The organism is Streptomyces sp. NPDC111802 (genome assembly GCF_055634335.1).
This window is the reverse complement of record NZ_JBVKCZ010000022.1, coordinates 121,828-175,909: the sequence shown is the minus strand read 5'-3', so window position 1 is coordinate 175,909 and position 54,082 is coordinate 121,828. Positions and strand designations below refer to the sequence as shown.

The window sequence follows — 54,082 nt, the reverse complement described above, 5'->3', positions numbered from 1 at the left end:
GCGACGAAGTCCGGCCGCACGCCCAGTGATTCGGCGAGACGGTACAGCGCCACTTCGACAGCGAAGAGAGCCGGCTGGGTGAACTCCGTGCGGTTCAGGGCGCTTTCGTCGTCGCCCCACATGACATCACGCAAGGCGGGGTCGAGCTCGGCCAGGACCTCGTCCAACGCGTGGGCGAACGACGGGAAGCGCCTGTACAACTCCCGTCCCATGCCGACACGTTGAGCCCCCTGCCCGGAGAACACGAAGGCCAGCGGCCCATCCACCGCCACTCCCCTGGCGGCCTCGGTGACACCCTCTGCGGACGCCAGCAGCACGGCACGGTACGGGAAACACGCACGGCCGTTCGCGAGGACGTGGCCGATGTCATGGGGTGACCCCTCCGCATCGGAACGCAGGCGGTCGATCTGCGCGTCCAGTGCGGAGGCCGTCTTGCCGGACACGACCCACGGGACGATCACGGACGGGTCCGTCGTGTTCTCGAACTCCGTTTCTGGGGCTGCCTGTTCAAGGATCAGGTGCGCGTTCGTGCCGCTCACACCGAAGGAGGAGACAGCGGCCCGGCGCGGGCGGTCGGCGTCCGGCCAGGGCACCGGCTCGCGAACCAGCTCCACCGCACCCGCCGACCAGTCCACATGCGAGGACGGGGCATCCACGTGCAGGGTGCGCGGGACGGTACCGTGCCGCATCGCCATCACACTCTTGATCACACCGGCGACACCGGCGGCGGCCTGGGTGTGACCGAGGTTGGACTTCACCGAGCCCAGCAGCAGCGGCCGTTCACGATCCTGACCATAGGTGGCGAGCAGGGCTTGCGCCTCGATCGGGTCGCCGAGTGTCGTCCCGGTGCCGTGCGCCTCGACAACATCGACGTCCCGAGCACTCAGCCCGGAAGCCGCCAACGCCTGCCGGATCACCCGCTGCTGCGAGGGACCGTTCGGCGCGGTCAGCCCATTCGACGCACCGTCCTGATTGACCGCGGAACCCTTGACAACCGCCAGAATCCGATGGCCGTTACGCACCGCGTCCGACTGCCGCTCCAGCAGCAGCACACCCACACCCTCGGCCCAGCCAACCCCGTCGGCCGCATCCGAGAACGCCTTGCACCGCCCATCCGGCGCCAGCCCGCCCTGCCGCGAGAACTCCACAAACGTCGTCGGCGTCGACATCACCGTCACACCACCGGCCAACGCCAACGAACACTCACCACCACGCAACGCCTGCGCAGCCAAATGCAACGCCACCAACGACGACGAACACGCCGTATCGACCGACACCGCAGGCCCCTCGAAGCCCAGCGCATACGCCACCCGCCCCGACGCGATGCTCGGCGCGCTGCCATTGCCCCGGAAAGCCTCGTACTCCTCCCCCGGCAACAACTCCCGATAGTCGTTGTACATGACACCCGCGAAAACACCCGTTCGACTGCCCCGCAACGACGTCGGATCAATGCCAGCCCGCTCGATCGCCTCCCACGCGGACTCCAACAACAACCGCTGCTGCGCATCCGTCGCCAACGCCTCCCGCGGACTCATCCCGAAGAAGTCCGCGTCGAAGTCCCCGGCATCGTGCAGGAAGCCCCCTTGGCGGGTGGAGGAGGTGCCCGGGTGCTCGGGGTCGGGGTGGTAGAGCCGTTCAAGGTCCCAGCCACGGTCGGCCGGGAACTCGCCCACCGCGTCCCCGCCCTCGGACACCAGACGCCACAGGTCCTCCGGCGACGACACACCACCGGGGAACCGGCACGCCATCCCGACGATCACCACCGGATCATCGGCGGGGGTCGTCGTGGAGGGCGCCATCGGCGCCGCTGTGTCCGGGGCGGTGTCCGGGAAGAGGTCAGACAACAGGTGCTCGGCCAGCGCTCTGGGTGTGGGGTGGTCGAAGACGAGGGTGGCGGGCAGCCGCAGGCCCGTCGCCGTGGCGAGCGCGTTGCGCAGTTCGACGGCGGTCAGGGAGTCGAAGCCCAGGTCGCGGAAAGCGCGGCTGGGCTCGACGCGTTGGGCGTCCTGGTGGCCGAGGACGGCGGCGACCTGCTCACGGACCATGTCGAGCAGCGCGGCCCTGCGGTCGCCGGGGTCCAGCGGTGCGAGCCGTTCCGTGAGGCGGTCCGTGCGGGGGGCGGCCGTGTTCAGGGTGGTGCGGCGTGGCGTGGGACGCGCCAGCCCCCTGAGGAGTGCGGGGACGTCGTCCCGGGCGCGCAGCGCGGCGAGGTCGATGCGGATGGGCAGGACGGTGGCGTGGCCGGTGGCGGGGGCGGCGTCGAGGAGGGCCAGGCCGTCCTCGGGGGTGAGGAAGGGGAAGCCGGAGCGGGCGAGGCGTGCCCGGTCGATGTCGGTGAGTTCGCCGGTCATGGTGCTGTCCGCGACGTCCCAGGGTCCCCAGGCGAGGGAGAGCGCGGGCAGGCCGAGGGCGTGGCGGTGCTCGGCGAGGGCGTCGAGGAAGGCGTTGGCGGCGGCGTAGTTGGCCTGGCCGGCGCCGCCGAGGGTGCCGGCGGCGGAGGAGAACAGGGTGAAGGTGCCGACGTCGGGGGCGAGTTCGTGGAGGTACCAGGCCGCGTCGGCCTTGGGACGCAGGACGGACTCGACGCGCTCGGGGGTGAGGGCGCCGACCACGCCGTCGTCGACGGTGCCGGCGATATGGACGACGGCCGTCAGGTGCTCGCCGGCCAGGAGTCGGGCGAGGGCGTCGCGGTCGCCGGTGTCGCAGGCGACGACGCGGACCCGGGCGCCGAGTTCGGTCAGGTCGGTGGTGAGCCGGTCGGCGCCGGGGGCGTCAGGGCCTCGGCGGGAGACGAGCAGGAGGTCGCGGGCGTCGTGCCGGGTCACGAGGTGGCGGGCGACGACGGCGCCGAGGCCGCCGGTTCCGCCGGTGACGAGGACGGTTCCGGAGACGTCCCAGGCGGGCGGCCGCTGGGCGGGGGCGTGCGGGGCTCGGACGAGCCTGGGGGCGTGCAGGCCTTCGGTGTCGGCGCGTAGTTCGGGCTCGGGTGTGGTCAGGGCGCGGCGCAGCAGTTCGCCGTCGGTGGGGCCGTCGAGGTGGAGGACCGTGATGCGGCCGGGGTTCTCGGTCTGCGCGGTGCGCAGGAGGCCGCGGGCGGCGGCGGCCGGGAGGTCGCCGGTGGCGGGGGTGGCCACGACGAGGCGGGAGTCGGCGAAGCGGGGGTCCGCGAGCCACTGCTGGACGAGGCGCAGGGCGCGTTCGGTGGTGGCGTGCGACGCGGTGGGGATCGGGGTGTCGTCCTCGGGCGCGGAGGCGATGCGGGTGAGGACGAGGGGCGGGGTCGCGTCGAGTGCGGCGAGGTCGGGAGCGACGGTCACGGTGGCGTCGGCGGCGCGCAGGGCGTCGGCCAAGTCGTCGGTGTCCGGGCCGATGACGGCGACGGCGAGGGAGGCGTCCTCCGGCCTGTTCTCGCCCAGGAGTTGCCAGTCGACGGTGAACAGGGCGTCGGGTGCGGTCCTCGGCGACGCGGGCGCGGGGCGGGTGATGAGCGCGTCCACCGTCAGGACCAGGTTGCCCGCGGGGTCGGCGGCCGTCAGGGTGACCGTGTCCTCGGCCACGCGGGCGATGTGCGTACGCAGGGTGGTGGCGCCGGTGGCGTGCAGGCGGACGCCCTCCCAGGAGAAGGGGAGTCCGCCCTCGCTGAGGGTGCCGAGGTCGCCGTAGGTGGCGGCGTGCTGGGCGGCGTCGGCCAGGGCCGGGTGGAGCAGGAAGGCGGTGGCGTCGGTGTGGGCCTGGCTCGGCAGCGCGGCCTCGGTGAACAGTTCGGTGCCGCGTCGCCAGGCGGCACGCAGTCCGCGGAAGACGGCCCCGAAGGCGAAGCCGAGCCGGGCCAGATCGTCGTAGCAGTCGGTGAGGTCGATCGGTTCGGCGCCGGCTGGTGGCCAGGCGGTGTCGGGCGAAGGGGCGGCGGGGCTGCCGGTGGCCGCGTCGAGTCGGCCGGTCGCGTGGACGGTCCAGGGGGTCCCGGGGTCGGCGGTGTCGGGGCGGGAGTGGACGCTGACGTGGCGGCGTCCGTCGGCGGCGGGCGGGCCGACGCGTACCTGGAGGTGGGCGGCTTCGTGTTCGGCGATCTCCAGCGGGGCCGTGAGGGTGAGGTCGTGGACGCGGTCGCAGCCGACCTCGTCGCCGGCCCGTAGCGCGAGGTCGAGGAAGGCGGTGCCGGGCAGCAGCACATGTCCGTGGACGACGTGGTCGGCGAGCCAGGGCTGCCGGGCGGGGGTCAGCCGTCCGGTGAGGACGACTCCCTCGCCGTCGGCCAGGTCGACGGTGGCGGCGAGCAGGGGGTGGCCGGACGCCGCGAGGCCGAGGCCGCCGGCGTCGCGGGCGCGGCTGGTGCCGGTGGGCCAGTACGGCTGCCGTTCGAAGACGGTGGTGGGCAGGTCGACCCGGCGGGCACCGGTGCCCTGGTAGAGGGCGGCCCAGTCGACGGTTCCGGCGGCGCTGGCGGTGTGCAGCCTGGCCAGTCCGGTGATCAGGGACAGTTCCTCGGGGCGGCCGGCGCGCAGTACGGGTACGGCGACGGTCTCGGGGTCGGCGAGGGTCTCGTCGACGAGGGGGCTGAGTACGCCGTCGGGGCCCAGTTCCAGATGGGCGCGTACGCCTTGGGCGGCGAGGGTGCGGACGGCGTCGGCGAATCGCACGGTGGCGACGGTGTGCCGCGTCCAGTGCTCGGGGTCGCGCAGTTCCCGGGCGGTGGCGGTGCGGCCGGAGACGGTCGAGACGACCGGCAGCCGCGGCTCGTGGAAGGTGAGCCCGGCGACGACGGCTCGGAAGTCGTCGAGGACGGGCGTCATCAGCGGTGAGTGGAAGGGGTGCGAGACGGCGAGCCGGTGGGTGCGGTGCCCGGTGTCGCGGAGCCGTTCGGCGGCCGCGAGTACGGCGTCCTCGGCGCCGGACAGGACGACGGCGGACGGGCCGTTGACGGCGGCGAGGGCCACGTCGTCGCCGAGCAGCGGGCGCACCGCGTCCTCGGAGGCGGCCACGGCGACCATGGCGCCGCCCTCGGGCAGTGCCTGCATGAGGCGTCCGCGGGCGGTGACCAGGGCACAGGCGTCCTCGGTGGAGAGCACACCCGCGACATGGGCGGCGGTGATCTCGCCGATGGAGTGCCCGGCGACGAAGCCGGGGCGCACCCCCAGCGACTCCGCGAGCCGGTAGAGGGCGGTCTCGACGGCGAAGACGGCGGGCTGGGCGTGTTCGGTGCGGTTCAGCGCGGCCTCGTCGTCGCCCCACATCACGTCGCGCACGGCGGGGTCGAGGTGGCCGAGCAGCTCGTCGAGCGCCTCGGCGAAGGCGGGGAAACGGTCGTACAACTCGCGTCCCATGCCGAGGCGTTGGCTGCCCTGACCGGTGAAGAGGACCGCGAGGCCGCCCTCGCTCGCCGTGCCCCGGGCCAGTTCGCGCGGCCCGTCCTCCCGCGGCAGGAGCACGGCGCGGTGTTCCAGGTGGCCGCGTCCGGTGGCGAGGGAGTGGCCGACGTCCAGCGCGGACAGGTCCGCGGCGGCGGTCGTGACCCGGTCGATCTGGGTGTCGAGGGCGGTGGCGGTGCGGGCGGACACCGGCCAGGGCGTCAGGGCGGGGGTGAAGCCGGCCTCGGGCTCCGCCGCGGGCGGGGCCTGTTCGAGGATGACGTGGGCGTTGGTGCCGCTGATGCCGAAGGACGAGACACCGGCGCGTCGCACGCCGGTCTGCGGCCAGGTCGTGTTGGCGGTCAGGAGGGTGACGGCACCCGCGGTCCAGTCGACGTTCGGGGTCGGCTGCTCGGCGTGCAGGCTGCGCGGAAGCAGGCCGGCCCGCAGCGCCATGACGGTCTTGATGACTCCGGCGACTCCGGCGGCGCCCTGGGTGTGGCCGATGTTGGACTTCACCGAGCCCAGCAGCAGGGGCCGTTCGCGGTCGCGGCCGTAGGCGGCGAGGAGGGCCTGCGCCTCGATGGGGTCGCCCAGTGTCGTACCCGTGCCGTGCGCCTCGACGGCGTCGATCTGGTCGGCAGTGAGGCCGGCGTTGTCGAGGGCGGCGCGGATGACGCGTTGCTGTGCGGGGCCGTTGGGGGCGCTGATGCCGTTGGAGGCGCCGTCCTGGTTGAGGGCGGTGCCGCGGATGACGGCGAGGACGGGGTGGCCGCCCCGCTGGGCGTCGCTGAGGCGTTCCAGTACGAGGATGCCCGCGCCCTCGCTCCAGCCGACGCCGTCGGCGGCGGCCGAGAAGGGCTTGCAGCGGCCGTCGGCGGCGAGGCCGCCCTGCGCGGTGAACGACACGAAGGTGCCCGGGGTGCACATGACGGTGGCGCCGCCGGCGAGGGCGAGTGCGGACTCGCCGCTGCGCAGCGACTGCACGGCCCAGTGCAGGGCGACGAGGGAGGAGGAGCAGCCGGTGTCGACGGTGACGGCGGGCCCCTCCAGGCCGAGGACATAGGAGATGCGCCCGGAGATCACACCGGCGGCGTGGCCGGTGGTGGCGTAGACGTCCATGTTCTCGCGGGTCTCGGCGACGACCTTGCCGTAGTCCTGGATGGTGGTGCCCGCGAAGACGCCGGTGCGGCTGCCGCGCAGCGCGGTGGGGGCGATCCCGGCGCGTTCGAGGGCCTCCCAGGCGGTCTCGAGCAGCAGCCGCTGCTGGGGGTCCATGGCGAGGGCCTCGCGCGGGGCGATGCCGAAGAACGCCGGGTCGAACTCGGTCATCGCGTCGAGGAAGCCGCCCTCGTGGGCACGGCTGCGGCCGGGGCCGTCGCCGGTGAGGCGGGCCAGGTCCCAGCCGCGGTCGGCGGGGAACGGCCCGATGGCGTCCCGCCCGTCGACGACGAGCTGCCACAGGTCCTCCGGGGAGGCGACGCCGCCGGGGTAGCGGCAGCCCATGCCGACGACGGCGATCGGTTCCACGGCCGCCGAGATCAGCTGCTGGTTGTGCCGCCGCAGCCGCTCGTTCTCCTTCAGGGAGGTCCGCAGCGCCTCGACATAGGGGTTGGGTGTGTTCAATGCGGGCTCTCTCAAGTCGGGCGGGGCGTCAGTCCGAGGTGGTCTCGGCGGCGAGCCGCAGCAGGCTCTCGCCGTCGAGGGCGTCCAGGTCGCTCTGGTCGGTGGGAGCGCCGGTGATCTCGGGGTCGCCGTCGGCGAGTTGCAGGATCAGGTCCAGCAGGCCGGCCTTGCGCAGCCGGGCGGGCGGGATGGCGGCGAGCGCGGCGCGGACCTCGGTGTCCGGGTCGGCGTCGGTGGCGGCCGGGGCGTCGGGGAAGAGTTCGGTGCGCAGCTGGGCGGCGAGGGCCGCGGCGTTGGGGTGGTCGAAGACGAGGGAGGCGGGCAGTGCGAGGCCGGTGACGCCCTTGAGGCGGTTGCGCAGTTCGACGGCGCTGACGGAGTCGAAGCCGAGGTCGCGCAGGGCGCGTTCGGCGGGTACGGCGTCGGCGCCGGAGTGGCCGAGGGTGGCGGCGGCCTCGCTGCGGACGAGGTCGAGCAGCAGGCGGGTGCGTTCGACGTCGGGCAGGTCGGCGAGCCGGTCGCGCAGGGTCGGGCCGCCGTCGGGCTCGGAGGTGTCGGCGGCGGGCGGTTCGGCGGGGCGTGCCAGTTCGGACAGCAGCGGGCTGGGCCGGGCGGCGGTGAAGACGGGCAGGAAGACCGCCCAGTCCGTGGCCGTGACCGTCATACCGGTCAGGTTCTCGTCGAGGGCGCGTTGCAGGGCGGCGAGCGCGGTGTCGGGGTCCATCGGGTGGACGCCGCGGCGCGCGACCTCGGCGGCGAGGCCGGGTTCGGCGGCCATGCCGGTCTCACCCCAGGCGCCCCAGGCGACGGAGGTGCCGGGCAGGCCGGCGGCGCGGCGGCGGGCGGCGAGCGCGTCGAGGTAGGCGTTGGCGGCGGCGTAGGCGGGCTGGCCGCCGCTGCCCCAGGAGGCGGCGCCGGAGGAGAACAGCACGAACGCGTCGAGATCGCGGTCCGCGGTGAGTTCGTGGAGGTGGCGGGCGCCGAGCAGCTTGGCGCTCAGCAGCGTCTGGAGGGTGTCCGGGGTGAGGGCGATGGTCTCGCTGTCGCCGTCGGAGACGCCGGCGGCGTGGATGACGGTGGTCAGCGGCTGGTCGGCGGGCAGGGCGTCGAGGTGGGCGGCGAGGGCGTCGCGGTCGGCGGTGTCGCAGGCGGCGACGGTGACGCGGGCGCCGAGCTCGGTGAGTTGTTTGGTGAGGGTGTCGGCGCCGGGGGCGTCGGGGCCTCGGCGGCTGAGGAGCAGGACGTGGGCGGCGCCCCGGGAGACGGCCCAGTGGGCGAGGCGGCTGCCGAGGGCGCCGGTGCCGCCGGTGATCAGGGCGGTGCCGCCGGTGCGCCAGGGCTGTCCGGCCGTGCCTTCCCCGGCGGGGACGAGGCGGCGGGCGTAGGCGCCGGAGGGGCGCAGGGCCAGCTGGTCCTCGGTGGCGTCGGTGGTCAGCAGTGCGGCGAGCAGGGTGCCGGTGCGGCTGTCGACGGTGTCCGGCAGGTCGGCCAGTCCGCCCCACAGTGCGGGCTGTTCGAGGGCGGCGACCCGGCCGAGTCCCCACAGGGCGCCCTGGACGGGGTGGCGGACGAGGTCGCCGGGCACGGCGGACAGGGCCTCGCGGGTCAGGCACCACAGCCGGGGCCCGGTGGGCCGGTCGGTCAGGGCCTGGAGCAGGGCGACGGTCGCGGCGAGCCCGGCGGGCACGGCCGGCCGGCGGGCGTCGGCCGGTTCCTCGGCGAGACCCAACAGGGACACGACGATGGACGGTTCGGCGGGCAGCGCGGCGGCGATCGATGTGCGGTCGGCGGTGGCGGGGTCGATGTCGACGCGGGCGGTGCCGGGGCCGAGGGCGGTGACGACGGCGGCCACCCAGGGGTCGGCGGCGTGCGTGGCCGGGACGACGACGACCCGGTCGGCCGGCGTCGGCGAGACGTTGGTGGGCAGCGGGTGCCAGGCGTCGCGGTAGCTCCAGGACGCGGCGCGTGCCCGGCGCCGGGAGCGCTGCCGCCAGTCGGCGAGGGCGGGCAGGACGGCGGCGAGCTCGGGTTCACCGGCTCCGGTCTCGGCGGCGAGCCGGGCGGTGTCGGCGTCGTCCACGAGGTCCCAGAAGGCGCTGTCCTCCCCGGCGGCGACGGGGTGGGTGCCGGGGGTGGGCCAGTAGCGGCGGCGCTGGAAGGGGTAGGTGGGCAGTTCGGCCGGGGGCGCGGTGCGGGCGGCGGCGGGGAAGCAGGGCCGCCAGTCGACGGACAGGCCCGCCGTCCAGCCGGCCGCCGCCGACTGCAGGAAGGCGCGGGCGTCGGCGGCCTGACGGCGCACGGACCCGAGGACCACGGCGTCCTCGATGCCCGCCGCCTCGCAGGTCTCGCCGATCGCGCCGGCCAGGACCGGGTGCGGGCTGCTCTCGACGAACACGCGGTGCCCGGCCTCCAGCAGGGCTCGGGTGGCCGCTTCCATACGGACGGTCTGCCGCAGGTTGCGATACCAGTAGCCGGCGTCCAGTTCGGTGGTGTCGAGGCGGCCGCCGGTGACCGTGGAGTAGAACGGGATGTCGGCCGGGCGTGGGGTCAACGTGCCCAGGGCGTCGAGCAGTTGTTCCTTGACGGCCTCGGTCTGAGGGCCGTGCCCGGCGATGTCCGACTTCACGTCCTTGGTGCGCAGGTTCCTGCCCGCGCACAGTTCGCGCAGCTCGTCGAGGGCGCCGGTCTCGCCGGAGACGACGACCGTGGAGGGGCCGTTGAGGACGGCCACGCCGAGCCGTCCGGGCCACGCCTGAAGCAGCGGCTCGACCTGGTCGACGGGTGCGAAGACCGTCATCAGCCCGCCCAGTCCGCCGAGTTCGAGCATGGTGCGGCCGCGCAGCGCCACCAGCCGGGCCGCCTCCTCCAGGGTGAAGGCGCCCGCCACATGGGCGGCGGCGATCTCGCCCTGCGAGTGGCCGACGACGGCGCCGGGTTCGACGCCGAGGGAGCGCCACAGGGCGGCCAGCGCGACCATCGTGGAGAACAGCGCGGGCTGTACGACGTCGGCCCGGTGCAGCATGTCCGGGTCGTCGCCGGCGCCGCGCAGCAGGTCCACGGGCGACCAGTCGACGTAGGGCGCGAGGGCGTCGGCACAGTCGTCGACGGTGGCGCGGAACACCCGTGAGGTGTCGTACAGTTCGCGGCCCATGCCCCACCACTGCGAGCCCTGACCGGGGAAGACGAACACCGGGCCGGCGGTGGCGGTGTCGGTGGCCGTGCCGCGTACGACGGCGGGATCGGCGGTGCCGGCGGCCAGCGCGTCCAGCGCGTCGAGGAGCCGGTCGTGGCCGAGGACCACCGCGCGGTGGGAGTGGACGGCACGGGTCGTGGCCAGCGACCAGGCGGCGGCAGCGGGGTCCGTCTCCGGATGCGAGGACAGGAACGCGCGCAGGCGGGCGGCCTGTTCGGCCAGTGCGGGAGCCGTCCGGGCGGACAGCATCAGCGGCACGTCGGGGCTGTCGCCCGGCGGCACCGCCACGGGCGTGGGCTCCGGGGCGGGCTCCCGGGTGGGCTCCGGGGAGGCTTCCTCCAGTACGACATGGGCGTTGGTGCCGCTGATGCCGAACGCGGACACGGCGGCTCGGCGGGTCCGTCCGGTGTCGGGCCACTCCTGTGCGGACCGCAGCAGTCGTACGGCGCCCGTGGTCCAGTCGACGCGGGTGGAGGGCGTGTCGGCGTGCAGGGTGCGCGGGAGGGTGGCGTGTTCGAGGGCCAGTACCGTCTTGATGACGCCGACCGCTCCGGCGGCGGCCTGGGTGTGGCCGATGTTGGACTTGACCGACCCCAGCAGCAGCGGGTGTGCGCGGTCCTGGCCGTAGCTGGCGATGAGCGCCCCGGCCTCGATCGGGTCGCCGAGCCGGGTGCCGGTGCCGTGCGCCTCGACGGCGTCCACATCGGCCGCGGTGAGTCCGGCGTCGGCCAGGGCCTCGCGGATGACGCGCTGCTGGGCGGGCCCGTTGGGGGCGGTGAGCCCGTTGGAGGCGCCGTCCTGGTTCACGGCCGACCCGCGGATCACGGCCCGCACCCGATGGCCGAGGCGGCGGGCGTCGCTGAGGCGTTCGACCACGAGCAGGGCGACGCCCTCCGAGTAGCCGGTGCCGTCGGCGTCCTCGGAGAACGCCTTGGAGCGGCCGTCGCGGGCGATGGCGCCGAGGCGTTGGATACGGGCGAAGCTCGCCGAGTCGGTCATCACGGTGACGCCACCGGCCAGGGCGAGCGCGCACTCCCCGGCGCGGACGGCGCGCACCGCCTGGTGCAGGGCGACCAGCGAGGAGGAGCAGGCGGTGTCGACGGTGACGGCGGGGCCGTTCAGGCCGAGGGTGTAGGAGACGCGGCCGGACAGGGCGCTGGCGGCGAGCCCGGTGGCGGCGTGGCTCTCGGTGCGCTCGGCGGAGCCGCTGACGACATGGGCGTAGTCCTGTCCGTTGCTGCCGACGAACACGCCGGTGCGGCTGCCGCGCAGGGTCTGGGGATCGATCCCGGCCCGTTCCACGGCCTCCCAGGCGGTCTCCAGGAGCAGCCGCTGCTGCGGGTCCATGGTGACCGCCTCGCGGGGGGAGATCCCGAAGAAGGCCGCGTCGAAGTCGTGGGCGTCGTACAGGAATCCGCCTTCGAGCCGTCCGTCGCCCGCGAACTCCGTCAGGTCCCAGCCCCGGTCGCCGGGGAAGGGCCCGATGGCGTCCCGTTCCTCGGTGAGCAGGTCCCACAGGAGCTGCGGGGAGTCGGCACCGCCGGGCAGCCGGCAGGCCATGCCGACGATCACGACGGGGTCGTCGGCGTCGTCGCGGGGTTCGGGCCGCTCGACGGGTGCGGTCTCCTTCCCGGAGTCCTTGCCGGAGTCCTTGCCGCTGTCCTTCCCGGTGTCCGTCAAGGCGCTCAGCAGATGCTCCGCGAGGCCGCGCGGGGTCGGGTGGTCGAAGACGACGCCCGCGGCGAGCGGCAGCGCGGTCGCGGCGACGAGCCGGTTGCGCAGATCGACGGCGGTGAGGGAATCGAATCCGGAGGCACGGAACGCCCGGTCGGGCGGGATGTCGGCGGCGCGGCGGTGGCCGAGTGAGGCGGCCGCGGCGGCGCGTACGGCGTCCAGAACGAGCGTGGCGTGTTCGGCGGGCGCGGCGGTACGCAGCCGTTCGGCCAGGGGCGTCGCGGAACCGGCCGCGGTGGCCGGTACGGCGGGGTGGTCGTCGAGGAGCGTGGTGCGGCGCGGGCCCGCCCGCAGTACGGCGGCCAGTGGTGCGAGGTCGGCCACCAGGAGGGCCGGGTGGGGCTCGGCGGTGGCCTCCAGCAGGGCGGTGAGGGCGAGTTCGGGGTCGAGGCCGCCGAGGCCGGCGCGCCGGCCCTGCGCGTCGTCGAGCCCGGCGGCCATACCGGCGCCGCGCCAGGCCGCCCAGGCGATCGACACGGCGGGCAGCCCCTCGGCCCGACGGCGGGCGGCGAGCGCGTCCAGCACGGTGTTGGCGGCGGCGTAGTTGGCCTGCCCCGGGTTGCCGAGGGCGCCGGACACCGAGGAGAACAGCACGAACGCCGACAGGTCGTGGTCCCGGGTCAGCGCGTCGAGATGCAGCGCGCCGGTGGTCTTGGCGCGGTACATCTCCGTGAACCGGTCCGGGGTGAGACGGTCCAGCACTCCGTCGTCGAGGACGCCGGCCGTGTGCACGACGGCGGTCAGCGGCCGGTCCCCGGGGAGCGCGGCGAGCAGGGCGGCGAGCGCGGCCCGGTCGGCGACGTCGCAGGCGGCGATGTCCACCTCGCAGCCGGTGGAGGCCAGTTCGCGCCTCAGCTCGGCCGTGCCCGGCGCGTCGGGTCCGCGCCGGGAGACCAGCAGCAGGCGCTCGGCGCCCTCCTGGGCCAGGCGGCGGGCGACCTGCGCGCCGAGACCGCCGGTGCCGCCCGTGACGAGGGTGGTGCCGCCGGGCCGCCAACCGGTGGGCGTCCCGCCGGGCACTCCCCCGGGCGCCTCGGGCTCCCGTCGGGGCGCCGGCACCAGTCGCCTTACCAGGGCTCCGGTGGCGCGTACGGCCACCTCGTCCTCGCCGTCGGGGGCCGTGAGGGCGGCCAGCGCGACGGCGACGGTGTGCGGGGCGGGGTCGTCGGCGGGCAGGTCGAGCAGGCCGCCCCAGCGGTCGGGTATCTCGCGGGCGGCGACCCGCCCGAGCCCCCGGACAGCGGCCTGGGCGAGCCCTTGGGCACGGTCGTCCTCGGCCACGGCCACGGCGTCCCGGGTCACGCACCACACGGGCGCCCGCAGCCCCGCGTCGCCGGTCGCCTGAACAGCTGTCAGCGCGCCGAGGAGACCGGCGGGAACGTCCGGTCCGTCGGTGTCCCCGAGGGCGGTGAGGCACAGTACGCCCGCCAGATCGCCGTCGCCGGCCGCGTCCCGCAGCAGAGCGGCGAGCGTGGCGCGGTCCGCGCCGGAGGGGCACCGGACCGGCACGGCGGCCGGGCCGAGGGCGTCGGTCAGGGCGCGGGCCCAGGGGTCGTCGTACTCCGGCAGCAGGAGCAGCCGACGGCCCGTCACCTCGCCGGCCGGCGGGAAGGTGTACGGCTGCCAGTGCTCGCGGTGGCGCAGGGCGTCCAGGGTGGCTCGGCTGCGGTGCCGGGACCGCCAGGACAGCAGGGCGGGGACGACGGAGCGCACGGCGTCCTCCGCGACGCCGAGGCGGCCGGCGAGCGCGGCCGGTTCGGTGCGGCCGAGTGCCGCCCACAGGTCCGTGCCGTCCGTGTCCGCGGTGGCGTGGCGGAGCGGGAAGCGGGTGCGGCGGAACGGGTGGGTGGGCAGGTCGACCCGCTCGGCTCCGGTCCCGGCGAACAGGGCGGTCCAGTCCACCGGGACGCCGTGGACGTACAGCCGGGCCAGGGCCGTGACGGCGGAGTGTTCCTCGTCCGGGCCGCCGTGCAGCAGGGGGGTGACGACGGCGCCCGGCGGCAGGGTCTCCTGGGCGAGGGCCGCGAGGACGCCGCCGGGGCCCGTCTCCAGCCAGGCGCCGACGCCGTGCCCGGACAGGGTGCGCACACCGTCGGCGAAGCGGACGGGCTCCCGGACGTGCCGGACCCAGTAGTCCGCCGTGTCCGGGGCGATGAGGTCTCCGGTGACGTTCGAGACGAGCGGGATACGCGGCTCGTGGAAGCGCAGATCGGAGATCGCCGCACGGAACTCGTCGAGCATCGGCTCCATCAACGGCGAGTGGAAGGCGTGCGAGACCCGCAGGCGTGCGGTGCGATGACCGGCCTCTCCCAGGCGGGCCGCGACGGACTCCACCGCCTCGCCGGGACCCGAAAGCACCACGGAGCGCGGGCCGTTGACCGCGCCGAGGACGACGCCGCCGGTGAGCAGCGGACGGACCTCGTCCTCGCCGGCGGCCACGGCGACCATCGCGCCGCCGGTCGGCAGGTCCTGCATCAGACGGGCCCGCGCCGACACCAGCCGGCAGGCGTCGGACAGGGACAGCACCCCGGCGACATGGGCGGCGACGATCTCGCCGACGGAGTGCCCCATGACGTACTCCGGCCGCACCCCCCACGAGACGACGAGCCGGTACAGGGCGGCCTCGACGGCGAACAGCGCGGGCTGGGCGAACTCCGTGCGGTTCAGGGCCTGTTCGTCCTCGCCCCACATCGCGGACCGCACCCGCGGGTCGAGCTCGGCGAGGACCTCGTCGAGCGCGGCGGCGAACGTCGGGAAGCGGGCGGCGAGTTCGCGTCCCATGCCGAGGCGCTGGCTGCCCTGTCCGGAGAACAGCAGGGCGACGGACGGCTCGTCGCCGGCGACCGCCTCGGCGAGCGGCGGCGCGCCCTCGGCGGAGCCGAGCAGCACGGCCCGGTGCTCGAACGAGGACCGGCCGGCGGCCAGCGAGTGGCCGATGTCGAGCGGGTCGTGGCCGGCGGCACGGGCACGGACGCGGGCCAGGTGGTCCGTGAGGGTTTCGGCGCTGCGGGCGGACACCGGCCAGGGCACCGTGCGGACCGGCACCGGGGCCGCCTCGGCCTTCGGCAACGGCTCGGGGGCCGCCTCCAGGACGACATGGGCGTTGGTGCCGCTGATGCCGAACGCGGACACGGCGGCCCGCCGGGGCCGTCCCGTCCGCGGCCAGTCGGTGGCCTCCCGCAGCAGTTCGACACCGCCGGCCGTCCACTCGACGGCGGCGGTGGGCTCGTCCGCGTGCAGGGTGCGCGGCAGCCTGCCGTATCGCATCGCCAGCACGGTCTTGATGACACCGGCGACGCCCGCGGCGGCCTGGGTGTGCCCGACGTTGGACTTCAACGAGCCGAGCAGCAGCGGCCGTTCGCGGTCCTGGCCGTAGGTGGCGAGCAGCGCGGACGCCTCGACGGGGTCGCCGAGCCGGGTGCCGGTGCCGTGCGCCTCGACGGCGTCCACATCGGCCGGGGTGAGTCCGGCGTTGGCGAGGGCCTGCCGGATGACATGCTGCTGGGCGCGGCCGCTGGGGGCGGTGAGGCCGTTGGAGGCGCCGTCGGAGTTGACGGCGGTGCCCCGTACGAGCGCCAGGACCGGGTGGCCGTGGCGGCGGGCGTCGGACAGCCGCTCCACGACGAGGACGGCGACGCCCTCGGACCAGCCGGTGCCGTCGGCGGCGGCCGAGAAGGCCTTGCAGCGACCGTCGGGGGCCAGTCCGCCCTGTCTGCTGAACTCGGTGAACAGGGCCGGGTCGGACATCACCGTGACACCGCCGACCACGGCCAGTTCGCTCTCCCCGGTCCGCAGGGCCTGGACGGCGGTGTGCAGGGCGACCAGCGAGGAGGAGCAGGCCGTGTCGACGGTGACGGCCGGACCTTCGAGACCGAGGACGTAGGCGAGCCGGCCGGACAGCACGCTGGAGGCGGTCCCGGTCATGACGTGGCCGGCGCCGTCGCCGGGTCCGGGGCGCCCGGAGTCCCACTGGTAGGTGCCCGCGTACACGCCCGTGCGGCTGCCGCGCAGGGACAGCGGGTCGATGCCGGCGTGTTCCAGTGCCTCCCAGGCGACTTCGAGGAACAGCCGCTGCTGCGGGTCCATCGTGGCCGCCTCGCGCGGCGAGATGCCGAAGAACTCCGCGTCGAAGGTGTCCGCCCCGGTGAGGAACCCGCCGCCGCGCGCGGTGCTCTCGGCGAGCAGCGCGGTCAGGTCCCAGCCGCGGTCCGCCGGGAAGGCGGTGACGGCGTCCCCGCCGGAGTCGACCAGCCGCCACAGGTCGTCGGGTGAGCCGATGTCTCCGGGCAGGCGGCAGCCCATGCCGACGACGGCGACGGGGTCGTCGGCGGGGGCCCCGGGGGCGCGGTCCGTCTCGAGTTCCTCGATGCGCCGGTGGGCACGGCGCAGCTCCGCCGTGACCCGTCGGAGGTAGTCGACGATTGTGTCCTGCTGCTCTTCCTGCACGGGATGTCCCATCGCGTCGGCGGGCGTTCGTGGCCTGCGGGGGATTGGCGGCCTGCGAGGTGGTGGGCGGACCACCGGTGAGGGTGGGGTCGCCGGTCAGCGGACCGGGAACTCCTTGTCGATCGGGAACTCCTGGTCGATGAGGTCCAGGAGACGGTCGACGGGGGCGGCGGCGATGTCGGCGGCGTCCGTCGCGGCGCCGGCACGAGGCGTGCCGTTGGCGGCGTGGGCGCCATTGGTGCCGTGGGTGCCGTTGATGCGGCGGCCCGGTGCGGTGTGCGGGGCGCGGGGGCCGAGGTCGGACAGCAGGGACTCCAGGCGGTGCACGGCGCGACGGCGTGCGGGGTGGTCCTCGGGCAGTTCGCGCAGGGCCTGTTCGAAAGCTGTGGGCCATTCGGGCAGCGAGCGCGGCGCCTCGTCCAGGTGCTCGTCCAGGTGCTCGGCGAGCCGGGCGGCGAGCGCGGCCGGGGTCGGCTGGTCGTAGAACAGCGTGGCGGGCAGGTCGAGACCGGTGGCCCGGCCGAGGCGTACGCGCAGTTCGGCTTCCGCGTAGGAGTTGAGGCCCAGGGCGCGCAGGGCGAGGCGGGGTTCGACGCGGTCGGGGTCGGTGTGCCCGAGGGTGGCGGCGGCCTCGGTGCGCACCAGGGTGAGCAGCGCGCGGACGCGGCGTGTGCCGGTGAGGGCGCGCAGTGCGGTCGGTTCGGCGGCGGGCCGTTCATGGGCCGGCGCCTGGGCCGGCGTGGCCGCCGGGGTGGGCCAGTGGCGTTCGCGCTGGAACGGGTAGGTGGGCAGGTCGGTGCGGCGGGCGCCGGTGCCGGTGAACAGGGCGGCCCAGTGCACGTCGCTGCCGGTGACATGGAGGCGGGCCAGCGCGGTGAGCAGGGCCGTCTCGGGGTCGGTGCCCGCGCGCTGGGCGGCGACGGTCACCACCCCGGTCCACGCGAGCAGGTCCACGACGCTCGCGGTCAGCGTGGCGTCGGTGCCCACCTCCAGGAAGGTGTGGACGCCGGCGTCACGCAGGGCGGTGACGGCGTCGGCGAACCGTACGGTCGCGCCGACGTGACGCGTCCAGTGGCCGGACGAGGCGAGGTCGGTGCCGGTGGCCAGGGTGCCGGTGACGGTGGACACGACCGGGATGCGGGGCGGACGCGGTTCGATGCCGGCGAGCGCGGCTCGGTACTCGTCGAGGGCGTCGGCCACGAGGGGCGAGTGCAGTCCGTGTGGGGCGGGGAGCGCGGTGGTGGCGCGTCCCTCGACCGCGAAGGCGTCGGCGATGCGGGTCACCTCGTCCGCCGCGCCGGAGAGCACGATCCGGTCGGGGCCGTCCACGGCGGCGACGGCGACGTTCGCGGTGAGCAGCGGTGTCACCTCGGCCTCAGTGGCGCGTACGGCGACGGTGGCGGCGGGCGCGAGCCGCTCGGCCAGCCGGGCCCGGGCGGCGACGACACGACAGGCGTCGGTGAGGGACAGCGCGCCCGCGGCATGGGCGGCGGCCACCTCGCCGACTCCGTGGCCGGCGACGTAGGCGGGGGTCCGGCCGAGGGACTCCAGGAGCCGGTACAGGGCGATCTCATGGGCGAACAGCAGGGGTTCGGCGGTGCGGTCCGGCTCCGTGGAGTCACCCAGGAGGTCGGGCTGCAGTCCGTCGAAGGCGTCGCGTACGGCGTCGAGGGCCCGTTGGAACACCGGGAACCGCTGGGCGAGTTCAAGGGTCTGGGCGGCGTCGTGCGGGCCGCCCCGTCCGGCGAACAGGACGGCCGACGGGCCGGGTTCGGCGACGCAGCGCGCGGCGGTCGGGGTGCCGTCGGCGGAGGCCAGCAGGACGGTGCGGTGCGGCAGCGCGCAGGCCCGGCCGGTGGCCAGCGACAGGGCGATGTCCGCCCGGCCCCGGTCGTCGACGGGGTCGAGGCCGCGCAGTCGGGCGACCGCCGAGTCCAGGGCGTTCGCGGACCGCGCGGAGACCACCCACGGCACGACGTGCGGGACGCTGTCGGGCTCCTCGGCGGGGACGGGTGCGGGCGGGGCCTGTTCGAGGACCACGTGGGCGTTGCTGCCGCCGATGCCGAACGAGGAGACGGCGGCGCGGCGCGGCCTGCCGGTGGCGGGCCAGTCGGTGGTCTCGCGCAGCAGCCGCGCCGAGCCCGCCGACCAGTCGACGGCCCGCGTGGGCTCGGACAGGTGCGGGGTGGCGGGCAGCACGCCGTGCCGCAGCGCGAGGACGGTCTTGATGACGCCGGTGATGCCGGCGGCGGCCTGGGCGTGCCCGAGGTTGGCCTTCACCGAGCCGATGAGCAGGGGGTGTTCGCGCTCGCGCCCGTAGGCGGCGAGGAGCGCCTCGGCCTCCACGGGGTCGCCCACACGGGTTCCGGTGCCGTGCGCCTCCACGGCGTCGATGTCGCCGGGGCCGAGGCCCGCGTCCTGGAGGGCCAGCGCGATCAGGTCGCGCTGCGCCGAGCCGCTCGGCGCGGTCAGCCGGTCGGTGGCGCCGTCGGCGTTGAGGGCGGTGCCTCGGATCACGGCGAGCACGGGGTGGCCGCATCGCCGGGCGTCGGAGAGGCGTTCCAGTACGACGATCCCGGCGCCCTCGGCCCAGGCGGTGCCGTCGGCGTCGGCGGAGAACGGCTTGCAGCGGCCGTCGGGGGCGAGGCCGCCCTGCCGGGCGTAGCCGACGAGGCTGCGCGGCGTGGACAGGACGTTGGCGCCGCCGGCCAGGGCGAGCGCGCACTCGCCGGCGCGCAGGGCACGGACCGCGCAGTGCAGGGCGGTCAGCGAGGAGGAGGACGCGGTGTCCAGGGTCAGTGCGGGGCCGCGCAGTCCGAGGATGTGCGCGAGGCGGCCGGAGGCCACGCCGGGTGCGGTGCCGGTGATGGCGTGTGCGGCGGTGTCGTCGGCGGAGCGGGCGGTGACCAGGGCAAAGTCCTCGCCGCTGACGCCGACGTAGACGCCGGTGCGGGTGCCGTGCAGGGACAGCGGGTCGATGCCGGCGCGCTCCACGGCCTCCCAGGCGGTCTCCAGCAGCAGCCGCTGCTGGGGGTCGGTCGCGACGGCCTCGCGGGGTGAGAGCCCGAAGAAGCCGGCGTCGAAGTCGGCGACGCCGTCGAGGAATCCACCACGCCGGGGTACTCGGACCCGGTCCGGGCCGTCGAGGGCGTCCGGGTCCCAGCCCCGGTCGGCGGGCAGCGGGCCGATGGCGTCGCGTGCGGCCAGGAGCAGGTCCCACAGCCCCTCGGGGTCGGTGATACCGCCGGGCAGCCGGCAGGCCATGGCGACGACCGCGATCGGCTCGGCGGCGACCGGGTGGTCGTGCAGGTCGAGGAACTCCAGTCCGGTCAGGATGGTCATGCCGCACCGCCTCCGATGGTTCAAGCACTCGACGAGACTGCTGTGGAAGGTAGGTCGGGGCGGTCTCGGTTTTCCTTAGACCTGCCCGGCTCCCCGAGGGCGCCCCCGGGCGTCCGCGCACGGCGTTCGTCGTGCCGTGCGCGGACGGGGCCGACGCGGGTCAGCGCCCCTCGGACTCCAGGGTCCGCAGCCACTCCTCCATGAGCCGGGCGGTCTCGTGGGACTGCCCGGCGATGAGGGTCTGGTGGGTGGCGTCGATCATGCGGGTGGTGTGGGCGGGCACGGGCGGCGCCTCGTCGCCGCGGTTCACCGCGGGCATGGAGGCGGTGCAGCGGATCAGCAGGCTCGGCACGCCGGTCTTGTAGCGTTCCGCGCCGCCCGTGGTCATCCGCAGGAACCACTGCGCCATCGCCGACAGCCGCGCGCTGTCGAGCTTCACGGCGGGCTTGTCCATGTCGGCGAGGTAGTTCTCGTGGAAGAGGTCCCAGTCGACGCCCTCCCCCGCCTTGTACTCCAGGCTGAGCGTGTCGAGCATGATCAGGCCCTCGGGCCGGATGCCCCAGGTCTCCTCCAGTACGCCCGCCGCGCGGTAGGCGAAGGTGCCGCCCATGGAGTAGCCGACGAGGACGAACGGTTCGCCCTCGCTGGCCAGCAGGGCGCTCTCGGCGATGAGCCGTACCGCGGCCTCGCTGTCGGCGGGCAGTGCCTCGCCCTCGGCGAAGCCCAGCAGGGGCAGCGCGCTGACGTGCCGGCTGCCGCGGAACGGTGCCGCCATCCGGGCGTACTGGTGCACGCCGCCGGTGGCGCCGGGCGCGCTGACGCAGATCAGCCGGGGCAGCGCGGACCCCTCGGCCAGGGTGACGGGCTGCGGCAGCTCCGGCACCTCGGCGGTGAGTTCGACCTGGGGACGGGTCGCGGCGACCGCCATCAGCAGCCGCATGGCCTCAAGGGTCTTGCCGTTCCTGACGGTGTCGAAGAACAGGTTGACCACCGAGTCCGGGGCGTTCTCGCGGGCGTTGGCGGTGAGCGTGCCGGGCCCGGCCGCGGCGCGGTTGCCGAGGGCGGCGAGCTGTCCCTGGAGCCACTGGGCGAGCCGGGCTGGTGTGCGGTGGTCGAACACGGCGGACGTCGGCACCCGCAGGCCGAGCGCCTCGCCGAGCTGGTTGCGCAGTTCCAGGGCGATGAGCGAGTCGAAGCCCAGGGTGAGGAACTCGCGGTCCGGGTCCAGGGGCCCCTCCTCGCGCCGCCCGAGCAGCACCGCGGAGGTTTCCACGATCAGGTCGGTCAGCGCCTTGTGCTGCTCGGCGGCATCGAGTCGGGCGAGCCGGTCGCGGAGGGTGGCGAAGGACCGGGTCGCGGTGGCGGCGGTGCGCCGGGTTCCCCGCAACAGGCCGCGCAGCAGGGGCGGTACGTCGCTCCCGGCGCGCGTCCGGTCGATGCGCAGCGGCACCAGGTGGGCCTCGTCGCGGGCGAGCGCGGCGTCGAACAGGGCGAGCCCGAATTCGAGGCCGAGCGGCGGGGTGCCGGAGCGTTCCATGCGCTGCAGGTCGGTCTCGGTCAGCCGCGCGGTCATGCCGGTGCGGCGGGCCCAGAATCCCCAGGACAGGGAGGTGGCGGGCAGCCCCTGGGCGCGGCGGTGCACGGCGAGGGCGTCGAGGTAGGCGTTGGCCGCGGAGTAGCCGGCCTGGGCCTGGCTGCCGAGGACGCCGGAGACGGACGAGTACAGGACGAACGCGGCGAGGTCCCGGTCACGGGTGGCCCGGTGCAGCTGCCAGGCGCCGTCGGCCTTCGGGCGCAGCACGGCGGAGACACGTTCCGGCGTGAGGGCGGGCAGCACCCCGTCGTCGAGGGCGCCCGCGGTGTGCACGACGGCGGTCAGCGGGTGCTCGGCGGGCACGGCGGCGAGCAGCGCGTCCACGGCGTCGGCGTCGGCGATGTCGCAGGCCGCGACGGTCACCGAGGCGCCGGCGGCGGTGAGTTCGGCGCGCAGCTCGTCGGCGCCGGGCGCGGCCTCGCCGCCGCGGGACGCCAGCAGCAGATGGCGTACGCCGTGCCGGGTCACCAGGTGCCGGGCGAGTTCGCCGCCGAGGCCGCCGGTGCCGCCGGTGATGAGGACGGTGCCGTCCGGGTTCCAGTCGGCGATACCACGGGCTGGCTCGGCCGTCTCGTCCTCGGTGACCCGGGCGAGCCTGGGCACGCGCAGCCGGCCCTCGCGGACCGCCCACTGTTCCTCCTCGGCCATCAGCACGGCGGGCAGGGCCATGGCGGAGGTGTCCGCCTCGTCGAGGTCGACCAGGACGAAGCGGCCCGGGTTCTCCGACTGGGCGGTGCGCACGAGACCCCAGACGGCGGCGGCGGCCGGGTCGGTCAGGTCGCCGCCGTCCGGGGCGACGGCGCCGCGGGTGACGAGCAGCAGCCGCGAGCGGGCGAGCCGTTGGTCGGCGAGCCACTCCTGGAGCAGCGTCAGGGTCCTCGCGACGGTGTCGTGTACGGCGTCGTGTCCTTCGCCGCCGGTGACGGAGACGAGGAAGCCGTGCGGGACGGGGCCGTTGTCGCCGTCCTCGCCGATCGCGGCGGCGAAGGTCTCGGCGTAGGCGACCACGCTCTCGCCCGCCAGGGCCAGGGCCTGGCCGAGGCCGTGCGTGTCGTCGCCGACGACGGCCCAGCGGGCGCCCGCGGGTGCCGTCAGGTCGCCCGGCGCGGGTTCCCACGCGAGGTGCAGCAGCGCGTCGCGCGGGTCGTCGGCCGGGGTGGCGGCGGGCCGGTCGGTTCCGGCGCGCAGGGTGAGGGTGCCGACGGTGACGACGGGGTCGCCCTCGACGTCCGTCGCGGTGATGGCGAGGGTGTCCGGTCCGGTGCGGACGATGCGGGCGCGCAGCACGGTGGCGCCGGAGGCGTGCAGGGTGACGTCCTGCCAGCCGAACGGCAGCGTCCGCTCATGGTTCTCCTCGCCCGCGTGGACGCCGGCGTGCAGTACGGCGTCCAGGAGCGCCGGGTGCAGTCCGAGGCCCTGGGTGCCGCCGGCCGGCTCGGGCAGCACGACCTCGGCGTAGGCGTCGTCGTCGAGCCGCCACACGCCGCGCAGCCCCTGGAAGGCGGGCCCGTAGTCGAGCCCGGCGCGGGCGTAGCGCTGGTAGATGTCGCTCACATCGACCTCGGTGGCGCCGGCGGGCGGCCACTCGGTGGTGTCGAGCGGGGCCGGGGTGACGGGGTCGCCGGAGAGGACGCCGCCGGCGTGCAGTTGCCAGGGTGCGTCGCCGCCGGCCGGGCGGGAGTGGAACCGTATGCCGCGCCGACCGTCCTCGTCGGCGGCGCCGACCCGGACCTGCACCTGGACGGCTCCGCTTTCGGGCAGCACGAGCGGGGCGGCGACGGTGAGTTCGTCGACCCGGCCGCAGCCGGCGGCGTCCGCGGCCCGCACGGCGAGTTCGAGGAATCCGGTGCCGGGGAAGAACACGGCCCCCGACACGCGGTGTTGCCCGAGCCAGGGCTGTGCGGACAGGGACAGGGTGCCGGTGAGGACCAGGTCGCCGGAGTCGGCGACGGTGACGGCGGCGCCGAGCAGCGGATGCCCGGTGGCGTCGAGCCCGGCGCCCGACACATCGGTGGTCGCGAGCGCGGCGGTGGGCCAGTACCGCTGCCGCTGGAAGGCGTACGTGGGCAGATCGACGACCCTGGCCCGGTCGTGGCCGCCCGATGCCGTCCAGTCCACGGGGACGCCGCGGACGAAGGCCTCGGCGAGTGAGGTGAGCACCCGGTGCGTGCCGTCCTCGCCGCGCCGCAGTGTGCCGACGGCGGCGGCGCGGGTGCCGGCCGACTCGGCGCAGGAGTGGACGGCGCCGGTGAGCACGGGGTGCGGTGAGCACTCGACGAACCGTGTGCAGCCCTGGTCCAGGAGCGCGCGCACCGCGTCGGCGAACCGCACCGTCCGGCGCAGATTGCGGTACCAGTACTCGGCGTCCATCGCGGCGGTGTCGAGGCGTTCGCCGGTGACCGTGGACAGCAGCGGGATCCGCGGGGCGCGGGGGGTGACGGGCGCGAGGTCGGTGAGCAGGTCGGCGTGCAGGTCGGCCACATGGGCGGAGTGCGAGGCGTAGTCGACGGTGATGCGCTTCACGCGGACGCCTTCGGTGGTGAGCCGGTCGAAGAACTCATCCAGCGACTCGGCGTCACCGCTGACGACGACGGCGTCGGGGGCGTTGACCGCGGCGAGCGACAGCCGGCCGTCCCACGCGGCGAGGCGGAGTTCTACGTCGGCGGCGGGCAGCGGGACCGCGATCATGCCGCCGCGTCCGGCGAGCCGGCGGGCGATGGCCCGGCTGCGCAGCGCCACGACGCGGGCGCCGTCGGTCAGGGACAGGGCCCCGGCGACGACGGCCGCGGCGATCTCGCCCTGGGAGTGTCCGACCACCGCGTCCGGGGTGACGCCGTGCGCCTCCCAGACCGCGGCGAGCGCGACCATGACCGCCCAGGTGGCGGGCTGCACCACGTCGACGCGGTCGAGGGTGGGGGCGCCGTCGGCGCCGCGCAGGACGTCGATGAGGGACCAGTCGGTGAACTCGGCGAGGGCGGCGGCGCATTCGGCGACGCGCGCGGCGAACACGGGGGACTCCTCCAGCAGCCGGGCACCCATGCCGGCCCACTGGGCGCCCTGCCCGGGGAAGACGAGCACGGTACGGCCCTCGCTGTCGGCGGTGCCGCGCACCATTCCCGCGGTCACCGTGTCGCCCGCAGCGAGCGCGTCAAGCCCGGCGAGCAGTTCGTCCCGCCCGGTGCCGACGACGACGGCTCGGTGCTCGAAGACGGCCCGGGTGGTGGCGAGTGAGTACGCGATGTCGGCGGGGTCGTGGTGGAGATCGGCGACGAGCGCGGCGGCCTGGCCACGCAACGCGGCGGGCGTCCGGGCGGACAGCACGAAGGGCAGCGGCCGTTCGGTCGGCGCGGGAGGTGCCGCGTCGTCCGTCGCGGGAGCGATGGGGTCGGCCTGTTCGAGGACGACGTGGGCGTTGGTGCCGCTGATGCCGAACGAGGACACGCCGGCCCGGCGGGGCCGCCCCGTGTCCGGCCAGGGGACGGCCCGGTCCAGCAGGGTCACCGGGCCGGTCGACCAGTCGACGTGCGACGAGGGTGTCTCGATGTGCAGGGTGGGCGGCAGGGTGCCGTGGCGCAGGGCCATGACGGTCTTGATGACGCCGGCGACTCCGGCGGCGGCCTGGGTGTGGCCGATGTTGGACTTCACCGAGCCGAGCAGCAGCGGCCGGGCACGGTCGGGTGTGCCGAACACCGCCATCAGGGCCTCGGCCTCGATGGGGTCGCCGAGCGTGGTGCCGGTGCCGTGGGCCTCGACGGCGTCGATGTCGGCGGGCGTGAGTCCGGCGGTGGCGAGGGCCTGGCGGATGACGCGCTGCTGGGAGGGGCCATTGGGGGCGCTGAGCCCGTTGGAGGCGCCGTCCTGGTTGACGGCGGAGCCGCGGACCACGGCGAGGACGCGGTGGCCGTGGCGTTCGGCGTCGGACAGCCGCTCGACGACGAGGACGCCGGCCCCCTCGGACCAGCCGGTGCCGTCGGCGGCGTCGGAGAAGGCCTTGCAGCGGCCGTCTCCGGAGAGGCCGCCCATGGCGGTGAAGCCGGAGAAGCTGGAGGAGCTGGTCATCACGGTGACGCCGCCGACCAGGGCGAGTTCGCACTCGCCGCCGCGCAGCGCCTGGGCGGCCAGGTGGAGGGAGACCAGTGAGGAGGAGCAGGCGGTGTCGATGGTGGCCGCCGGGCCCTCCAGGCCGAACACGTAGGCGATCCGGCCGGACATGACGCTGGCCGCGAGGCCGGTGCCGAGGTGGGTCTCCATGTTCTCGGCGGACCGGGCGACGAGTTCGGCGTAGTCCTGGCCGTTGGTGCCGACGAAGACGCCGGTGCGGCTGCCGCGCAGCGTGTGCGGGTCGATGCCGGCCCGTTCGAAGGCCTCCCAGGTGGTCTCCAGCAGAACACGCTGCTGCGGGTCCATCGCGAGGGCCTCGCGCGGGCTGATCCCGAAGAACTCGGGGTCGAACGCGGCCACGTCGTGCAGGAACCCGCCCTCGGCGGTGGCGCTGTGCCCACGGCCCGAGCCGGCCAGGACGTCGAGGTCCCAGCCCCGGTCGTCGGGGAACGGGCCGATGGCGTCCCGGCCGCCGACGACCAGTTCCCACAGGTCCTCCGGGGACCGCACCTCGCCCGGGAAGCGGCAGGCCATGCCCACGATCGCGAGGGGCTCGTCGGTGGCGGTCCGGCCGACGGGCAGCGGTGCGGGCGCGGGGACCGGTTCGCCGAGCAGCGTGTCGAGGAGATGCTCGGCGAGGGCCCGGGGCCGCGGGTGGTCGAAGAGCAGACCGGCGGGCAGCGGCAGGCCGGTGACGCGGGCGAGCCGGGTGCGCAGTTCCATCGAGGTCAGCGAGTCGAAGCCGAGGTCCTGGAACGGCTTGTCCGGCCGGATCGCGGCGGGGTCGGGATGGGCGAGGACGGCCGCGGCCTGGGTGCGCACCAGGTCGAGCAGCAGCGGCAGCCGCTCCCCGGGGGTGGTCGCGTGCACCCGGTCCCGCAGCGCACGGCGGGCCTCCTCACCGGCGGAGCGGGAGGTGCGGGCCGTGCGCAGGGCTTCCCGGCCGGCGGGGAGCGCGGCCAGGGCGGGCGAGGGGCGGAGGCTGAACAGAGCCTGGAGGAACGGCGGATGCTGGAGGTCGGCGACCACGGTGACGGGGTGCGGCTCGGCGACGAGCTCGGCGAGCGCGTGGAGGGCGGCGACGGGGTCCAGCAGTGCGGCTCCGGAGGACCGTTCGGTGTCCTGGAGTCCGGCGGCCATCCCGCCGCCGCCCCAGGCACCCCAGGCGACGGAGGTGGCGGGCAGTCCCTCGGCCCGGCGCCGCTGCGCCAGCGCGTCCAGCACCGTGTTCGCGGCGGCGTAGTTGCCCTGACCGGGGTTGCCGACCGCACCGGCCACCGAGGAGAACAGCACGAACGCCGACAGGCCGTGCTCTCGCGTCAGCTCGTCCAGCAGCAGCGCCGGTTGGACCTTCGCCCGGAAGACGTCCGTGAACCGGTCGGGCGTCAGCCCGTCCAGCACCGCGTCGTCGAGCACACCGGCGGCGTGCACCACGGCGGTGAGCGGCACGTCGGCCGGGATGGCCCCCAGCGCCGCCGACAGCTCCGCGCGATCGGCGGTGTCGCACGCGGCGACGGTCACCCGGGCGCCGAGCGCGGTCAGCTCGGCCTCCAACTCCTCGGCGCCGGGCGCCCGCCGGCCACGCCGGCTGAGCAACAGCACATGCTCCGCGCCATGCTGCGCAGCCCACCGGGCCACATGGCCGCCCAGCGCACCCGTACCACCCGTGATCAGCACCGTCCCGGACGGCTCCCACACGGGCGCCTGTTCCACACCCGGCACCGGCACGAAACGACGGCCGAAGGCACCGGCGCCCCGCACCGCGACCTCCTCCTCGTCACCGGGCGCGGCGAGGACGGCGACGAGCCGGCGCAGTGCGGGCTCGTCCGGTTCGCCGGGCAGGTCGATCAGGCCACCCCACCGGTCGGGGTACTCCAGTGCCGCGACCCGGCCCAGCCCCCACAGCGCGGCCTGCGCGGGATCGGCAGGGCCGTCCGAGGGACCGGTGGTGACGGCGCCGCTGGTCAAGGCCCACACGGGCGCGGAGAGTCCGGCGTCGTCCAGGGCCTGGAGGAGCAGCGCCGTCCCGGGCGCCCCGGCGGGGACGTCGCCGGGGAGCGTGGTGGTGTCGGCGGCCAGCAGCGACACGACACGGGTGACATGAGGTGTGCCGACATCGTCGGGCGCGAACTGCCGTAGTCGCTCGGCGAGTTCGGTGCGGTCGGCGTTGTCCGCGACGAGCGTCGCGGTGTCGGGGCCGAGCGCGTCGATGACAGCGCGGGCCCACGGCGCTACGGCTCCGTCGGCGGGCAGGACCGCGAGCCAGGCGCCGTCGCGGCGTCCCGGTGCCGGGGTGGTCAGCGGCTGCCAGGTCTCGCGGTGCCGCCAGGAGTCGACGGTCGTCCGCACCCGGCTGCGGCTTCGCCAGGAGGACAGCGCGGGGACGATCGCTTCGAGCGCGTCCGGTGCCACGTCGAGGCGTCCGGCGAGGGCCTGGATGTCCGCGCGCTCCACGGCCGCCCAGAACTCGGCGTCCACGCCGGACCCCTGCGGTGCCGCTTCGGCGGCCTCGGGCCAGTACCGGGCCCGCTGGAAGGCGTAGGTGGGCAGATCGACGCGGCGGGCGCCGGTGCCGGCGAAGAGGGCGGGCCAGTCCACCGGGACGCCGCAGGCGTAGAGCCGGGCCAGCGCAGTCACGGCGGCCGTCTCCTCATCACGGTCCCGCCGCAGCAACGGCACGGCCGTCTCGACAAGCGGCGTCAGGACGGCATCCGGCCCGATCTCCAGGAAGTGCCGCACCCCCGCGTCAGCGAGCACACGGACACCGTCACCGAACCGCACCGTCTCCCGGACGTGCCGCACCCAGTGATCCACGGAACGTCCGTCACCGCCGGACAGGCTGGACACCAGCCGCAGGGCAGGCTTACCGAAGGAAAGACCGGCGATGGCAGAGCGGAACTCCTCCAGCATCGGGTCCATCAGCGGGGAGTGGAACGCATGACTCACCGACAGCCGTGACTGCCGCCGCTCCCCCAGCGCCGCCAGGACCCGCTCGACACCCCCCTCGGTGCCCGAAAGCACCACGGCACGCGGCCCGTTCACCGCCGCCAGCGCCACATCGGCACCGAGATGCGGCACCACCTCGTCCTCGGCCGCCTCCACCGCGACCATCGCACCACCCTCGGGCAACGCCTCCATCAACCGCGCCCGCGCCGCCACCAGCACACACGCATCCCGCAACGACAACACACCCGCCACATGCGCCGCCGCGATCTCACCCACCGAATGACCGGCGACATACTTGGGCCTGACCCCGAACGACTCGACGAGCCGGTACAGCGCGACCTCTACAGCGAACAGCGCCGGCTGCGCGACACCCGTACGCTCGAGCGCGGCCGCGTCCTCGCCCCACATCACCTCCCGCACTCCGGGACCGAGTTCGTCGAGTACGGCGTCCAGGGCATCGGTGAAGGCGGGAAACCTGCCGTACAACTCCCGGCCCATGCCCAGCCGTTGAGCTCCCTGACCGGAGAACAGCACGGCGAGCGGGCCTGGTTCGGCCACCGCCCGCGCGGCCTCGGTGAGTCCGTCGGCGGTGGCGAGCAGGACGGCACGGTGGGGGAAGGCGGAGCGGCCGACGGCCAGGGAGTGGCCGATGTCCACGGGCGCGTGGCCCTCCGCGTGGGCGCGGATCCGTTCGAGCTGGTCGTCCAGCGCGCCCTCGCCGGTGGCCGTGACGGGCCAGGGCACCACGCGCGGGACGATGGTCACCGTCTCCGGCTCCTCGGCGGCCGGCTCCGGCGCCTCTTCGAGGACGACGTGGGCGTTGGTGCCGCTGATCCCGAAGGACGACACGCCCATGCGGCGCGCGTGCCCGGTGTCGGGCCAGTCGGTGTTGGCGGTGGCGATCTCGACGGCGCCCATGGACCAGTCGACGTGCGAGGAGGGCACGTCGGCGTGCAGGGTGCGCGGGACGACGCCGTGCCGCAGGGACAGGACCGCCTTGATGAGTCCTGCGGCACCGGCTGCGGCCTGGGTGTGCCCGATGTTGGACTTCACCGACCCCAGCAGCAGCGGCCGTTCACGGTCCTGACCGTAGGTGGCGAGCAGCGCCTGCGCCTCGATCGGATCGCCCAGTCGCGTCCCGGTGCCGTGCGCCTCCACGGCGTCCACCTCGGCCGGCTTCAGCCCCGCCGACGCCAGCGCCTGCCGGATCACCCGCTGCTGCGAGGGACCGTTCGGCGCCGTCAGCCCGTTGGAGGCGCCGTCCTGGTTGACGGCGGAGCCACGCACGGTGGCGAGGACCGGATGCCCGTGCCGCACGGCGTCCGAGAGCCGTTCGAGTACGAAGACGCCGACGCCCTCCGACCAGCCGGTGCCGTCGGCGTCGTCGGAGAACGCCTTGCAGCGGCCGTCCTCGGCGAGGCCGCCGTGGTGGCGGAAGCCCGCGAAGGCGGCGGAGGTGGTCATCACGGTGACACCGCCCGCGAGTGCGAGGGAACACTCACCGCTGCGCAGCGCCTGCGCCGCCAGGTGCAGCGACACCAGCGAGGACGAGCACGCCGTGTCCACGGTGACCGCGGGGCCTTCGAGGCCGAAGACGTAGGCGAGTCGGCCGGAGATGACGCTGGCCGCGAGCATGACGCCGCGGCCCTCCATGTCCTTGGCGCGGGCGAGGAGGTGGTGGTAGTCGACGGCGTTGCTGCCGACGAACACACCGGTGCGGCTGCCGCGCAGCGAGGTCGGGTCGATGCCGGCCCGTTCGAACGCCTCCCAGCCGGTCTCCAGCAGCAGCCGTTGCTGCGGGTCCATGGCGACGGCCTCGCGCGGGCTGATGCCGAAGAACTCGGGGTCGAAGTCGGCGGCGTCGTGCAGGAATCCACCCTCGCCCTGGATCTCCCAGCCACGGTCGGTGGGGAAGGCGGAGATGGCGTCGGTGCCGGAGGCGACCAGTTCCCACAGCTGCTCGGGGGTCTGGACGCCGCCGGGGAAACGGCACGCCATGCCGACGACGACGACCGGGTCCTCGGCGGTGTCGGCGGGCTCGGCGGCGGGCAGCGGGCCGTCCGACTCGTCCTGGCTGCCCAGGAGTTCGGCGACGAGGTGCTCGGCGAGGGTGCGGGGCCGGGTGAAGTCGAAGAGCAGGCTGGCGGGGAGCGAGAGACCGGTGGCGCGGGCGAGCTGGTTGCGCAGCTCCATCGACGTCAGCGAGTCGAAGCCGATGTCGTGGAAGGCGCGTTCGGCGTCCACGGACTCCGCTCCGACGTGGCCGAGGACGCCGGCGGCGTAGGTGCGGACCAGGTCGAGCAGGAGGGGGACACGCTCGTCCTCGGGGGCGGCGTACACCTTGCGGCGCAGGACGGAGGCGGCGGAGCGGGTGTCGTCGCGGAGCCTGCGGGCCTCGGTGCGGGCCTCCTCGGCGGCGGGCAGGGCGCTGAGGGAGGCGCAGGGCCGGATGCTGAACAGCATCCGCAGGGTGTCCTGCTGCTGGAGGTCGGCGACGACGGTCAGGGGTGCGGGGTCGACGGCGAGTTCGGCGAGCACACCCAGCGCGAGCCCGGGTTCCAGGGCGGTGGTGCCGGTCTCGCGCAGCGCGTCGGTCATCCCCGCGGCCATCCCGCCGCCGTCCCAGGCGCCCCAGGCGACGGAGGTGGCGGGCAGTCCCTCGGCCCGGCGCCGCTGCGCCAGTGCGTCCAGCACGGTGTTCGCGGCGGCGTAGTTGCCCTGACCGGGGTTGCCGACCGCACCGGCCACCGACGAGAACAGCACGAACGCCGACAGACCGTGCTCCCGGGTCAGCTCGTCCAGCAGCAAGGCGGGGCTGACCTTGGCACGGAACACGGCGCCGAAGCGCTGCGGGGTGAGGCCGTTGAGCACGGCGTCGTCGAGGACGCCGGCGGCGTGGACCACGGCGGTGAGCGGGACGTCGGCCGGGATCGCCTCCAGCGCAGCCGAGAGCTCGGCGCGGATCGCCGTGTCGCACGCGGCGATGGTCACCCGCGCGCCGAGCGCGGTCAGCTCGGCCTCCAAGTCCTCGGCGCCGGGCGCCTGTCGGCCACGCCGACTGAGCAGCAGCAGGTGCTCCGCGCCATGCCGGGCCGCCCACCGGGCCACATGAGCGCCGAGCGCACCCGTACCACCCGTGATCAGCACGGTCCCGGACGGCTCCCACACCGGAGCCTGTTCCGCACCCGGCGCCGCGACAAGACGACGGCCAAGGACACCGGTGCCCCGCACGGCGACCTCGTCCTCCTCGCCGGAGCCGGACAGGTGGGCGGTGAACCGGCGCAGTGCGGCCTCGTCCGGTTCCCCGGGCAGGTCGATCAGGCCACCCCACCGGTCGGGGTACTCCAGTGCCGCGACCCGGCCCAGGCCCCACAGCGCGGCCTGGAGGGGCCGTACGGTCTCGTCGGGCGAGACGGCGACCGCGCCACGTGTGGCGGCCCAGATCCGGGTGCGGATCCCGGCGTCGTCCATGGCCTGCAGCAGTACGGCGGTGTCGACGAGGCCGACCGGGACGCTGGTCCACCGGGTGGCGTCGGTCCCGGCGAGCAGGGAGAGGACGCCGGTGAAGCGGGTGCCGTCGGCGGCGAGCCGGGACAGTTCCTCGGCGAGTTCGCCTCGCGCGGGACGCTTGCTCAGTCTGATGGACACGGTGTCGGGGCCGAGGGCGGTGGTCACGGCGTCCAGCCATGCCCCGTCGGTGTCGGGCCCGTCGGCGGGCAGGACGACCAGCCAGGTGCCGGACGCTCCGGCCGCCGCCGTGGTGCGCAGCGGCTGCCAGGTCTCACGGAACCGCAGCGCGTCGGACAGCGACCGGGCGCGGCGCTTGCTGCGCCAGGCGGACAGCGCGGGCACGACACCGCCGAGCGCCTCGGTGCCGATGTCCAGGCGAGCGGCGAGCGCTGCCAGGTCCTCGCGCTCCACGGCGGCCCAGAAGTCGGCGTCCACACCGTCGCCGTCACCGGACGGGAGCACGGCATCGGCCGGCTCGGGCCAGTAACGCTCGTGCTGGAAGGCGTAGGTGGGCAGATCGACGCGGCGGGCGCCGGTGCCGGCGAAGAGGGCGGGCCAGTCCACCGGGACGCCGCAGGCGTAGAGCCGGGCCAGCGCAGTCACGGCGGCCGTCTCCTCATCACGGTCCCGCCGCAGCAACGGCACGGCCGTCTCGACAAGCGGCGTCAGGACGGCATCCGGCCCGATCTCCAGGAAGTGCCGCACCCCCGCGTCAGCGAGCACACCGACGCCGTCACCGAACCGCACCGTCTCCCGGACGTGCCGCACCCAGTGCTCCACGGAACGTCCGTCACCACCCGCCAGGCTGGACACCAGCCGCAGCACGGGCTCACCGAAGGAAAGACCGGCGATGGCAGAGCGGAACTCCTCCAGCATCGGGTCCATCAGCGGCGAATGGAACGCATGACTCACCGACAGCCGCGACTGCCGCCGCTCCCCCAGCGCCGCCAGGACCCGCTCGACACCCCCCTCGGTGCCCGAAAGCACCACGGCACGCGGCCCGTTCACCGCCGCCAGCGCCACATCGGCACCGAGATGCGGCACCACCTCGTCCTCGGCCGCCTCCACCGCGACCATCGCACCACCCTCGGGCAACGCCTCCATCAACCGCGCCCGCGCCGCCACCAGCACACACGCATCCCGCAACGACAACACACCCGCCACATGCGCCGCCGCGATCTCACCCACCGAATGACCGGCGACGTAGTCGGGCGTGATGCCCAGGGACTCGACGAGGCGATAGAGCGCGACCTCGACGGCGAACAGGGCGGGCTGTGCGACACCCGTACGCTCCAGCGCGGACGCGTCCTCGCCCCACATCACCTCCCGTACCTCGGGCGGCAGTTCGGCCAGTACCTCGTCGAGGGCCTGCGCGAACACCGGGAAGCGGTCGTACAACTCCCCGCCCATGCCCAGCCGTTGTGCTCCCTGTCCGGAGAACAGCACGGCGAGCGGCCCGTCCTGTGTCTCGCCCCGGGCCACCTCGACCGGCTGGTCCCCCGCGGCGAGCAGCACCGCGCGGTGTTCGAAGGCCGACCGGGCGGTGGCCAGGGAGTATCCGACGTCCAGCGGCGGGCGGCCCCCGGCGTGGGCGCGGATCCGGTCGAGCTGTTCGTCCAGCGCGTCCTCGGTACGGGCGGACACGAGCCAGGGCACGACACCGGGGGTGACCGTGGACGGCTCCGGTTCGGCGGCGGCGTCGGCCGGTATGTGCTGCTCCACGATGACGTGGGCGTTGGTGCCACTGATACCGAAGGACGACACGCCGGCACGGCGCGGATGCCCGGTGTCGGGCCAGTCGGTGGCGGAGGTGAGGAGTTCGATCGCGCCCTCGGTCCAGTCGACGTGGCTGGAGGGGCGGCCGACGTGCAGGGTGGCCGGCAGGACGCCGTGCCGCAGGGACATGACGGCCTTGATGAGTCCGGCGGCACCGGCCGCGGCCTGGGTGTGCCCGAGGTTGGACTTCACCGACCCCAGCAGCAGCGGCCGTTCACGATCCTGACCGTAGGTGGCGAGCAGCGCCTGCGCCTCGATCGGATCGCCCAGCCGGGTCCCGGTGCCGTGTGCCTCGACCGCGTCCACATCGGCGGCCGACAGCCCCGCCGACGCCAGCGCCTGCCGGATCACCCGCTGCTGCGAGGGACCGTTCGGCGCCGTCAGCCCGTTGGACGCACCGTCCTGGTTGACCGCGGAGCCCTTGACGACGGCCAGGATGCGGCGGCCGTTGCGCACGGCGTCCGAGAGCTTCTCCAGTACGACGACGCCGATGCCCTCCGACCAGGTGGTGCCGTCGGCGTCGTCGGAGAAGGCCTTGCAGCGGCCGTCGGCCGCGAGGCCCCCTTGGACGTCGAAGCCGGCGAAGGCAGCCGGGGTCGTCATCACGGTGACACCGCCCGCGAGGGCGAGGGAACACTCGCCGCTGCGCAGCGCCTGCGCCGCGAGATGGAGCGAGACCAGCGACGAGGAGCAGGCCGTGTCCACGGTGACCGCGGGGCCGACCAGGCCGAGGACATAGGCGACGCGGCCGGATATCACGCTGGCGGCCAGGCCGGTGCCGGCGTGTCCGGACAGGTCCTCCTTCGCGGTGTGCACGAGGCGGACGTAGTCCTGGCCGTTGGTGCCGACGAAGACGCCGGTCTGGCTGCCGCGCAGGGTCTGCGGGTCGATGCCGGACCGTTCGAACGCCTCCCACGACGTCTCCAGGAGCAGCCGCTGCTGCGGGTCCATCGCGAGTGCCTCGCGCGGGCTGATGCCGAAGAAGCCCGCGTCGAAGCCGCCGGCGTCGTCGAGGAAGCCGCCGCGGCCCTGAAGGTCCCAGCCGCGGTCGGCGGGGAAGGCGGTGATGGCGTCGGTGCCGGAGGCGACCAGCTCCCACAGCTGCTCCGGGGTCCGGACACCGCCGGGGAAACGGCAGGCCATGCCGACCACGGCGACCGGCTCGTGGCGCCCCGACTCGGCCTCGTCGAGACGCCGCCGGGTCTCGTGCAGGTCAGCGGTGACGTACCTGAGGTACTCGACGAGTTTTGCTTCGTCCGGCATGGTCAATGCCCTTTCCTCGGTGGGAGACCGGTGGGGAGTCGCGACCGGTTCAGCGGTCGGTGGGTCGGCCGATCTCGCTGTCGATGAAGGCGATGAGGTCTTCGGCGCTGGCGGCGCCGATGCGTTCGCGCACGTCGTCGTCCGCTTCCTGCCGTTCGCCGGCGTCGTCGGTGATCCGGGCGAGCAGCGCACGCAGCCGGGCTGCGGTGCCGGTGCGGACGGCCGGGTCGAGGCCGTCCGCGGCGAGCGCGGTGGCCAGGGCGGTGTCCAGGCGGTCGAGTTCGGCGTGCAGGGCGCCAGCGGGTGGAGTCGGGCCGCGGCCGAGCCGCTCGGCGAGATGCTCGGCGACGGCCTGCGGCGTGGGGTGGTCGAAGACGAGGGTGGCGGGGATGCGCAGCCCGGTGACGGCGGCGAGCCGGTTGCGCATCTCCACCGAGGTCAGGGAGTCGAAGCCGAGCCGGGAGAACTCCTCCTCGGCGCCGATCTGTTCGGGTGTGTCATGGCCGAGCACGCTCGCGGCCTCGGCCCGCACCAGGTCGGTGAGGTGCCGGGTGCGCTCCTGCGGGCGCAGTCCGTCGAGGCGGGCGGTGAGTTCGGCGGCTCGGTTGCGGCCCGCGGCGGTGCGGCGTCCGCCGATCAGCCCGCGAAGGACGGGCGGCACCGGTCCGGCGAACGGCAGTGCCGCGCCGGCGCGGGCGGCGGTGCGCATCAGCACGGGCCGGGCGTCGTCGCGTGCGGTGGCCGCGTCGAACAGGGCGAGGCCCAGCTCGGGTTCGAGGGGCGGGGTGCCGGAGCGGTTCATGCGCCGGATGTGGTCCTCGCTCAGTCCGCTGGTCATGCCGGAGCCGTGCGCCCAGGGGCCCCAGGCGAGGGAGTGGCCGGGCCGTCCGGTCGCGGCGCGGTGCTGGGCGAGGGCGTCGAGGAAGGCGTTGGCGGCGGCGTAGTTGGCCTGGCCGGGGCTGCCGACGACACCGGCGGTGGACGAGTACGTGACGAAGGCGTCCAGGTCGAGGTCCAGGGTGGCCCGGTGCAGATGCCAGGCGGCGTCGGCCTTGGGCCGCAGGACGGCGTCGAACCGGTCCGGGGTGAGAGCGTCCAGGACACCGTCGTCGAGGATGCCGGCGGTGTGGACAACGGCGCTCAGCGGGTGCTCGGCGGGGATGCCGGCGACGAGGGCGGCGACGTCGTCCGGTTCGCCGACGTCGGCGGCGGCCAGGGTGACCTGGGCGCCGTGGGCCGCGAGTTCGTCGCGCAGTTCCACGGCTCCGGGGGCGTCGGGGCCGCGCCGGCCCGCCAGCAGCAGGTGCCGTACGCCGTGCGTGGTGACCAGGTGCCGGGCGAGGACGCGGGCCAGGCCACCGGTGCCGCCGGTGATCAGCACGGTGCCGTCGGCGCGCCAGCGTGCCGGACCGGCGGCGGGCGTGGTGGCGGCGTCGGGCACGCGGGCGAGCCGCGCCACCCGCACGCGTCCGTCGCGCACCATGAACTGCTCCTCGTCGGTGTCCGGCAGGGCGGGCAGCACGGCCGTGGAGGACGCGCCGCCGTCGACGTCGACGAGGAGGAACCGGCCGGGGTGTTCCATCTGCGCGGACCGCACCAGGCCCCAGACCGCCGCGGCGGCCGGGTCGGTGACCTCCTCGCCGTGGGGTGCGACCGCGCCCCGGGTGACGAACACCAGGCGGGTGCGGGCGAACCGGTCCTCGGCGAGGAACTCCTGCATCAGCGTCAGCGCGCGGTGCGTGAGCTCGTGGACCGCTCCGACGGCGTCGTCGAGTCGGCCCGCGAGCGGGACGGCGATCGTCCGCGTCCGCGCGTCGTCACCTTCTCGCAGTTCGGCTAGGGACTTCACTGGTACTCCCAGCGAGTCAGGGGTGACGGCGAGGTCGGTGTCGCCGAGGACGTACCAAGGGGCGTCGGCGGTGGCCGCCGGGACGGGACGCTCCTCCCAGTCCAGGTGGAACAGGGAGGTGCGCAGGTCGGGTCCGGCGGCGGGGGCGTCGGCGCGGCGCTCCGCGGGGCGCAGACCGACGGCGCGGGCGGTGAGCACGGGCGCGCCGGAGGGGTCGGCGGCGACCAGTTCGCGGGTGTCGCCACTGCCGGTCAGCCGGATCCGCAGCTCGGTGGCCGATACGGCGTGCAGGGACACCTCCCCCCAGCGTGCGGCGAGCAGCCGCTCGGGCTCCGTCTCCTCGGGCCCGGTGACGAGGTGCGCGGCGTGCAGGGCGGCGTCGAGGAGTACGGGGTGCAGTCCGAACCCGGCGTGTTCTCCGGCCTCCTTGGGCAGCGCCGCCTCGGCGTACAGGTGGTCGCCGTGCCGCCAGGCGGCGCGCAGGGCGCGGGCGGCGGGGCCGTGCTCGACACCGGCGTCGGCGAGCCGGTCGTACAGGTCGTCGACGGCGAGTTCGGTGGCGTCGGGCGGCGGCCACTGGCCGGCGGCGAACCGGGTGCTGTCCGGTGCCGGGGCGGGTTCCTCGGGGGTGAGCCGGCCGTGGGCGTGCTCGGTCCACTCGGCGTCCGGCTCGCTGGTGGGCCGGGTGTGGCACCACACGGGCCGGTCGCCGTCGTCGCCCGGGGCACCGATACGGAGCTGGAGTTGGAGCGCGCCCCGGTCGGGCACGGTCACCGGCTCGGTGAGGGTGAGTTCGGCGACGCGCGGTGTGTCGACCCGGTCGCCCGCTCGTACGGCGGCCTCCAGGAGGGCGGCGCCGGGCAGCCGGACCGCGCCGTCCACGGCGCTGCCGTCGAGCCAGGGGTGCAGGGTGCGCGAGAGGGTGCCGGTGAGCACCAGTTCCCCGGCCCCGGCGACCGGCAGTGCGGCGCCGAGCAGGGGGTGGTCGGTGGCGGCGAGTCCGAGTCCGGTCGCGTCGGCCGAGCGCAGCGACGCGGTGGGCCACAGCCGGCGCCGTTGGAAGGGATAGGTCGGCAGGTCGGGCAGTCGCCGGGCGCCCGTGCCGGCGTACAGGGCGGTCCAGTCGACGGTGACGCCCTCGACGTGCAGGGCGGCGAGCGCGCTCACCGTCGCTGCCTCCTCGGGGCGGTCGCGGCGCAGCAGCGGGACGGCGACGGCGGCGTCGGGCGCGAGGTCGGCGACGAGGGAGGTGAGGCCGCCGTCGGGGCCGAGCTCCAGGAAGGCGTCGGCACCTTTGCCGGTGAGCGCGCGGACGGCGTCGCCGAAGCGGACCGTTTCGCGCAGGTGCCGGACCCAGTACTCGGGCGAGGCGAGTTCGTCGCCGGCCGCGGCCCCGGTGACCGCGGAGACGAACGGGATGCGGGGCCGGTGGTGGGTCAGCGTGGCGGCGACGGACCGGAAGTTGTCCAGCATCGGGTCCATCAGCGGGGAGTGGAAGGCGTGGGAGACCTCGAGGCGGCGGGTGCGGCGGTCGCCGAGCCGGGCGAGCACGGCCCGCACGGCGGACTGGGCGCCGGACAGCACCAGCGCGGAGGGGCCGTTGACGGCACCGATGGCGACCTCGTCGGTGAGGAGCGGCCGTACCTCGTCCTCGGTGGCGGCGACGGCCACCATGACACCGCCGGGCGGCAGTTCACCCATCAGACGGGCGCGGGCGGTGACCAGGGCGCAGGCGTCGTCCAGGGTCAGGATGCCCGCGACGTGCGCGGCGGCGATCTCGCCGACCGAGTGTCCGGTGACGTGTTCCGGTGTCACACCCAGGGAGGCGACGAGCCGGTGCAGGGCGACCTGGAGCGCGAACAGGGCGGGCTGCGCGTGCTCGGTGCGGCGCAGCGCCTCGGGGTCGTCGCCCCAGACGATGTCCCGCAGGCCGGGCGGGAGATGGGTGAGGACCTCGTCGAAGGCGTCGGCGAACACCGGGAAGCGGGCGTGCAACTGCCTTCCCATGCCCGGTCGTTGGGTGCCCTGTCCGGAGAACACCAGAGCCGTGACGCGTTCGGTGGCGGTGCCTCGCACACTCTCGCCGTCGGCGAGGAGCACCGCGCGCCGGGCGAGGGCCGAGCGGGCGGCCAGGGAGCGGCCCACGTCGAGCGGGTCGCGACCGCGTGCCCAGTCGGACAGCGCGTCGATGTGAGCGTCCAGGGCCTCGTCGGTGCGGGCGGACACCGGCCACGGGGTGAGCGAGGGGGTCAGAGCGGGGGTCTCCGGCTCCGGCTGGGGTGCGGCCTCCAGTACGACGTGCGCGTTGGTGCCGCTGATCCCGAACGCGGAGACGGCGATGCGCGCCGGCCGACCCGTCTCGGGCCACTCGGTGGTGTCGGTGAGCAGGGACAGGGCGCCGGAGGACCAGTCGATACGGCTGGACGGCGTCTCGGCGTAGAGGGTGCGCGGCAGTCGGCCGTGGCGCAGCGCGAGCACGGACTTGATGACGCCGGCGACTCCGGCGGCGGCCTGGGTGTGGCCGATGTTGGTCTTCACCGAGCCGAGCAGCAGCGGCCGTTCGCGGTCGCGGCCGTAGGTGGCGAGCAGGGCCTGGGCCTCGATCGGATCGCCGAGCCGGGTCCCGGTGCCGTGTGCCTCCACCGCGTCCACGTCGGCCGGGCTGAGCCGGGCACTGGCGAGGGCCTGGCGGATGACGCGCTGCTGGGCGGGCCCGTTGGGGGCGCTGAGCCCGTTGGAGGCGCCGTCCTGGTTGACGGCCGAGCCGCGCACCACGGCCAGCACCTCGTGCCCGTTGCGCACCGCGTCCGACAGCCGCTCCACGACCAGCATGCCGATGCCCTCGGACCACACGGTGCCGTCGGCGTCGTCGGAGAACGCCTTGCAGTGGCCGTCCGCCGCGAGGCCGCCCTGGATGCTGAAGCCGACGAAGCTGACCGACGTGGTCATCACGGTGACGCCGCCGGCCAGGGCGAGTTCGCACTCGCCGCCGCGCAGCGCCTGGGCGGCCAGGTGCAGTGAGACGAGGGAGGAGGAGCAGGCGGTGTCGACGGTGAGGGCCGGGCCCTCAAGGCCGAACACATAGGCCAGCCGGCCGGAGATCACGCTGGCGGCGAGGCCGGTGCCGAGGTGGCCGCCGATGTCCTCGCGGGCGCGGGTGGCGAGGTGGACGTAGTCCTGGCCGTTGGTGCCGACGAAGACGCCGGTGCGGCTGCCGCGCAGCGCGTCGGGGTCGAGTCCGGCTCGTTCGAAGGCCTCCCACGACGTCTCGAGGAGCAGCCGCTGCTGCGGGTCCATCGCGAGTGCCTCGCGGGGGCTGATACCGAAGAAGGCCGGGTCGAAGTCGGCGGCGTCGTACAGGAATCCGCCGCGGGTGGTGGCGCTGCTGCCGGGGCCGGTGCCGTGCAGGGTGTCGAGGTCCCAGCCGCGGTCGTCCGGGAAGGGGCCGGTGCCGTCGCGGCCGGCGAGCATCAGCTCCCAGAACTCCTCGGGGGTGCTGACGTCGCCGGGGAATCGGCAGGCCATGCCGACGATGGCCAGCGGCTCGTCCTGGGCCGGGCGCGCGGCCGGTGCGGTGGTCCGGTCGGCGGTGGTGTCGTCGAGCAGTTCGGTCCGCAGCTGGGCGGCGAGCCGGCGCGGGCTCGGGTAGTCGTAGACCAGCGTGGCGGGCAGCTGGAGTCCGGTGGCGGTGGACAGGCGGCGGCACAGCTCCACGGCGGTGAGCGAGTCCATGCCGAGCCTGCCGAACTCGTGGTCGGGGTCGATCTCGTCGCGGTCCCGGTGCCCGAGCACGACGGCCGTCTCGGCGCGTACCAGCCCCAGCAGGTGCCGCTTGCGCTCGTCCGGGCCGAGGGCGGCGAGCCGCGCGACGAGCCCGTCACCGGAAGCGGGGGCCGATTCGGCGCGGGGCGCGGGCGGGGCGACGGGGCCGCCGTCGGGCCAGTACCGCTGCCGCTGGAAGGGGTACGTCGGCAGCTCCACTCGGCGTGCTCCGGTGCCCGCGGCCAGGGCGCGCCAGTCGACGGGGACGCCGGCGACGTGCAGCGCGGCCATCGCGCCGACCACGGCCTCCTCCTCGCCCCGGTCGCGGCGCAGCATCGGGGCGGCGACGGTTTCCCGCGGTCCGGTGGTCAGGATGAGGCCGCTGAGCACGCCCGCCGGGCCGACCTCCAGGAAGGCGCCGGTGCCGGCCGCGCGCAGGGCGTCCACCGCGTCGGCGAACCGCACGGTCTCCCGGGCGTGCCGCACCCAGTACTCCACCGAGCGCAGTTCCTCCGGCTCGGCGAGCCGGCCGGTGAGGGCCGACGCCACGGTGAGCCGGGGTGCGTGGAACTCCAGCCCGGCGAGGGCCTGCCGGAAGTCGTCCAGCATCGGCTCCATGAGCGGGGAGTGGAAGGCGTGGCTCACGGCGAGCCGGGTGTGCCGCCGCTCGCCGAGGGACGACACGAGGGCGGTCACCTCGTCCTCGGCTCCGGAGACGACGACCGCGGTGGGGCCGTTGACGGCCGCGAGGGAAACGCCGTCGGTGAGCAGCGGCCGTACCTCGTCCTCGCTCGCCTCGACCGCGACCATCACGCCGCCGGGCGGCAGCGCCGCCATCAGCCGGCCCCGAGCCGCGACCAGCGCGCAGGCGTCGGCCAGGGAGAGGACACCGGCCACGTGGGCGGCGGCCACCTCACCGACCGAGTGCCCGGTGACATGGGCGGCGGTGACGCCCCACGACTCCAGCAGCCGGAACAGCGCCACCTCCACGGCGAACACCGCGCACTGCGCGTGGTCCGTGCGGTTGAGCAGCGCCTCGTCCGTGCCCCACATCGCGTCGTGGACGGCGGTGTCGAAGTGGCGGAGGACCTCGTCGAGGGCGGTGGCGAACTCCGGGAAACGGGCGTGCAGTTCGCGTCCCATGCCGAGGCGCTGACTGCCCTGGCCGGGGAAGACGACGGTGAGGGGGCGGTCGGCGGCCAGGCCGCGGGCGAGTTCCGTGGTGCCGTCCGCGTGGAGGACGGCACGGTGTTCGAGGTCGGCGCGGCCGGCCAGGGTCCAGGCCACGTCGCGGACGTCGAGCCCGACGGCGGCCGACCGGATCCGCTCGATCTGGGCGTCGAGGGCCGCCTCGGTCCGTGCGGAGATCACCCACGGCAGCGCGGGCGCGGCCGTCGGGCGGCCCGATTCCGGTGCGGTGGGCGGCTGTTCCAGGAGGACGTGCGCGTTGGTGCCGCTGATGCCGAACGAGGACACACCCGCGCGGCGCGGGCGGCCGGTGTCCGGCCAGGGGACGTTCTCGGTGAGCAGTTCGACCGCCCCGCTCGACCAGTCGACGTGCCGGGACGGCGGGTCGGCGTGCAGGGTGCGGGGCAGGACGCCGTGCCGCATGGCCATCACGGTCTTGATGAGTCCCGCGGCGCCCGCGGCGGCCTGGGTGTGGCCGAGGTTGGACTTCACCGAGCCGAGCAGCAGCGGCCGTCGGCGATCCGGGCCGTAGGTGGCGAGCAGGGCCTGGGCCTCGATCGGGTCGCCGAGCGTGGTGCCGGTGCCGTGCGCCTCCACCGCGTCCACGTCGGCCGGGCTGAGCCCGGCGTTGGCGAGGGCCTGGCGGATGACCTGCTGCTGGGAGGGGCCGTTGGGTGCGGTGAGGCCGTTGGAGGCGCCGTCCTGGTTGACGGCGGAGCCCCGCACCACGGCGAGGACCTCGTGCCCGTTGCGTACGGCGTCCGAGAGCCGCTCCACGACGAGGACGGCCACGCCCTCGGACCACCCGGTCCCGTCGGCGCCGTCCCCGAAGGCCTTGCAGCGGCCGTCGGTCGCGAGCCCGCCCATCCGGGAGAACCCGGCGAAGCCCACCGGCGTGGACATCACGGTCACCGCTCCGACCAGGGCGAGTCCGCATTCGCCGCCGCGCAGCGCCTGCCCGGCGAGATGCAGGGCGACGAGGGACGACGAGCAGGCGGTGTCGACGGTCAGGGCCGGGCCCTCCAGGCCGAACACATACGCCAGCCGGCCCGAGGCGACGCTGGTGTTCAGGCCGGTGGTGGCGTGGGCCTCGACGTCGACGGAGGACTGCATGACGAGGGTGCCGTAGTCCTGTCCGCTGAGCCCGACGAAGACGCCGGTGCGGCTGCCGCGCAGGCTGTGCGGGTCGAGGTCGGCCCGTTCGAGTGCCTCCCAGGCGGTCTCAAGGAGCAGCCGCTGCTGTGGGTCGGTCGCCACGGCCTCGCGCGGGGAGATCTCGAAGAACGCCGCGTCGAACTCGCTCGCGCCGCGCAGGAATCCACCGGTCACCCCGTCGGCCGAGGCGACGCCGGTGTGCTTCTCCCAGCCCCGGTCGTCGGGCATGCCCGAGATGGCGTCGCCGCCCGCCGTGACGAACTCCCACAGCTCTTCCGGCGAGGTGATGCCGCCGGGATAGCGGCAGGCCATGCCGACGACGGCGAGGGGTTCGTCCAGGGCACCCCTGCCGGACGCGGCCGGGGCGACGGGGGCGTCGCCGACGACGCCCTCCTCGACGAGTTCGCCGAGCAGGTGGACGGCGAGGCGGCGCGGGGTGGGGTAGTCGAAGACCAGGGTGGCGGGCAGTTGGAGGCCGGTGGCGCCGGCCAGCCGGTTGCGCAGTTCGATCGCGGTCAGCGAGTCCACGCCGAGTCTGCGGAACTCGACGTCGGCGTCGACGGCCTCGCTGGTGCCGTGACCCAGTACGCCCGCGGCCTCGGCCCGTACCAGTTCGACCAGATGGCGGCGCCGCTCGTCGGCGGGCAGCGTGGTGAGCCGGTCGACGAGCGCGCCGCGCGTGACGGTCCCGCCGCCCGCGGTACGCCGTCCGGGCCGGACCAGGCCCCGCAGCAGCGCGGGCACCGCGGCGGACGGAGGCAGGGGGGCGCCGCCGACGGGCAGCGGCGCGAGGGCGGCCGCGTCGGTGACCAGCGCGGCGTCGAACAGGGCCAGGCCCTGCTCGGCGGTCAGCGGCGGCAGCCCGAGGGCCGAGGTGCGCCGCAGGTCGCGCTCGGTCAGGTCGGCGGTCATGCCGCCGCCGTCCTGCGCCCAGCCGGGCCAGCGCAGCGACAGCGCGGGCAGCCCGTGGGCCCGGCGGTGCTCGGCGAGCGCGTCGAGGAAGGCGTTGGCGGCGGCGTAGTTGGCCTGGCCGGGGCTGCCCATCAGACCGGCGGTGGACGAGTAGAGCACGAACGCCGACAGGTCCAGGTCGCGGGTCTGCTGGTGCAACTCCCGGGCCACGTCGGCCTTCGGCCGCAGCACGGTGTCGAGCCGGTCCGGGGTGAGGGCGTCCAGCACGCCGTCGTCGAGGACGCCCGCCGTGTGGACGACGGCCGTCAGCGGGTGCCCGGCGGGAACGGCGGCCAGCAGGGCGCGTACGGCGCCGGGCTCGGTGAGGTCGCAGGCGACGAGGCCGACCTCGGCACCGTGCGCCACGAGTTCGTCGCACAGCTCGCGGGCGCCGGGCGCGTCGGGTCCGCGACGGCCGGCGAGCAGCAGATGCCGTACGCCGTGGCGGGTGACGAGATGGCGGGCGAGCAGGCTGCCGAGGCCGCCGGTGCCGCCGGTGATCAGGACGGTGCCCTCGGGATCGAGGGCGGGCGGGAGGGTGAGCGCGAGCTTGCCGGTGTGCCGGGCGAGGCTCATGAAGCGGAACGCCTCGGCGGCCCGCCGCACGTCCCAGGTGCGCACCGGCAGGGGCCGCAGGGCGCCGTCGGCGAACAGCGCGTTGAGCGCGGTCAGTATCCGCCGGATGCCGTCGGGTTCCACCCAGCCCAGGTCGAAGGGCTCGTAGCGGACGCCGTCGGGAATGGCGTCCGCGGCGCGCAGATCGGTCTTGCCCATCTCCAGGAACCGGCCGCCCGGCCCGAGCAGCCGTAGCGAGGCGTCGACGAACTCACCGGAGAGCGCGTTCAGGACGACATCGAACCCCTCCCCCGCCGCCGTGGCGAACCGTTCGGCGAAGCCGGTGTCGCGCGAGGAGGCGATGTGGTCGTCCGCCAGGCCGAGTTCGCGCAGCACAGGCCACTTCGGCTCACTGGCGGTGGCGAACACCTCGGCGCCGAGATGCCGGGCGAGCTGGACGGCCGCCATGCCGACGCCACCGGCGCCCGCGTGCACGAGGACTTTCTCACCCGGTCGCAGTCCGGCGAGGTCGACGAGGGCCCGGTAGGCGGTGAGGAACACCAGCGGCACCGAACCGGCCGTCTCCCAGGACCAGTCGGCGGGCACGTCGGTCAACTGCCGTTCGTCCACGACGACGTTCGGCGCGAAGCCTCCGGCGACCATGCCCATGACCCGGTCGCCCGGCCGCCACAACTCGGCCTGCGGCCCCACCTCGACGACCACACCGGCCGCCTCCGAACCCAGCAGTCCGGCCTCGCCCGGGTACATGCCGAGCGCGCTGAGCACGTCCCGGAAGTTGATCCCGGCCGCCCGCACCGCGACCCGAACCTGACGCCCCGTCAACTCTGACTGTTCACACGGCGTCAGCGCGAGCCCGTCCAGGCTCCCTCGGTCGGTCACGTCCAGTCGCCACGGCCCGCTCAGGGGCGGGACCAGCGTCGCGCCCGCCCCACGGGCCAGCCGTCCGACCCGCACCTCCCCGTCCCGCAGGACAGCCTGCGGTTCGTCGCCGTCGAACAGGGCGGGCAGGGCCGGCAGCAGCGCCGCGGAAGCCTCATCGGTGTCCACCAGCACCATCCGGCCGGGGTTCTCGGCCTGCGCGGACCGGACGAGTCCCCATACGGCGGCGGCGCCCAGGTCGGTCACGTCCTCGGCGTCGGTCGCCGCGACAGCGCCCCGCGTCACCAGCAGCAGCCGGGACCGGCGGAAACGGTCCTCGGCGAGGAACTCCTGCAGCAGGACCAGCACTTGGCGGGTGGCGGCGCCGGGACCGAGTCCCGCCACCGGGACGACCAAGTGGCGCGGAGCACGCTCACCCGGCAGCGCCTCCAGCGTGGGGACGTGCGTGGCTCCGTCCAGGTGGGCGGCGAGCCCGAACGGGTCCTCGCCGACCAGGGCCCAGGTGCCCTGCGCGACGGACGGCACCTCATGGTTCTGCCACTCCAGGCGGAACAGCGACCCGGCCGGGTCGGGCCGGGCGGGCGCGGTGGCGTCGTCCGGCGCGGCCCGCAGAGTGAGGCCGGCGACCGAGACGACCGGGGCGCCGTGCGCGTCGGCCGCCTCGACCACGACGGTGTCCGCTCCCGTGCGCAGCAGCCGCGCCCGGAGCAGCCCGGCTCCCGAGGCGTGCAGGGTCACATCACGCCACTCGAACGGCAGCAGGCGTTCGGCGTCGTGGTCCAGGGCTGCCGCGTGCAGTACGGAGTCCAGCAGGCCGGGGTGGACTCCGTACTCGCCCGTGTCGCGGACCTTGGGGTCCAGGGCGATCTCCGCGAACAGTTCCTCGCCGCGCCGCCACAGGGCGCGCAGCCCGCGGAAGGCGGGGCCGTACACCAGGCCGGAGGCGGCGTAACGGTCGTAGCGGTCCGCGATGTCGACGGGCCGGGCGTCGCGCGGCGGCCACTCGCCGGCGTCGAAGCGCGCCGGTTCGGCCGGGTCGGGGGCGAGCCGTCCGGTGGCGTGCAGGGTCCAGGGTGTCTCGGGCCGGTCGGCGGGGCGGGCGTGGAACCACAGCTCGCGGTGCCCGGTCCCGTCCGGTCCGCCGACCTTCAGCTGGACCTGGACGGCGCCTTCCTCGGGCAGCACCAGTGGTACCGCGAGGGTCAGTTCGGCGACGCGGGCGCAGCCCGCCTGGTCCCCGGCGCGGATCGCCAGTTCCAGGAAGCCGGTGCCGGGGAAGAACACCATGCCGCCGACGCGGTGGTCGGCCAGCCAGGGCTGTGCGGCGGTGCAGAGCACGCCGGTGAGCACGAGGTCGTCGGAGCCCGCCACCAGCATGGCGGCACCGAGCAAGGGGTGCCCGACGGCTTCGAGTCCCGCGCCGGACACGTCCACGGCATGGGCGCCGCCGGCCGGCCAGTACCGTTCGCGTTGGAAGGCGTAGGTCGGCAGGTCCACGCGGCGGGCGCCGGTGCCGGCGAAGAACGCGGCCCAGTCGACGGCGACACCATGGACGTGCAGCGCCGCGAGACCGGTGACCAGCGTGGTCTCCTCGGCCCGGTCCCGGCGCGACAGGGGCTGCACGACGGCCCGTTCGGGCAGACAGGCGCGGGCGGCGGCGGACAGCACGGCGTCCGGGCCGACCTCCAGGAAGGCGGTGGCCCCGGCATCCGCGAGCGCGGTGACGCCGTCGGCGAACCGCACGGTCTCACGGACGTGCCGCACCCAGTACTCCGCCGAGCACAGCTCCGCCGGCTCGGCGATCCGGCCGGTCAGCCCGGAGACCACGGCGAGTTGCGGGGCGTTCCAGGCCAGCCCTGCGGCGACCTCGCGGAAGTCGTCGAGGATCGGGTCCATCAGCGGCGAGTGGAAGGCGTGGCTCACCGCGAGCCGGGTGAGCCGTCGCTCCCCCAGCGCCGCGAGCACGCGCTCCACGTCCTCCTGGGAGCCCGAAAGCACCAGGGCGCGCGGGCCGTTGACCGCCGCCACCGCCACGCCGGGCGTCAGCAGCGGCCCTACCTCGTCCTCGCCGGCCTCGACCGCGACCATGACACCGCCCGGCGGGAGGGCCGCCATCAGCCGGCCGCGCGCGGCGACGAGGGCGGCGGAGTCGGCGAGGGACAGCACGCCCGCGACATGGGCGGCGGCGATCTCACCGACGGAGTGTCCGGCGACGAACTCGGCGCGCACACCCCACGACTCCAGCAGCCGGTACAGCGCGACCTCTACGGCGAACAGCGCCGCCTGAGTGTGGTCCGTACGGTTCAGCAGCGCGTCGTCCGTGCCCCACATCACCTCGCGCAGGCCGGGCTCGAAGCAGTCCAGTGCCTCGTCCAGCGCGGCCGCGAACACCGGGAACCGGGCGTGCAGTTCACGGCCCATACCGAGCCGCTGGCTGCCCTGCCCGGAGAACAGCAGGGCCGGCTTGGGCCGGCCGGTGAGCTGTCCGTGGACGGTGCCCGGGCCGGTGGGGTCGGCCGGAAAGGGGGCGTGGTCGTCGGCGTCGGCGACCACGGCGGTGCGGTGGCCGAGGGCGGCGCGGGTGACGGCGAGGGAGTAGGCGATGTCGAGGGGGCGCGGGCCGTCCTCGCGGGCGAGGTGGGTGCGCAGCCGTTCGGCCTGGTCGCGCAGGGCGGCCGGGGTGGCCGCGGACAGCAGCCAGGGCAGCGCGCCGGGTGTGCGCTCGGGTGCCGCCGGCCCGGGGTCGGCGGCGGGCGGGGCCTGTTCGAGGATGACGTGGGTGTTGGTGCCGGTCACACCGAAGGAGGAGACGCCGGCGCGGCGCGGCTGGCCGGTGTCGGGCCAGGGCCGCTCGGTGCCGAGGACCTCGACCGCGCCGGAGCTCCAGTCGACGAGGCGGGTGGGGGTGTCGGCGTGCAGGGTGGCCGGTGCGATGCCGTGCCGGATCGCCATGACGGTCTTGATGACGCCGGCGACGCCGGAAGCGGCCTGCGCGTGGCCGAAGTTGGACTTCACGGAACCGAGCAGCAGGGGCCGTTCGCGGTCCTGGCCGTAGGTGGCGAGCAGGCTCTGCGCCTCGATGGGGTCGCCGAGCGGGGTTCCGGTTCCGTGTGCCTCGACGACGTCGATGTCGGCGGGCGTGAGGCGGGCGGCGGCGAGGGCGGCGCGGATGACGCGCTGCTGGGACGGGCCGTTGGGGGCGGTGAAGCCGTTGGAGGCGCCGTCCTGGTTGACGGCGGAGCCGCGCACGACGGCGAGGATCTCGTGCCCGTTGCGCTCGGCGTCGGACAGCCGCTCCAGCAGCACCACTCCGGCGCCCTCGGCCCATCCGGTGCCGTCGGCGCCGTCGCCGAAGGCCTTGCAGCGGCCGTCCCGGGCCAGCCCGCCCTGCCGGCTGAACTCGATCAGCGGTCCCGGCGTCGCCATCACGTTGACACCGCCGGCCAGCGCCAGGCCGCTCTCGCCGCCGCGCAGCGACTGGCAGGCCAGATGCAGGGCGACCAGGGACGAGGAGCAGGCCGTGTCGACGGTGAGCGCGGGGCCCTCCAGGCCCAGCGTGTAGGAGAGCCTTCCGGAGAGGGCGCCCGCGCCGATGCCGCTGCCGACCTCGCCGTCGGCGTCGGCCAGGGAGCGCAGCACCAGATGGGCGTAGTCCTGGCCGTTGGTGCCCATGAAGACGCCGGTGCGGCTGCCGCGCAGGGCGGTGGCGTCGAGACCGGCGCGTTCGATCGCCTCCCAGGAGATCTCCAGGAGCAGACGCTGCTGGGGGTCCATGCGCTGCGCCTCGCGCGGGGAGATGCCGAAGAACGCGGCGTCGAAGTCGGCGACACCGTCGAGGAAGCCGCCACGGGTGCTGAGTTCGTGGCCGTGCTCGTCGACCCCGGCGGTGCGCAGCGCGGTGAGGTCCCAGCCGCGGTCGGCGGGCAGCGCGGACACCGCGTCGGTGCCGTCGGCGACGAGCCGCCACAGGTCCTCCGCGGAGCGCACGCCGCCCGGGTAGCGGCAGCCGATGCCGATGACGGCGATCGGCTCCGCTGCGGCGGCGACCAGTTGCCGGTTCTTCCTGCGCAGGCGGTCGACGTCCTTCATGGCGGCCCGCAGGGCGTGGACGACCTGCTCGCTGGGCGTCGTGGTCATGACTGGCTCCGTCACTCGGCGGACTCGTCGGTCGGGTCGTACGAGTCATGGGGTTCGGTGGGTTCGTCGGGGCCGGCTCCGTGGCCCTGGAGTGCGGCGCGCACGAGGTCGTCGAGCGCCATGGCGTCGATGTCGGCGTCGGGTTCGGGGTCCGTGGCGGTCGCGGGGGTGTCCGCGCCCAGCGTGAGGAGTTCGTCGAGGAGGCCGCTCTCGCGCAGCCGGTCCAGGGGCAGTCGGGCGAGCGCCGAGCGGATCCGGGCGTCCTCGGGGGTGTCGGCCGGGGAGTCGGGTGTCTCGGGGGCGAGGCGTTCGGTCAGGTGCCGGGCGAGCGCCAGCGGGGTGGGGTGGTCGAAGACGAGGGTGGCGGCGAGGGGCAGGCCGGTGGCGGCGGTGAGCCGGTTGCGCAGCTCGACCGCGCCGAGGGAGTCCACGCCGAGGTCGCGGAAGAGGCGTTCGGCGCCGATGGCGGCCGGGTCACGGTGGCCGAGGACGGCCGCGGCCCGCGCCAGCACCAGATCCAGGACGGCCTCGGTGCGGCGGGCGGGGGGCAGCTCGGCGAGCCGGTCCAGCAGGGCTTCGGCCGGTTCGGCGGTCCGTTCGGCGCTGCCCGTCGGTCGGTCGTGACCGGGCAGGCCGCGCAGCAGGGCGCGGGGGCGTCCGGTGGCGGATCCGGCGAACGCGTCCGTGGCCAGACCGGCCACCAGGGCGGTGGGGTGGGGTTCGGTGACGAGCCGGCACAGCATCTCGGCGGCGAGCTCCGGGTCCATGGGTTCGATGCCGGCCCGCCGCATGGCCTCCTCGGCGGCGGCGCCCCCGGCCATGCCGCCGCCTCCCCACACGCCCCAGGCGATGGACGTGGCGGGCAGGCCCTCGGCGCGGCGCCGTTCGGCGAGCGCGTCCAGGACGGCGTTGGCGGCGGCGTAGTTGGCCTGGCCGGGGTTGCCGACGAGGGCGGTCGCCGAGGAGAACAGGGCGAACACCTCCAGGTCGCTGTCCCGGGTGAGTTCGTCGAGGAGCAGCGCGGAGGCGGCCTTCGCGCGGAAGACGGTGCCGAACCGTTCGGGGGTGAGCCGGTCCAGGACACCGTCGTCGACCACGCCGGCGGTGTGCACGACGGCGGTCAGCGGCAGGTCGTCCGGGATGGCGGCGAGCAGTTCGCCGAGCTGCTTGCGGTCGGCGACGTCGCACGCGGCGAGCGTGACACGGGCGCCGAGTCCGGTCAGTTCGTCGCGCAGGGCTGCGGCTCCCGGCGCGTCGGGTCCACGGCGTCCGGCGAGGACGATGTGCGGGGCACCGGACTTGGCCAGTCGCCGCGCCACATGGGCGGCCAGCGCGCCGGTGCCGCCGGTGATCAGCGTCGTACCGGAAGGCTGCCAGGCGGCGTCCGGGTCACGTCCGTCGCCGGGCGCCGGGACGATACGGCCCGCGAAGACGGTGCCACCGCGCACGGCGACCTGGTCCTCGCCGTCCTGCCCGGCGAGAACACCGGCGAGGGCGGTGAGTTCGCGGGCGTCGGGCACCGCGGCCGGGAGGTCGACGAGGCCGCCCCAGCGGTCCGGGTACTCCAGCGCGGCGACCCGGCCCAGCCCCCAGACGGCGGCCTGCCGGGGAGCCGGGGCCGCGTCCGCCGCGCCGACCGACACCGCGCCGCGCGTGACGCACCACAGGGGCGCGGTCAGTCCGGCGTCGCCGAGCGCCTGGACGAGGATGGCGGCCCCGACCGTTGCGGCGGGCGCCTCGTCGTCGACGGCACGGTCGTCCGAGGCCGGCAGCGACAGCACGCCGTCGATTCCGCCGCCGAACGCCCGTATGCGGTCGGCGAGTTCGGCCCGGTCCGTGGTGTCGACGCGCATCCGCACGACGCTCGTGCCGAGCCCGTCGAGGACCGCGTCCGTCCACGCGTCGTCGGCGCCGGACGCGGGCAGCACCGCGAGCCAGGTGCCGGTCACGCGGCGGGCCGGGAGCCCGGACAGCGGCCGCCACACCACACGGTGCCGCCAGCCGTCCATCCGGGTCTCGGCGTCACGGCCGCGCCGCCAGTCGAGCAGCGCGGGCAGCACCTTGGCCAGGGCGTCGTCGTCGACATCGAGACGGGCGCCGAGCTCGGCGAAGTCCTCCTCCTCGACGGCCGTCCAGAAGTCGCCGTCCGCACCCCGTGCGGACCGCCGGGGGCTGTGCTCGGGCCAGAACCGCTCGTGCTGGAAGGGGTACGTCGGCAGATCGACGCGACGCGCCCCGGTACCGGCGAAGTACGCCTCCCAGTCCACGTCGAGACCGGCGAGCCGCAGCCGGGCCAGGGCGGTGGTCATCGACTCCGTCTCGGCGTGGTCGCGCCGCAGCAGCGGCACGGCGAGCGCGGACGAGCCCGCGCCGGAAGCGGCCATGCCGAGCAGCACGCCACCCGGTCCGACCTCGACCAGCACCGACACCTGCCGCTCCGCCAGGGTGCGTACGCCGTCGGCGAACCGGACCGCCTCGCGGACATGCCGCACCCAGTACTCGACCGAGCCGAAGCCGACGCCGGTGCCGCTGTCGGTGCCGGTGCCGGTTTCGGCGAGGCGCCCGGTCAGGTTGGAGACGACCGGGACGGCGGGTGCCGTGGCGGTCAGTCCGGTGAGCCGGGTGCGGAAGTCGTCCAGCATCGGCTCGATGTGCGCGGAGTGGAAGGCGTGGCTGACGCGGAGGCGGCCGGTGCGGCGGCCGAGGGCGGAGAAGTGCCCGGCGACGCGGGCCACCTCGTCCTCGTCACCCGAGACGACGACCGCGTCGGAACCGTTGACGGCGGCCAACGACACCCGCTCGGAGAGCAGCGGCCGGACCTCGTCCTCGGCGGCCTGCACCGCGCTCATGGCGCCGCCCTCGGGCAGCCCGTCCATGAGGCCGGCCCGGGCGGCGACGAGCCGGCAGGCGTCGGCGAGCGTGAGCGCGCCCGCCGCGTGAGCGGCGGCGATCTCACCGACGGAGTGTCCGACGACGTAGTCCGGAGTGACGCCCCAGTGCTCCAGCAGCCGGAACAGCGCGACCTCCACGGCGAACAGCGCGGGCTGCGCCGTACCGGTGCGGTCGAGGGCCGCCTCGTCGTCGCCCCACATCACGTCCCGCACGACCGGGTCGAAGTGGCCGAGCACCTCGTCGAGCGCGGCACGGAAGGCCGGGTGGGTGTCGTACAACTCCCGTCCCATGCCGAGGCGTTGGCTGCCCTGGCCGGGGAAGAGGAAGGCGACCCGGCCGGGGCGGGAGGCGTCGGCGCGCAGGACGCCGGGGGCGTCGGCCGTGCCGGACGGGTCGGCGAGGGCGGTGAGGCCCGTCGTGAGGTCGTCGTGGCCGGCGGCGGTGAAGGCGGCGCGGTGCTCGAACAGGGCGCGTCCGGTGGCCAGCGCGTACGCCAGGTCGGGGACGGCCGGGCTCGGGCCGGCGGTGACCCGGTCGAGCAGTCGGCGGGCCTGGTCGCGCAGGGCGGCGGGGGTGCGGGCGGAGAGCACGACGGGCAGCGGGTGCCGTATCTCCGGCGTGGGCTGTTCGGTCGGCGCCGGGGGTGCCTGTTCCAGGACGACGTGGGCGTTGGTGCCGCTCGCGCCGAACGAGGACACGCCCGCGCGGCGCGGTCGGCCGGTGGCCGGCCAGTCGGTGGCCTCGGTCAGCAGGCGTACGGCGCCGGAGGCCCAGTCGATGTGCGGGGACGGGGTGTCGGCGTGCAGGGTGCGCGGCAGCAGTCCGCGGTGCATCGCCTGCACCATCTTGATGACGCCCGCGACACCCGAAGCGGCCTGGGTGTGCCCGATGTTGGACTTCACCGAGCCCAGCAGCAGCGGCCGTTCACGATCCTGTCCGTACGTCGCGAGCAGGGCCTGCGCCTCGATCGGGTCGCCGAGGCTGGTGCCGGTGCCGTGTGCCTCGACGGCGTCCACGCCGGCCGGGGTCAGTCCGGCGTTGGTGAGGGCGCGGCGGATGACGCGCTGCTGGGCGGGGCCGTTGGGCGCGGTGAGGCCGTTGGAGGCGCCGTCCTGGTTGATGGCCGTGCCGCGCACGACGGCGAGCACCGGATGCCCGAGCCGCCGCGCGTCCGAGAGCCGTTCCACGACGAGCATGCCGACGCCCTCCGCCCAGCCGGTGCCGTCGGCGTCGGCGGAGAAGGCCTTGCACCGGCCGTCGGCCGACAGGGCGCCCTGGGCGGTGAACTCGACGAAGCCGACCGGGGTCGACATCACGGTCACACCGCCGGCCAGCGCGACGGTGCACTCTCCCGCACGCAGCGCCTGCACGGCGAGGTGCAGCGCCACGAGGGAGGAGGAGCAGGCGGTGTCGACGGAGACCGTGGGGCCCTGCAGCCCCAGGCTGTAGGCGACGCGGCCGGAGAGCAGGCTGCCGGACTGCGCGGTCTCCCAGCGGCCGAGGTCGTCCGGCAGCCGGTAGTCGCCGCTGGTGCCGCCGACGAACACACCCGCGTCACTGCCGCGCAGCCCCGTCGGGTCGATGCCCGCCCGCTCCAGCGCCTCCCAGGCGGCCTCCAGGACGAGCCGCTGCTGCGGGTCCATCACCAGCGCCTCGTTGGGCGAGATGCCGAAGAAACCGGGGTCGAAGTCGGCCGCGTCGGCGAGGAATCCACCGCGCCGGGTGACGCTGCCGCCGGGCCCGCCGGACAGCAGTCGGTCGAAGTCCCAGCCTCGGTCGAGCGGCATGTCGCCCGTGGCGTCGACACCCGCGAC

The 54,082-nt window shown here is 75.3% G+C and carries 5 protein-coding genes and 1 pseudogene (1 of these 6 cut by a window edge); all 6 read right to left on the bottom strand.

The genetic code is table 11. The features are described 5' to 3' along the window. Positions 1–6,974, bottom strand: a 6,974-nt coding sequence (locus tag ACZ7NC_RS24580; RefSeq protein WP_471491248.1) for a beta-ketoacyl synthase N-terminal-like domain-containing protein, incomplete at its 3' end; no start/stop codon positions are given. Positions 6,975–7,002: 28 nt separating this feature from the next. Then, positions 7,003–16,347, bottom strand: a complete 9,345-nt coding sequence (locus tag ACZ7NC_RS24575) for a type I polyketide synthase (protein WP_471491246.1) — start codon at positions 16,345–16,347, stop codon at positions 7,003–7,005. A 96-nt stretch (positions 16,348–16,443) separates the two neighbouring features. After that, positions 16,444–19,644, bottom strand: a pseudogene (locus tag ACZ7NC_RS24570) (type I polyketide synthase); the annotation flags it as partial. Between the two features lie 205 nt (positions 19,645–19,849). Next, entirely contained in the window at positions 19,850–34,885 is a 15,036-nt protein-coding gene (locus ACZ7NC_RS24565; protein ID WP_471491245.1) for a type I polyketide synthase, read from the bottom strand. A gap of 43 nt (positions 34,886–34,928) precedes the next feature. Beyond that, complete coding sequence (locus ACZ7NC_RS24560) at positions 34,929–49,376, bottom strand: SDR family NAD(P)-dependent oxidoreductase (RefSeq protein WP_471491243.1); 14,448 nt, start codon at positions 49,374–49,376, stop codon at positions 34,929–34,931. Between the two features lie 11 nt (positions 49,377–49,387). Beyond that, on the bottom strand, positions 49,388–54,082 hold the 3' end of the coding sequence (locus ACZ7NC_RS24555; RefSeq protein WP_471491242.1) for a type I polyketide synthase. Its footprint extends 33,513 nt past the window's final position; only the last 4,695 of its 38,208 coding nucleotides appear in the window; its start codon lies off the right edge, out of view — the gene reads right to left on this strand; it ends in the stop codon at positions 49,388–49,390.

Excerpts from the sequence above, each read along its gene's own strand:
- ACZ7NC_RS24560 (WP_471491243.1), bottom strand. The coding sequence starts at position 49,376 with ATGACCACGACGCCCAGCGAGCAGGTCGTCCACGCCCTGCGGGCCGCC.